This is a genomic window from Serratia sp. A07, assembly GCF_058725505.1.
Window position 1 is genome coordinate 1 of record NZ_JBZXDO010000030.1, and the last position, 52,573, is coordinate 52,573.

The window sequence follows — 52,573 nt, forward strand, 5'->3', positions numbered from 1 at the left end:
GGGCTCTATGAGTCCGAACTTAGAGCGCCCCTCTGGGGCGTAGTCAAAGCCGCCTTCTATGAAGGCGGATTTTTACTGCCTGCCGTCAGGCGCCAAGCCGCTGTTCGAGCTCGGCGAGAGAAGGGAGGAACCAGACCTGTTCGCCGCGATTGGCTTCACGCACAAAATCTTGCAGCGCGTTGCTTTGTGCCAGCCAGGGAGTGATATCGCCCAGCAGCGCCACGCGCAGGCGGTAGTTGATGAATTTCTGCAATACGGCGCCGGCCACGCCGCTTCTGAGTTGGAAGAAGGCGGCGTCGAGGCGGTTGACGGGGAGGGCAATCATCCCGGCATCGTGTTCAAAGGCGGGCGCGATAAACAGGCTGACGTCGTTTTCGTCTTTCAACGGCGGCCCGGCTTCGGCGAAAACCACCAGGCGCCGATCATGGATTTGCCGCACGGCGTAGCTCATCGGTGCTCCGGGAGTCAGGGTTTGGCGTGCTTTTGCAGGTAATGCTCGAACACCGCCAGCGTTTCGTCCGAGATATGGTGTTCAATCCCTTCGCTGTCCAGCTCGGCGGTTTCGCTCGGCACCCCGACGCACATCAGCAGATCGACCACGATGCGGTGACGGCGGCGCACCTTCTGTGCCAGCTGCTCGCCTTCTTCCGTTAAAAACACCCCGCGATAAGGGCGCGATTCCACCAGCCCGGCGCTTTTCAGCCGCGCGATATTTTTGATCGCCGTCGGGTGAGACACGCCGAAGCGGCGCGCGATGTCGGTGGTTCTGGCTTCGCGGGTGCTTTGCAGCAAATCGGCGATCAGCTCAACGTAATCTTCGATCAGCGCATTGGACTGCGCTTCGCGGGCGCGGCTAAAACGCAGGGCGTGCTCGGCCTCGTCCGGCATGTCGGTCTGGGCGTGGCGGTCGGCGTTATCTGGCGCGCGGGTAACCATAGCGTGGGGCGTCCTGTAAGCATAAAAATGGCATCTCCCGGCAATATGGGGAGGGTTGCCCTAAGTTAGTCCAAATAGCACACATTATCAATTCGATGCCACGCATTGTGGTAGTTAGAAATATCTCTACACAAAGCCAATGAATTTCGCCTGTTGCATAAAGTGTAGCCGATGCTACATTGTCAGCATGATAGGTGGAAAAATAACCAGTGAAAGATTGAGGGTACTTCATGCGTGATGCGGCAACCACTCCATCGTTAACCGAACGGACCAACATTGCGATTGGCGCCGCCCTTGCCGGACGCAAGCGCGGCGCCTTTACGCCGTTGCTGTTCGCCGGCCCGGCGGTGATTGCCTCTATTGCCTATATGGATCCCGGCAACTTCGCCACCAACATTCAGGCCGGGGCGAAATACGGCTACAGCCTGCTGTGGGTGGTGGTGATGGCCAACCTGATCGCCATGCTGTTCCAGGCGCTGTCGGCCAAGCTGGGCATCGTCACCAACCGCAATCTGGCGGAGATGTGCCGCGACCAGTTTTCACGGCCGGTAGTGATCGGCATGTGGTTGCTCAGCGAAGTGGCGGCGATGGCCACCGATCTGGCGGAGTTTCTCGGCGGGGCGATTGCGCTGGCGCTGCTGTTCCATATGCCGCTGTTGGCGGGGATGGGAGTGACGGCGGTGATCACCTATGCGCTGTTGATGGTGGAAAAAAAAGGTTTCCGCCCGGTCGAGCTGATGATCGGCGGCCTGGTGGGGATCATCGCGCTGTGTTACCTGGTGGAGATGTTCATCGTACCGGTAGACTGGCAGGCGGCCGGGATCGGCATGGTGACGCCGCAGCTGCCGGACGCGCAGGCGCTGACCATCGCCGTCGGCATTATCGGCGCCACCGTGATGCCGCACGCTATTTTCCTGCACTCGGGGCTGACCCAGCACCGCAGCCCGGCCAGCGATAACGGCGAGCGGCGTAAGCTGCTGCGTTTCTCCAATATTGAGGTGGTGATCGCGCTGGCGCTCGCCGGGCTGGTGAATATCGCGATGGTCATCATGGCCTCTAGCGCCTTCCACGCCGGTAACAGCGACGTGGCCGAAATTGGCACCGCCTATCATACGCTGACGCCGGTGTTCGGTGCGGCGGCCGCCGGCATCTTCCTCGCTTCGCTGATCGCCTCCGGCATTTCCAGCTCGGTGGTGGGCACCATGGCCGGGCAAATGATCATGCAGGGTTTCGTTGGCTTCCGCATTCCGGTGTGGGTGCGCCGCCTGGTCACCATGGTGCCGGCGTTTATCGTGGTGGCGATGGGCGTCAACGCCACCGACGCGCTGGTCTACAGCCAGGTGGTGCTGAGCCTGGCGCTGCCGGCGCCGATGATAGCGCTGGTGATGTTCACCCGCCGCCGCGACATCATGGGCGAGTTCGCCAACGGCCGCTGGACCAGCCTGGCGGCGGTGGTCGGCACGGTGGTGATCGTGCTGCTCAACGTGGTGCTGCTGTTGCAGACCTTCGGCGTCGAGATCCCAGGGCTGGGGTGATCTTATGGGCCGCGCGGGGCGCGGCCGCGTCGCTAAATTAAATTATAAATTCCCCACGCCACCGTCCATCTGCAGCTCGGCGCCGACCATAAAGGCCGACTCGTCCGCCGCCAGAAACACCGCCGCTTTGGCTAGCTCCAGTGCGCTGCCCATGCGGCCGATCGGCACCAGCGCGCGGATATCGTCGCGCAATGCCTGCTCATCCGCTTCCGCCAACCCCAGCTTACCCAACGCCGGGGTTTCGGTCGGGCCGGGGCTGAGGCCGTTGACGCGAATGCCGCGCGCGTGCAGCTCGCCGGACAGCGTTCTGGCCAGCGACAGCAAGCCGGCTTTGCTGGCGGCATAGGCGCTGCTCTGCGGCAGGCCGATATGGGCGCTGACCGAACCGCACAGGATCACCGAAGACGGGTTGGCCAGCAGCGGCAGCAAAGCCTGGATCAGAAAAAACGGCCCCTTCAGGTTGATGTCCATCAGCCGCTGATAGCTCTGCTCATCCCACTCCTGCAGCGGGCGATGCGTAACGTCGCCGGCGTTGATGTACAGCACGTCCAGCCGCGGCCACCTTAGCCCCAGCCGCTGTACCAGTTCGCGCTGCTGCGGGATATCGCCGGCGTCGCTCAGCAGCAACAGCGCCTTGCCCGCCAATGCCTGGCCCGCCGCTTCCAAGGCGCTTTGGCTGCGCCCGGTGATCGCCACCGTCGCGCCCTCGGCGATGAACTGGCGGGCGGTTTCCAGCCCGATGCCGCTGGTGCCGCCGGTAATCAATGCGTATTTGCCTTGCAGTCGTGACATAACCGATTCCTCTTTAGCGTCAGTTGCGGCATTATTTGCGCTATAGTTCCTTTTGCATAGTAGGCACCTTTTGGATACTAAAGGGCGAGGTGGGATGAAATGACGGCGCAAGCGCCATTAGCGGCGGAAAATAATTTGGCGGCGTTGCCGACGGCGGGCGAACCTTGCCCGATGGTGGACTTCGTCAATCTGGTATCGGGCAAGTGGGCGATACCGATCCTGTACCGGCTGATCGTGATCGACAGCCCGGTACGATTCAGCGAACTGCAGCGGGCGGTGGCGCCCATTGCGCAAAAAGAGCTGACGCGCCAGCTGCGGCTGTTTGAGCAGCGCGGCCTGGTGACGCGGCAGGTGTTTCCCGAAGTGCCGCCGCGGGTGGAGTATCAGGTCACCGCGCTCGGCAAATCGCTGCGGCCGACGCTGGACTCGCTGGCCGAGTGGATGCGTCGGCATGCGCCGCAGCTGATCGGCGGCTAGTCGCCGATGCCCGGCGGGTTGATGGCGGAGCGCTCGACCTTTTCGTCGCCTTCGCCCCAGCGCTCCAGCACCTGCGCGTATTCGCCGCTGACGATGACGCCGTTGATGGCGGCGTTGACGGCGTTCACCAACCCGTTGCCTTTTTTGGTGGTGACCGCGACGTAGGCCACGCTGGGGCCGATGCCGACCATTTTGGTCTTGCCGGTCAGCGCCGCCTTGTAGGCGCCAGTGGAGTGGGGGCCGAAGAACGCGTCGGCGCGCCCAGACTGAATGCTCAGGTTGGTGGCGGCGTCGTCGGTCACATAGATCGGCTGCACCGGCGGCAGCCCGGTGGCGCGATTCTGTTTATCCCACCCCAGCAGAATGTTTTCCTGATTGGTGCCGGATCCGACGATGATCCGCAGCCCGGCGACGTCCTGCGGCCGGTTGATCGAGGTGATGTGGCTGGTGGATTTGACGTAAAAGCCCAGCGTGTCCACCCGATAGGTCGCGAAGTCGAATTTGGTCTTGCGCTGTTTGGTGACGGCGATGTTGAAGATCGCCGCATCGTATTTGCCGGCGCTGATGCCCAGCGGCCAATCTTCCCAGGAGGTGGGCACCAGATTCAGCGTCAGTCCGAGGCTGTCGGCCACCAGGCGGGCGATGTCCGGATCGCTGCCGATCAGCGTTTTATTGTCTTCGGCGAACAGCGCCAGCGGCGGGGAGTTCTCGAACGCCACCGCCACCGTCAGCTTGCCGGGCACCGCAAAGTGAAAATTCGCCGGAATCAGTGCGATAGCGGCCGGGTTCGGCTCTGCGCGCATCGGCTCTCGGTTAGCCTGCAGATCGATACCGCCCGCCGGGGCGGCCTGAACGGCGGCGCTCAGCAACAGCGCGCACAGCGCCGAAATCCTCAGTGGCATAACACCCTCTACTCTTTGTTAATCATGGGGTTACTATTGGCGGCGGCACGGGGCAAGTAAAGCAACAATAGTGAATAACCAAAGTGAAAAGATGCACAAGCGGGGCGCCGGCCTGCGCGAATCTGCAGCACTCGACGCGGAAAGTGCGCAATCAGGTTGAAAGCAGTAGAATTTGTCACTCATACTGCGTACAGCTAATTGTGTAAAAAGGAACGCCAGATGGCCGAAGAAACGATTTTCAGTAAAATTATCCGCCGCGAAATCCCTGCTGATGTGGTTTATCAGGATGAACTGGTCACCGCTTTCCGTGACATCTCCCCTCAGGCACCCACCCATGTGCTGATCGTTCCCAACGTGCTGATCCCAACCGTCAACGATGTGACCGTGGAGCACGAAGCCGCGCTGGGCCGCATGATCACCGCCGCGGCGAAGATCGCCGAACAGGAAGGCATTGCCGAAGACGGCTATCGTCTGATCGTCAACTGCAACCGCCATGCCGGTCAGGAGGTCTATCATATTCATATGCACCTGGTCGGTGGCCGCTCGCTGGGGCCGCTGTTGTCACGTTAAGCGAGGAAATCATGCGCGGTAAAAAAACTCTGCGTGGTCTGGTGGCGTTGGCGTTGCCCGCCGCGTTGCTGATGGGGTGCAGCTCGCCGTCCGGCATCGCGGTCAATCAACGCCAAACGGTGGTGATGGATCCTTCGGTGCTGACCGCCGGCATTTTGGCCGATACGCCCTCGATTTCGAACGCCTCCGGGCGGGTGATGGCGACCTCGGTGCTCAACAACAGCCAATCGACGCCGGTCACCGTGCATTATCGTTTCTATTGGTACGACGCGCAGGGGCTGGATATTCGCCCCTTCGAGAAACCGCGCGAGATCGTCGTGGCGCCCGACTCGGACGCCAAAATCTACTCGATTAACGGCAACCTGGACGCCAAAAGCGCGCGTCTGTATCTGTACCTGTAAGCGCTTGCCAGGTTTGGAGAAAAAGCATGAAAAAGTACGTCTTAGTGGCGCTGGCCGCATTAACCCTGAGCGGCTGTCTGTCGCGTCCGCCTGAGCCGGATCAGCCGCTGCCGCCGGTCACCGTTGAGCCGGATCAACCGAAGCCGCCGGTCGAGCAGCCACAGCCGCCAACCACCGAGCCGGTGCCGCAGCCGCCGAAAATCCAGCAGCTTGACTGGCTGGGCAGCGTTCAGCCGCTGGTGGGGCAGATGCTGAAGGCCGATGGCGTCACGGCCGGCAGCGTGCTGCTGCTGGACAGCGTCAAGAACAATACCAACGGTTCGCTGCAGATGGGCAAAGCTACCGCGGCGCTGTACAAGGCGCTGGCGTCGAATTCCACCTTCAGCGTGGTGCCGGAAGCGAAGCTGACCAGCGCCCGACAAACGCTGGGCCTGTCGGCGGATGACAGCTTCGGTTCGCGCAGCAAGGCGATTGGCCTGGCGCGCATCGTCGGCGCGCAGTACGTGCTGTACAGCGACGTCAGCGGAGACGTGAAGTCGCCGGCGTTGGATATGCAGCTGATGCTGGTGCAAACCGGCGAGATCGTCTGGTCGGGCAATGGCGCCGTTAAACGCTGAGGCCGCGCTGCGACGATTGATGGAAACCAGACTGCCGGCGGTGAATACCGCCGGTTGTCATTTCAGCCCGGTGCAGGGGCTGACCGGCGAGAGCTGGCGCATCGACGGTGCGGGCATCACGCTGTTGGCGCGGCAGCACAGTGCGGAAAAACGTGCGCTGGGCGTGAGCCGCCGGCGGGAAGCGCGGGTCTTGCGCCGCTGCGCGCCGGGGCTAGGGCCACGGGTTTTCGCACAGAATAATCAGTGGCTTATCCTTGAATGGCTCGAAGGTGACGTCGTCACCGATACCGAGTTTGCGGCGCTGAATCAGCGCGGCGAGCTGGCGGCGATGGCGGCGGAACTGCACCGGCGGCCGCTCAGCGGTTACCGACTGGATCTGCGACGGCAGTTCCGCCGCTACTGGCAGCAGCTGGATAGGCGGCGTTTAACCCCTGACTGGCTGCGCCTGCAGCGTCATTTTTTACGCAGCGCCTCGCCACGGCCGCTGCGCCTGGCGCCGCTGCACATGGACATCCATCCGGGCAATCTGCTCGCCACCGGCGAAGGACTGCGGCTGATCGACTGGGAATATGCCGCCGACGGCGACGTGGCGCTGGATATCGCCGCGCTGTTTCGCGGCAACGGTTGGTCGGCCGGCCAGCAGCAGCGCTTTTTGCAGCACTACGCGCGCCAGGGCTATCACGACGTCGCCCGGCTGCAGACGCAGGTGCACCGCTGGCTGCCGTGGGTCGATTATCTGATGCTGCTATGGTTCGAAGTGCGCTGGCAGCAGAGCGGCGACGCCGAATTTTTGCGCTGGGGCGCGGCGGTGCGCCGGCGGCTTTGTTTATCATCATCCGAATTCTGAACGAACAATAATGAAGTGAGGTGCCCGTGGGCCCAGTAATGCTAGATGTCGCCGGCTACGAGCTGGATGCAGAAGAACGCGAAATTTTGAAACACCCGCTGGTTGGCGGATTGATCCTGTTTACCCGCAACTTCCACGATGCGGAGCAGCTGCGTGAGCTGGTGCGCCAGATCCGCGCCGCCTCGCACGATCGGCTAGTGGTGGCGGTGGATCAGGAGGGCGGGCGCGTACAGCGCTTCCGCGAGGGCTTCACCCGCCTGCCGGCGGCGCAGTCGTTCGCCGCGTTGCACGATGCGCAGGAAGGCGGCCGGCTGGCGCAGGAGGCCGGCTGGCTGATGGCGGCGGAAATGATCGCACAGGATATCGACATCAGTTTTGCGCCGGTGCTGGACATCGGCCACGGCAGCGCGGCGATCGGCGAGCGTTCGTTCCACAGCGATCCGCAGCAGGCGCTGGCGATGGCGGAACGCTTTATCCTCGGCATGCACAGCGCCGGCATGAAAACCACCGGTAAACACTTCCCGGGGCACGGCGCCGTCAGCGCCGATTCGCACAAGGAAACCCCGCGCGATCCGCGGCCGCTGGCGCAGATCCGTGAGCACGACATGGCGATCTTCCGCGAGCTGATCAACCGCCAGCTGTTGGACGCCGTCATGCCGGCCCACGTCATCTATACTGAAGCGGACCCGCGTCCGGCCAGCGGCTCGCCTTACTGGCTGCAGCAGATCCTGCGTCAGGAGCTGGGCTTCGACGGCGTAATTTTCTCCGACGATCTGTCGATGGAAGGCGCCGCCATTATGGGCAGCTACGCCGAGCGCGGCCAGGCGGCGCTCGATGCCGGTTGCGACATGATCCTGGTGTGCAACCACCGCGAAGGTGCGGTCAGCGTGCTGGATAACCTGTCCCCGGTCAAAGCAGAGAAGGTGAAGCGGTTATATCATCGCGGTCAGTTCACCCGTCAGGAACTGCGCGACTCCGAGCGCTGGCAGCAGGCGCACAAGGCGCTCAGCGCGCTGAGCGAACGCTGGGAGGAGCACAAGCAGCGTTCGCAAGGGTGAATCCAGGCGCCGCATCGCGGCGCAGAGCGGAAATGATGAGGGCCGCGCCCGCGGCCCTTGGCTTGTTGCGAGGATCCACATGATTATCTATTTGCACGGCTTCGATTCCACCAGTCCCGGCAATCATGAAAAGGTGTTACAGCTGCAGTTTATCGATCCGGACGTGCGCTTTATCAGCTACAGCACGCTGCATCCGCGTCACGACATGCAGCATCTGTTGAAAGAGGTGGACAAGGCGGTGCAGCAGGGCGGCGACGCGCACCCGTTGATCTGCGGGGTCGGCCTCGGCGGCTTCTGGGCGGAGCGCATCGGCTTCCTGTGCGGCATTCGCCAGGCGATGTTCAACCCCAATCTGTACCCGGAAGAGCACATGCACGGCAAGATAGACCGGCCGGAAGAGTATCGCGATATCGCCACCAAGTGCGTGGAGGATTTCCGCGAGAAAAATCGCGATCGCTGTCTGGTGGTGCTGTCGCGGCACGACGAGGTGCTGGATAACCGGCGCAGCGCCGAATTGCTGCATCACTACTACGAAATCGTCTGGGATGAACAGCAGACGCACAAGTTCAAAAACATCTCACCCCATCTGCAGCGGATCAAGGCGTTCAAGGCGCTGGGTTAACAGTTTCATAACGCCGCCGCGAGCCGCGCCCACCGTTTTGTACCGACGGAAAGTGCGGCTTTTTTGTACGCCAAGGTAAAGTTTTTCGTGGCAATCGGCAAAATTTAAAACTGTGACTCAGCGCTAACTATTTGAATCACAATCCCCAAAAAATCCCCGCGTCCAGCCTTTAACAAAAAAATTTGATGTACGTCAATTTTGGTATGACCAAATAACCTCACATGTTATTCTGGCCTTAGAGAGCCGATTTATTTTAAGCGAACCCTATGTATTCTAAGGATATTATTTATTTACCCTGGAATAACAAATGGTTCACATTTAGGGGGTTATTTTGACAACGCCAAAGAAGAAAATCGTTATTGTTGGCGGCGGCGCCGGTGGCTTGGAGCTGGCGACCAGCCTGGGCCATAAACTTGGCCGCAAGAACAAAGCGGAGATCACGCTGGTGGATCGCAACCACAGCCATTTGTGGAAACCGCTGCTGCACGAAGTGGCGACCGGTTCCCTCGATGACGGCGTGGATGCTCTCAGCTACCTGGCGCACGCGCGCAACCACCATTTCAGCTTCCAACTGGGGTCGTTGACCAACATCAACCGCGAGACGCAAACGCTGCAGCTGGCGCAGATCTGCGACGAGCAGGGCGGCGAGCTGGTGCCGGCGCGCGAACTGCCGTACGACATCCTGGTGATGGCGCTGGGCAGCACCTCGAACGATTTCGGTACGCCGGGCGTGAAAGAGCACTGCATCTTCCTGGATAACCCGCATCAGGCGCGCCGCTTCCACAACGAAATGCTCAACCTGTTCCTGAAGTTCTCGGCGCAGCCGGGGCAAAAAGAGCGGGTCAACATCGCCATCGTCGGCGGCGGCGCCACCGGCGTTGAGCTGTCCGCCGAACTGCACAACGCGGTGAAGCAGCTGCACAGCTACGGTTTCGAAGGCCTGGACAACAGCGCATTGAACGTGACGCTGGTGGAAGCCGGCGAGCGCATTCTGCCGGCGCTGCCGCCGCGCATTTCCGCTGCGGCGCACCAGGAGCTGATCAAACTGGGCGTGCGCGTGCTGACCAACACCATGGTGACCAGCGCCGATGCCAAAGGCCTGAACACCAAAGGTGGCGAGTTCATCGATGCCGATCTGATGGTATGGGCGGCCGGCATCAAGGCGCCGGACTTCATGAAAGACATCGGCGGCTTGGAAACCAACCGCATCAACCAGCTGGTGGTGGAGCCGACGCTGCAGACCACGCGCGATCCGAACATCTTCGCCATCGGCGACTGCGCCTCCTGCCCGAAAGAGGGCGGCGGTTTTGTGCCGCCGCGCGCTCAGTCGGCGCACCAGATGGCCTCGCGCTGCGCCACCAATATTCTGGCGCTGATGAACGGCCAGACGCTGAAGCCATACGTGTATAAAGACCACGGCTCGCTGGTGTCGCTGTCGCGCTTCAGCACCGTCGGCAGCCTGATGGGCAACCTGATGCGCGGCTCGATGATGGTGGAAGGGCGCATCGCGCGCTTCGTTTACATCTCGCTGTACCGCATGCACCAGGTGGCGCTGCACGGCTACATCAAAACCGGCCTGATGATGCTGGTAGGCGGCATCAACCGGGTGATCCGCCCGCGTCTGAAAATGCACTGATCCTGCCTTCGTCGACCAACCCGCGCCGGTTCGCCCGCGCGGGTTTTTTTATGGCGGCGCGAGGCGAACGGCGGCGGTTGTTTGATTCTTCAGCATAAGCTGTCGTTAGTATGGGTAAAATTCTTAAGATTCCTCCTAAACAGCGGCGAAACGGCCGTTATCCCGCATTTTTGGTCCCCTTGTCTTATTGCGGGCCCTCAAATCATTGTGCAGACTTTACCTCGTTTACAGACGGCGCGTCGCGCACGCCGTAAACCGGGATACCGCAAGCCGCCCATGCGCAAAATAATAAGCGCGGTGCAGCCGGTCACAGACCCCGGACAAAATGCGTGGTAACACTTTCAGGAGGTTTCCTGTGAACAAGTCAATGTTAGCCGGTGTTGGGATTGGTATCGCTGCCGCTCTGGGGATTGCCGCGGTAGCCAGCCTGGACGTCTTTTCTGCCGGTCCGCAGTACGCGCAGGTGCTCGCCGCAACGCCGATTAAAGAAACCATCAAAACGCCGCGTCAGGAATGCCGCAACGTCACCGTTACGCACCGTGCGCCGGTACAGGATGAAAACCGCATCGCCGGCTCTGTGCTGGGCGCAGTGGCGGGCGGCGTGATCGGCCACCAGTTCGGCGGCGGTCGCGGGCGCGACGTGGCGACCGTGGTCGGCGCGCTGGGCGGCGGCTATGCCGGCAACCAGGTGCAAGGGGCGATGCAAAACAACGACGTCAGCACCAGCGTTCAGCAGCGTTGCAAAACGGTCTACGACAAGTCCCAGAAAATGCTGGGTTATGACGTGACCTACAAGATCGGTAATCAGCAGGGCAAGATCCGTATGGATCACGATCCGGGCACGCAAATCCCGTTGGATAAAAACGGCCAGCTGGTGCTGAACAGAGCCTGATCGCCACATTCGAATTAAGCCCGCGGGCAGTGTTAGTTCTGATCGTTTAACCCGGTTAAGCGAGCGGCGTTAACATTGACGCGGGTTTCTGTTTTCTGCCTGCCCAAAAATTTGCGATCGTTCTAATGTCTGCGTGCGATATCACTGGGCAAAACTTCAAAAAAGCCCCCGCGTTTGTTATATTATTGTGCAATTAAGCGGTGTGTTCGGCGCCAATCGCCGCACCGGTAAAACCCGAGTATTTCGTCTCGCAGAGATAACGACATGTTAGATTTTCGCTTTCCGACAGCGTTGCAAATGGTCCTTAGCGTCGCCGTAGCTGAGAAGCAGGGCATGCGTTCGACGAGCGCCACCCTCGCCGCCGCTCTGGAAGCCAACCCCAGCTTTATCCGCAAACTGATGGTCCCGCTGACCAAAGACGGCATCATCGTTTCCACCCTGGGCCGAAACGGCTCTATCCATCTCGGCCGCCCGGCGGAAGAAATCACCCTGCGGGACATCTATCTGGCGGTGATCGACGACAAGCGCATCTGGGCTTCCCGCCCTGAAGTGCCGGCCCGCTGCCTGGTGAGCGCCAACGCCTGCTGGTATTTCAAATCGGTGGTGAACGAGGCCGAGCAGGCCTCGCTTGCGGTGCTGGCCCGCCACACCGTGGCCGATTCGCTGGCCGAACTGGAGCGGGGCGACAAGCGCGCCTGCGTGGAATACGCCGCCGAGCAAGAGGCCGAAGCCGCCGATAAATAATCGCGGTTCGCATGCATAAAAAAGGTCGGGCAATGCCCGACCTTTTTGCATGTTAAGACGGTGATTACGCCGTTTGCGGCTGTGCCTTGCGCGCCACCAGGCGGCGCAGGGTGACATAGAACACCGGCGTCAGGAACAGCCCGAACAGCGTGACCCCCAGCATGCCGGAGAACACCGTGATGCCGGTGACGCCGCGTACTTCGGCGCCGGCGCCGTGGCCGAGGATCAGCGGGATGGTGCCGGCGATGAAGGCGATAGAGGTCATCACGATCGGGCGCAACCGCAGGCGACAGGCTTCCAGCGCCGCCTCGACGATGCCTTTGCCCTGCATTTCCAGCTCGCGGGCGAACTCGACGATCAAAATGGCGTTCTTGCAGGCCAGCCCCATCAGAACGACCAGCCCGACCTGCACGAACACGTTGTTGTCGCCGCCGGTCAACCACACGCCGAACAGCGCCGACAGCATAGTCATTGGCACGATCAGGATCACCGCCAGCGGCAGCGTCCAGCTCTCATACAGCGCCGCCAGCGCGAGGAACGCCAGTAGCACCGCCACCGGGAATACCACCAGCGCGGCGTTGCCCTGGGTCGATTGCTGATAACTCAGATCGGTCCACTGGATGTTCATGCCGTTCGGCAACAGCTTATCGGCCATCTGCGTCAGCGCACTCATCGCCTGGGTAGAGGAGAGCACGCGCGGATCGGCGTCGCCGATCAGGTCCGCCGCCGGGAAACCGTTATAACGGATCACCGGATCCGGGCCGTAGGTGGTGCCGATGCTGACCATGCTGCCGATCGGCACCATTTCGCCTTTGTCGTTGCGGGTACGCAGGTTGGCGATGTCTTCCACGCTGTCGCGGAACTGGCCGTCGGCCTGCGCCATCACCTTCCAGGTGCGGCCGTAGCGGTTGAAGTCGTTGATGTAAGACGAACCGAGGTAGGTCTGCAGCGTGCTGAACAGCGCATTAAGCGGTACCCCTTGCGCCTTGGCCTTGTCGCGATCGATTTTGGCGTCCAGCTGCGGCACGTTGGCCTGATACGAGGAGATTGGGAACCCCATGCCCGGCGTTTGCATAATGGCGCCGGACATGGTGTTGATCGCCGTCTGCAGCGCGCCGTAACCCAGCCCGCCGCGATCTTGCACATACAGCGAATAGCCGGAACCCTGGCCGATGCCGAGGATCGGCGGCGGCATGATTGAGAAGGCGAAGCCTTCCTGAATCTGTGAAATGCGCGCGTTGATCTCGGCGTTGATCTGCGCCGCGGTGCGGGTACGGGTGCTCAACGACTCCAGCGCGAAGAACACCGTGCCGGTATTCGGCGTATTGGTGAACTGCAGCGCATTCAGGCCGGGGAAGGCCACCGCATCGGTGACGCCGTCCACGCTCAGGCCGATGGCGCTCATCTTGCGGATCACTGCATCGGTGCGCTCCAGCGAGGCGCCTTCTGGCATCTTAACGCCGCCGATCAGGTACAGCTTGTCCTGCGTCGGGATAAAGCCGCCGGGTACGGTCTTGAACATCACGCCGGCGGCGGCCAGCAGCAGCAGATAGACGACGAACACCGCGCCGCGCCGGCCCAGCACGCGGGAGACGCCGCGCTGATAGCGTTGCGAGCCGCTGGCGAAGAAGCGGTTGAACGGCCGGAACAGCCAGCCGAACAGCCGGTCAATCAGGCGTGACGGCAGATCTTTCGGCGCGCCGTGCGGTTTAAGCAAGCGCGCCGCCAGCGCCGGCGACAGGGTCAGCGAGTTGATGGCGGAGATCACCGTCGAGATGGCGATGGTGACGGCGAACTGCTTGTAGAACTGGCCAGTAACGCCGGAGAGGAACGCCATCGGCACGAACACCGCACACAGCACCACGGCGATGGCGATGATCGGGCCGGAGACCTCGCGCATCGCCTGGTGCGCCGCCGCCAGCGGCGACAGCCCCTCTTCGATATTACGCTCGACGTTTTCCACCACCACGATAGCGTCATCCACCACGATGCCGATCGCCAGCACCAGCCCGAACAGGCTGAGGGTATTGAGCGAAAAGCCCAGCATATACAGCGCGGCAAAGGTGCCGACCACGGAGATCGGGACCGCCAGCAGCGGAATGATCGAGGCGCGCCAGGTCTGCAGGAACAGAATGACCACCAGCACCACCAGGATCACCGCTTCCAGCAGGGTATCCACCACCGCGCGGATCGAATCGCGCACGAACACCGTCGGATCGTAAGGCGATTTCCAACTCATGCCGTCCGGGAAGCGGGTCGCCAGCTCGGCCATCTTGCCGCGCACCGCGTCAGACAGCTCGATGGCGTTGGCGCCCGGCGACTGGAAGATACCGATACCGACCGCATCCTTGTTATTGAGCTGGGCGCGCAGCGCGTAGCTGCCGGAGCCCATTTCGATGCGCGCCACGTCGCGCAACCGTACGATCTCGCCGTTGTCGCCGCTCTTGAGGATGATGTTGCCGAACTCTTCTTCGGTTTGCAGGCGGCCCTGGGCGTTGATCGACAGCAGATAGTCGCTGCGCGTCGGCATCGGCTCCGCGCCGAGCTGGCCGGCGGAGACCTGCACGTTTTGTTCCTGCATGGCGCTCACCACGTCGGAGGCGGTCAGGCCACGCGCGGCGACCTTGTTCGGATCGAGCCAAATGCGCATCGCGTACTCACCGGCGCCGAAGATCTGCACCTGGCCGACGCCCGGCAGACGGGCGAGCTCATCCTTGACCTTCAGGGTGGCGTAGTTACGCAGGTACAGCGAATCGTACTTGCCGGAAGGCGACACCAGATGCACCACCAGCGTCAGCGCCGGAGACTGCTTCTGGGTGGTGATGCCCTGGCGGCGCACGTCTTCCGGCAGGCGCGCTTCGGCCTGCGCCACGCGGTTTTGCACCTGCACCTGTGCCTGATCGGGATCGGTGCCGGGGCGGAAGGTGACGGTGGTCACCAGCACGCCGTCGGAACCGGCGACCGATTTCATGTACATCATGTTTTCGACGCCGTTGATCGCTTCTTCCAGCGGCGTGGCCACCGTTTCAGCGATCTCTTTCGGGTTGGCGCCCGGGTATTCGGCGCGCACCTGCACGCTGGGCGGCACCACGTCCGGGTACTCGCTGATCGGCAGCAGCGGGATGGCGATCGCTCCGGCGACAAAAATCAGGATCGACAGCACCGCGGCAAAGATCGGCCGGTCGATGAAAAAACGGGAAAAGTCCATGGGTCAGAAGTCTCGGCTGGGAGCTTAATTGAGTGCGGAAGCGGTGGAGGTCATGGCGACGGCTTTCGCGTCGACCGGCATGCCCGGCATAAACACTTTCTGCATGCCGTCGACGATCACCCGATCGCCGTTCGCCAACCCTTTCTGCACGATGCGCAATCCTTCGGCCATGCGGCCCACGTCGATGTCGCGGCGCTGCGCCTTGCCGTCTTTATCGACGATGTAAACGAACTTGCGGTTCTGGTCGGTCATCACCGCTTTATCGTCGATCAGCATGGCGTTGAACTCGGCGCTGCCGGGCATCTGTACCCGGGCGAACAGCCCCGGCGTGAAGCGGCGCTCGCGGTTGTCGAGCAGGGCGCGCATGCGGATGGTGCCGGTCCCGGCGTTCAGCTGGTTATCGGTGAAATCCACCAGCCCCTGATGCGGGGTGCCGTCTTCGCCCACCAGGCCGACCTTCACCGGCAGGCGAGCGTCGTGCCGGCCCTGCTGCTGATAGCGCAGGAAGGTGGCTTCATCCACGTCGAAATAGACGTAGACCTTGTCAAGCGACACCAGCGTCGTCAGCACGCTGGCGCTGTCGCCGGCGGTGACCAGGTTGCCGGCGGTGATCATTGCGCGGCTGGCGCGCCCGTCAATCGGCGCGGTAACGCGGGTAAAGTCGAGATTCAGCTGCGCCATGTCGAGCTGGGCCTGTGCCGCCAGCACGTTGCTTTGCGCCTGCGCGGCGGACGACCGGCGCTGCTCCCAAACTTCCTGAGAGATGGCCTGAGTGCCGATCAGTTTCTCGGTGCGCGAGGATTCGCTGCGCGCCAGGGCGGCCTGGTTGCGTGCCCGCACCAGCTCGGCCTGCGCCTGTTCGCGTGCGGCGCGGTAGGTGCGATCGTCGATGGTGAACAGCACCTGGCCTTTCTTCACCTCGTCGCCTTCGGTGTAGTTGACCCGCTCGATGTAGCCGGAGACCCGTGGGCGCAGCTGCACGCTTTGCACCGCTTCGACCCGGCCGTTGAAGGCATCCCATTGGCTGATGGGCTTGACCACCACGCTGGCGGCGCTGACCACCGGCGGCGGTGGCGGGGCGTTGTGCGCGACGCTGTTGTCGCACCCGGCGAGCAGGGTGGCCAGCAGCGCCACCCCGGAGAGCCGCTGGCCCAGAGCGACGGCGCGCGTGCGGCCGCCGGCGTTGAACGATGAGTTTGGTTGATTTGCCATTATTTTTATTCCGATAAGTAAGCGCGGTCAGGCCCCATACCCGGCCCTGTTCTCCGGGATTCGCCCCTGCGCCGGCGTGCGGCGAGGGGGCGGCTGCGCCCAGCAGCGGCGCAGCGTTAGGTTTTGAAACACATTGGTGTCACATTAATGTATCAATATCGGTTACATTAATTGGGTGGAGTATAGTGGCGGCTTTCCGGTAAATGCAATAATAAAAATTGCATTTAAAGCGAAACTGTTGCAACGTATGTGCATCGGGCAGAGGGTGACCCTGCCGAATGATGGGAGCATCAGCATGAACACTACGGGCTTTATTACCGATTTGAAGGCGTGGATCGACAACAATCTGGAAGAGAAACTGGATATCAACACCGTGGCGGACCGCGCGGGCTATTCCAAATGGCATCTGCAGCGCATGTTCAAACGCCAGACCGGCTACGCGCTGGGGGAGTATATCCGCATGCAAAAACTGAAAGTGTCGGCGGAGCGCCTGGCCAACAGCGGCGAGCCTATCGTCAGCGTGGCGATTTCGCTCGGCTTCGACTCACAGCAGTCATTCAACCGCAGCTTCAAACGCCAGTTTGGCCAAACGCCGGGCGACTGGCGCCGCGCGTTGGCACAGCCGGCGTCCATGGGGCGCACGCACCACTGAGCGGTTGGGCAGTGGGGATAAAAAAGCCTGAATTTGCGTTCGGGCTTTTTTGTCTTTACCCGTGGGGATTCAAAAGTTGTCGCAACTGCCTGACTTCGCCACCGTGTCGCTGTCGCGGCAGAATATGCGAATCGCCTCGTTGAGGGAGTTTGAACGAGAAGGCGTCCAGTAGTTTTCAATGACCAGATAGCGAACGGTATGCTGGCGGGAGTGGAAACCAAGGACGTCTAATATGCCTTCAATAGCGGCAAGTACAGGGTTCGACGAGTCGATTTCATAGCGAATGTCGACGATGGCCGCCTCCGGCGCCATCCAGGTGCGATTGGAAAGTGGCGGCACGCGAAACTTGAATGAGGAGTTCGCGGATAGGCGCTGGCCATCAAGCTCTTTAAATTCAGCGGCGGGAACATAGCTCTGATTGCCGCCCGGCAAGGTGATCTGCCCTTTTTCGTCGCGGGTGGCATACACATCCTCGGTGACTTTATAGATCACTTGCTGGACGTCGGGGGGAATGATGCGGAAGGATTTTACGGTACGATCCGAAGGCGTGTCATTCGACAGTTGGAACTCATAGGCTCTTCCGACGGATTGAACGAAAGCTAATGAAACGCTGCCGGCGAAGTACTGATAGGCGGCGCCCAATATCGCCACGAGAATCCCCGAGCCTACCAAAAATGCCGATATTTTCGCCAAACGGTTATTCGATTTTTCTTTAACGGGGCCTGTCTTTGGCCGCGGGGCATTGCCTTTCTTCTTACGCGCCACGTTTCTCCCTTGCATTACGCATTGGCCTATCTTTATGAGGGCATTATGGTCGACAGCTTATGCCGCTGTCGAGGGGCCCCCTCCTGGCCGGTGCGTTATGCATACAAAAAAGCCTGAACTTTCGCTCAGGCTTTCTCGTTAGAATATGGCGGTGAGGGAGGGATAGATTTGCTGCGCTCACCCTGCGGGCCGCCGTTGGCGGTCCAAAACGCAGGCGTTTTGTCGAACCCTGTCGAGGGTTCTCACCCTCCCGGTCGGTGCGCTATGCAAACAAAAAAGCCTGAACTTTCGCTCAGGCTTTCTCGTTAGAATATGGCGGTGAGGGAGGGATAGATTCGCTGCGCTCACCCTGCGGGCCGCCGTTGGCGGTCCAAAACGCAGGCGTTTTGTCGAACTCTGTCGAGGGCTCTCGCCCTCCCGGTCAGTGCGCTATGCAAACAAAAAAGCCCGAACGCGAGTTCAGGCTTCTTCGAAGAATATGGCGGTGAGGGAGGGATAGATTCGCTGCGTTCACCCTGCGGGCCGCCGTTGGCGGTCCAAAACGCAGGCGTTTTGTCGAACCCTGTCGAGGGTTCTCACCCTCCCTGTCAGTGCGCTATGCATACAAAAAAGCCTGAACTTTCGCTCAGGCTTTCTCGTTAGAATATGGCGGTGAGGGAGGGATTCGAACCCTCGATACACTTTCGCGTATACACACTTTCCAGGCGTGCTCCTTCAGCCACTCGGACACCTCACCATATTTATTTGTTGCGAAATCATCGCTGCAACGGGGCGCTACTATAGGGAGTGGGGCCGATCCGGTCAAGAATAATTTCTGTGTTTTTGTTCGTCCGCTCAAGCCGTGCGCACTTTGCTGAAAACTGCGGCGAACGGCAGGGCAGATGTCATGAATGGGCGAGAAAATCAGCGGTAAGGTTCGTGGATAACCGGCGGAAATGGGGATCACTGTCGCAGAGGGGGAAAGATGCTCGCCCCTCTCGGCGGTGCACTATTGACTAGTCCTGGCATAGGTTGACACTTTTATGCCTGTAAAACGCCTGATGCACCGCATCGGGCGATTTATATTTTAGCGACTGGTGAGGCCGCTCTCTGTTGTAAATTTCTATCGATTCCCTCACCATCTTTCTTGCCTGCTTCAGATCTGCCGGGCGTGATAGCAAAAACTCCGTCTTCAGTATCCCGTTCACCCTTTCCGCCAATGCGTTCTGATAGCAGTCATAGCCATCTGTCATTGAGCATATTAGCCCGTATTTTTCATGGATTGACTGGTAACCTGCTGAACAATATTGTATTCCACGGTCCGAGTGATGGATCAGTGGCTGAGTCGTTTTTCTCTGCTTTAAGGCCTGTTTCAGAGCCTGCACGACATTGTCAGTACGCAGATCGCTGTGTACATGATGGCCCATTATTTTCCTTGAGCAGGCATCCGTTATCAGACTCAGATAGACCATGCCATTCCGGGTTGGCAGATAGGTAATATCTGCTACCCATACCTGTTCTGGTCGCCTGACCACCACCTGTTTCGGTCCCGTTTTTAATAAATTGGGATGTCGTCGAAAACGATGATGGCTGTCCGTTGTTTTATGGTACGCCCGTCTGACTGGCACCAGCAGCCGACGTTCCTTCAGCAGAGAGAACAACCGGTCACGTCCGACATGCAATCCATCATCTGATTGTTTATTCAGTAGATAATGCAACTTACGGGTCCCGATACGCGCCTGACGTACTCTTATCGTTTTAACAAAATCGACGATCCGGACATCACGAGCCCGCTGCTTACTAAGCTGTGTATTGTGCTGATACCAGGCTTGTCGGCTGTGTCCCAGGAACTGACAGGCCCGGGTAATGGTTATTTTTTGGGGCTGTTTTTGCGTGAGGACTTACCTGGCCGCTTTTTTATGACACTGATCCCATAGTCATTTTTCAGCACGTTAACGACAGCATCCAGGAACTCCGCTTTCTGGGTGACCAGCTCAAGCTGTTCTTCAAGTTCCCTGATCCTTTGCTCAGGAGTTAAAGGGGCAGACGGTTGGCTCATGGGCAACTCCCGGCTGGAGAGAGAGGGAAGACCTGGGGCCCAGTTAAGGTGGCCATGCTTGCGTAACCAGGTCAGAACGGTCGAACGTCCCTGAATACCATAGCGCAGTTGAGCCTTGTTTGTAGGTCATTTCGCCTTTTTCAACCTGCTCAACAACAGCAATTTTAAAAGGCAAAGGATAGTCGCGTTGTGTGCGTTTAAACTCGGCCATTATCACGTTCTCCGGATTTAAGTCGAAAACGTGTCAACGCTATTCAGGACGGGTCACATGCAAAAAAAAGCCTGGACGCGAATCCAGGCTTTCTCTTTGAATTTGGCGGTGAGAGAGGGGTTCGAACCCTCGATACACTTTCGCGTATACACACTTTCCAGGCGTGCTCCTTCAGCCACTCAGACACCTCACCGTTTTGTTGTCGAAAACGCGTTGCGCTGTCGACGGGCGCTAATGTAGGAGAATCTGATCTCAGCGTCAACCCTCTTATTTCATTCTCATGACTGTTTAGCCAAACTTGCAGCAATTTGCTGATTTACCGAACGATATTCCCACTCGCGGCCACCGGCGGGCAGGGCAGGCAGCGGTTGGAATCCATGAAAGACGATTGTTTGACCTTTTTCTGTACAAATAGCTCAATATGTCGCCAATGAGATTGGGTTGTTTGCTGTTATATGCATTAATACTGGATTATTAGTCAGATGTGTCGCTAAATGGAATCATGTCGGCGCGGCGTTTTTGGCAAGGAATATCACGACGCCGCGCAGATTGCCGGGTGACAGGCCGGCGATATCGCAGACAGGGACAGACTCATTACATAATAATGCAGTAGAGGTTCGTTTTGACTCCTTCAGATGCCATGCCGGCGCCGCAAGCGCGCCACGCCATTCCCCCCGGTGCGGGGGCACTGTTCTTCATCCAGATCTTCGCCACGCTCGGCTTCGCCGTGCTTTACTCTACGCTGGTGCTGTACGCCACCAAGCGGCTGGGCTTCAACGAAAGCAGCGCCAACGCCATGATGGGCGTGTTCGGCGCCTTCAACTATGGCCTGCACATGTTCGGCGGTTACCTCGGCGGCCGATTCCTCAGCAACCGCAATCTGTTCGTGCTCGGCATGGTGCTGCAGGTGATCGGCTGCGCGCTGATTGCCGTCGCGGGCGTGTGGGGGCTGTACTGGGGGCTGGCGATGTTCCTGACCGGCAGCGGCCTTAACGTCACCTGCATCAATATGATGCTCACCCAGCGTTTCAAGCCGGACGACGATCGGCGCGAATCGGCGTTCCTGTGGAACTACGCCGGTATGAACCTCGGGTTCTTCGTCGGCTTTACCGTCGCCGGGTATTTCCAACTGACGGAAAACTACCGCGCGCTGTTCCTGTTCGCCACGCTGGGTAACGCGGCGGCGATCATCGTCGCCGTCTGCCGCTGGCGCATTCTGGCGGATCTCAATACCCCGCTGCACGACGCCAGCCGCAGCCAATACCGTTGGCGCATGCTGGTCGGGCTGGCGGTGCTGGTGGCGCTGGTGCCGATTATCCGCGTGATGCTGACCCATGCCGAGTTCAGCGGCCACTTCGTGATCGTGCTCGGCGCGCTGATCTTCCTGATGCTGTGCGTGGTGACGCTGCGCCACCATCCGCGCGATGAGCGCCGCAGAATGGCGGCCTATCTGATCCTGGCGCTGGGCTCGCTGGTGTTTTGGGCGCTGTATCAGCTGGCGCCGATGGGGCTGATGCTGTTCTCCGAGCACAACATCAACCTGAACGTTTACGGCATTCAGGTGGCGCCGCAGTGGATCCAGAACATCAACACGCTGGTGATCGTGGTGGGCGGCCCGCTGCTGGCCTGGTGGTTCAACCGCCTGCGCGCTCGCGGTTGCAACATCGACATTCCGCTGCAGTTCTCCGGATCGCTGTTCTGCATCGGGCTCGGCATGCTGGTGCTGCCGCTGGGTATCAGCATGGCGGGCGGCGACGGGCTGGTGGCATTCAAATGGATCGTTATCAGCTATGTGCTGCAAAGCGTCGGTGAATTGATGATCTCGCCGATCGGCTACGCCATGATCGGCAAGCTGGCGCCGCCGCGCTATCAGGGCGTGATGATGGGCTGCTGGATGATGGTGACCGGCGTCGCCTCGGTGCTGGCGGGCTACGTCTCCGGCCTGATGCCGGAAAACAGCGGCAGCACGCCGCTGCAAACCAACCCCGGCTACAGCGAAATCTTCAGCGCGCTGGGCTGGGGGGCGACGGGCGTCGGCGTGGCGATGCTGATTTTAATTCCGCTGCTGCGGCGCCTTATCCGGCGCGACGGCCCGTCCGCCGCCTGATTCGCTAACATGCACAACAGCCCCACTGGTCGGGGCTGTTTTTATTTTGGGCTTTAACGCTTGCATCCGGCGGCGAATCGCGGAAGGCTGGAGGAAAACCAATAAAAACAAACGGGAGCCCGCAGTATGAACATCATTTATTACCACCCCTTGTTTAACGCCCAGGAATGGCTGGCCGGCATCAAGCAACGCCTGCCGCAGGCCGAGATCCGCGAGTGGCAGCGTGGCGACGAGCGGCCGGCCGATTACGCGCTGGTGTGGCGCCCGCCGCACGAAATGCTGGCCAACCGCCGCGATCTGAAAGCGGTGTTCGCCCTCGGCGCCGGCGTTGACGCGATCCTCGATCAGGAGCGAAAGCACCCCGGCACGCTGCCCGCCGGCGTACCGCTGCTGCGGCTGGAGGATACCGGCATGGCGCAGCAGATGCAGGAATATGCGCTGAGCTATGTGCTGCGCTATTTCCGTCGTTTCGACGAGTATCAGGCGCTGCAGCAGCGGCAGGAGTGGCAGCCGCTCGATCCGCACTCGCTGGATGATTTTACCATCGGCATCCTCGGCGCCGGCGTGCTGGGGCAGAGCGTGGCGCGCAAGCTGACCGAGTTTGGCTTTAGCGTGCGCTGCTGGAGCCGCAGCGCCAAACAGATCGATGGCGTGCAAAGCTTCGCCGGGGAGGCGCAGCGCGCGGCCTTCCTCGACGGCGTCAAATTGGTGATCAACCTGCTGCCCAATACGCCGGAGACCGTCGGCATCCTCAACCGCGAGCTGTTCGCGCAGTTGAGCACAGGCGCCTATCTCATCAACATCGCGCGCGGCGCGCATCTGGTGGAGGCCGATCTGCTGGCGGCGCTGGAGCAGGGGCAGCTGGCCGCCGCCACGCTGGACGTGTTCGTCCGCGAGCCGCTGCCGCAGGATCACCCGTTCTGGCGTCATCCGCGTGTCACCATTACCCCGCATATTGCTGCCATCACGTTGCCGCAGCAGGCGATGGATCAGATCGCCGCCAACATCCGCGCGCTGGAGGCGGGGCATGCCCCGGCCGGCGTGGTAGACAGGCAGCGGGGGTACTGATCCTTCAGCCGCCGTTCGGTAACTGATAAGCTGTTATCGTCATCGCGCCTGTCCGTACCTTTGCGGGCGGGCCCTCTGGAAGGAGAAACAATGTACCCCGTTGATTTGCATATGCACACCGTCGCCAGCACCCACGCCTACAGCACGCTGCACGATTACATCGCCGAAGCCCAGCAGAAGGGCATCAAACTGTTCGCCATCACCGATCACGGCCCGGACATGGCCGATGCGCCGCATTACTGGCACTTTATGAACATGCACGTGTGGCCGCGCCTGGTGAACGGCGTGGGCATCTTGCGCGGCATCGAAGCCAACATCAAAAACCTGCAGGGCGACATCGACTGCACGGGCCCGATGTTGACCGCCACCGACGTAATCATCGCCGGTTTCCATGAGCCGGTGTTTGCGCCGCAGGATAAAGCGTCCAATACTGAAGCGATGATCGCCGCAATGGCGCAGGGGGACGTGCATATCATCAGCCACCCCGGCAACCCGCGCTACCCGATCGACATTCCCGCCGTCGCGGCGGCGGCGGCCAAATACGAGGTGGCGCTGGAGCTGAATAACTCGTCGTTCACCCACTCCCGCAAGGGCAGCGAGGCCAACTGCCGGGCGATCGCCGCCGCGGTGCGCGATGCCGGCGGCTGGCTGGCGCTGGGCTCGGATTCGCACGTCGCCTTTTCGCTGGGTAACTTTGAGCACTGTGAGCGCATTATCGAAGAGGTGGGCTTCCCGCAGGAGCGCATTCTCAACGTCAGCCCGCGCCGGTTGCTGGACTTTCTCGAGCGGCGCGGCAAGCCGGCGATTGCGGAATTGGCCGATTTGTGACATCGTCCCGGCAAATTTTTCCGTATTGTATAAGGCATTATCATGAATGAGTTTTCCATTGTCTGCCGCGTGCTGGGTACGCTGTTCTACCGTCAGCCGCAGGATCCGCTGCTGGTGCCGCTGTTCGCGCTGATCAAAGAGGGCAAGCTGCAGCAACATTGGCCGCTGGAGCAGGATGACCTGCTGAAGCGCCTGCAGCAGGGCTGCGACGTCAACCAGCTGGCGACCGACTTCAACGCGATGTTCGTCGGCAGCGAATGCAGCGTGTCGCCGTTCCGCTCCGACTACGTTGAAGGTGCCAGCGAGGCGGAAGTGCGCACCTTCCTCCAGCAGCGCGGCATGCCGCTGGCGGAGGCGCCGGCCGACCATTTCGGCCAGCTGCTGCTGGCGGCGTCCTGGCTGGAAGATCAGTCGCAGGAAGATGAAGCGCAGGCGCAGATCGCGCTGTTCGACGAGTTTCTGCTGCCGTGGTGCGGCCGCTTCCTCGGCAAAGTGGAAGCGCACGCCACCACCGCTTTCTACCGCACGCTGGCGCTGATGACCCGCGACGCCATCCAGGCGATGCGCGACGAGCTGGCGGAGTACGAGCAAGACGACGAAGCGGGCGACGAAGAAGCGTAACGCCGCAGCTTATCCCGGCGGGCCGCCCGGCCCGCCGATCCGCTAAACACAGGTTTGCATCCCCCAGACGTAAATTGACAAAAGATCCCCTAATCTGGCGGTTTACCGTCGGTTCGGCCGCGCCTGCGCGCCGCGCTTTTTCACGCAAGGGGTAGATGATGAAAAGTAACTGGATGCAGCAGATTCAAACGTTGATCGGGCAGAAGGCCGGCGCGATGGGCGGAGCAGAAGGCATCGGCAAGCTGCTGGCGCCTACGGCGCTGGGCGGCCTGGTCGGCGTGCTGTTGGCCAACAAATCCTCGCGCAAGCTGGTGGGCAAGTTCGGCAAGAATGCGCTGATTGTCGGCGGCAGCGCGGCGGTGGGCGCGGTGTTGTGGAACAAGTACAAGCAGCGGGTGAAGGAGACCCATCAGGGCGAACCGCAGTTCGGTTTGCAAACCACGCCGGTGGATCTGCGCGCCAAACGCTTGGTGCAGGCGCTGGTGTTCGCCGCCAAGAGCGACGGCCATATCGATGCCGACGAGCAGCGCGCCATCGATCACAGCCTGGCGCAGCTGCAGGTGGGGGAGGAGGCGCAGAGCTGGGTGCAGGAAGCGCTCGATCAGCCGCTCAACCCGGAATTGATCGCCCGCAGCGTGCAAAACGAAGACGAGGCGCTGGAGGTTTACTATCTGAGCTGCCTGGTGATCGACGTCGACCACTTTATGGAGCGCGGCTACCTCGATGCGCTGGCGCAGGCGCTGAAGATCCCGGCGGACGTCAAGCTGGGCATCGAGAGCGACGTCAACGAGAAAAAACGCGAGCTGGCATAGCGCCGCTTGGCAAGCCGGGGGGAATCGTGTCACTCTTGCCGCAATCTATGTAAGCGGATGATTTAGCAATGATGACCCCACCGAAAGCGGAAAAACGCCCTTATCCCATCACCATCCACGGCGACACGCGCGTGGATGACTATTACTGGCTGCGCGACGACGAGCGCGCAGACCGCCAGGTGCTGGACTACCTGCAGGCGGAGAACGCCTACACCGATGCGATGCTGAAACCGCAGCAGGCGCTGCGCGAAACCCTGTACGAAGAGATGGTGGCGCGCATTCCGCAGCAGGAACATTCGGTGCCTTACGTGCGCCACGGCTATCGCTATCAGACGCGCTATGAGCCGGGCAACGAATACGCGATTTCCGTGCGCCAGCCGCAGGCCGAGAGCGAGCACTGGGAGGTGCTTATCGACGGCAATCAGCGCGCCGAGAACCACGAGTTTTACACCTTGGGCGGGCTGGACGTCAGCCCCGACAATCAGCGGCTGGGGGTGGCGGAGGATTTCCTGTCGCGCCGCCAGTATGACATTCGCTTCAAGAACCTGGCCGACGGCAGCTGGGCGGACGAAGTGCTGGAGAACACCTCCGGCAGCTTCGAGTGGGCCAACGACTCCTCGACGGTGTACTACGTGCGCAAGCACGCCAAGACGCTGTTGCCGTATCAGGTCTATCGCCACGTGGTGGGCAGCGATCCGCAGCAGGACGAGCTGATTTACGAAGAGCGGGACGATACTTTCTACGTCGGGCTGGAGAAGACCACCTCTGAGCGCTTTATCCTGATCCACCTGAGCAGCACCACCACCTCGGAGATCCTGCTGCTGGACGCCGATCGTGCGGACGCCAAGCCGCAGCTGTTCGTGCCGCGCCGCAAGGATCATGAGTACGCCATCGATCACTATCACCAGCATTTCTACATCCGCTCCAACAAGGACGGCAAGAACTTCGGCCTGTACCAAAGCGAACAGGCGGACGAAGCGCAGTGGCAGACGCTGATCGCCCCGCGCGCCGACGTGATGCTGGAGGGCTTCAGCCTGTTCCGCGACTGGCTGGTGGTGGAGGAGCGCAGCGCCGGCCTGACGTTGCTGCGCCAGATCCACTGGCAGACTGGCGAAGAGAAGCGCATCGCCTTCGACGATCCGACTTACACCACCTGGCTGGCGTATAACCCGGATCCGGAGACCGCGCTGCTGCGCTACGGCTATTCGTCGATGACCACCCCGACCACGCTGTACGAGCTGAACATGGACAGCGGCGAGCGGACGATGCTCAAACAGCAGGAAGTGAAGAACTTCACGCCGGAAAATTACCGCAGCGAGCGGGTGTGGGTAAAGGCGCGCGACGGTGTCGAGGTGCCGGTCTCGCTGGTGTATCGCCAGGACAGCTTCCAGCGCGGCGCCAACCCGCTGATGGTGTACGGCTACGGCTCCTACGGCAGCAGCATGGATCCGGCGTTCAGCGCCAGCCGCCTGAGCCTGCTCGATCGCGGTTTCGTGTTCGTGCTGGCGCACATTCGCGGCGGCGGCGAGCTGGGGCAGCTGTGGTATGAAGACGGCAAGCTGTTCAATAAGCAGAACACCTTCAACGATTTTATCGACGTGACTGAAACGCTGGTCGCCCAGGGATACGGCGACGGCAAGCGGGTGTTCGCCATGGGCGGCAGCGCCGGCGGCCTGCTGATGGGGGCGGTAATCAACCAGGCACCGCAGCTGTTCCACGGCGTGGTGGCACAGGTGCCGTTCGTCGACGTGGTGACCACCATGCTGGACGAGTCGATCCCGCTGACCACCGGCGAATACGACGAGTGGGGCAACCCGAACGAGCAGGCCTATTATGACTACATCAAGCAGTACAGCCCGTACGATCAGGTGAAGGCGCAGGCATACCCGCATCTGCTGGTGACCACCGGCCTGCACGATTCGCAGGTGCAGTATTGGGAGCCGGCCAAGTGGGTGGCCAAGCTGCGCGAGCTGAAAACCGACGATCGGCAGCTGCTTCTGTATACCGACATGGATGCCGGCCACGGCGGCAAGTCCGGGCGCTTCAAGGCCTATGAGGATATTGCGCTGGAGTACGCCTTTATTCTGGCGCTGGCGGAGTAACGGTATTCGGCGGGCGGCCTGCGCCGCCCGCCGTGTTAGCCAACCAGATAGTATTTCAGCGTGTGCTTCATGTCCGGGCTCAGATCGTCGATGGATTTCAGCATCCAGCGCAGATAGCCGGGATCTTCCTGGGCGATGCGATCGATCTCCTGCCCGCGATACTTGCCGAATTTGAACTTCTTCAGCAGCACCGGTTGTTCGGTGATCTGCACCATTTGCTCCGGCGTCCAGCCCGAATCCTTGATGATGCGTTGCAGCAGCGCGGCGGTGACGTAGCAGTCATACAGCGCGCGGTGCGGGTACAGCGTGGCGTCCGCCGGTAGCTGCACATCCAGGTTCAGCGCATAGCGCAGATACTGGTTGCCGTACTTGATGTCCGGATACAGCGTGCGCGCCAGCTTGAGGGTACAGATCCAGGCGCCGTTCATCTCCGGCAGCACGCCGCGATCGAAAGCGGCGTTGTGCGCCACGTAGTAGGGGCTGCCCTGATAGCGGCCGATCGCCACCGCGATGCGCGGTTTGCCTTCCACCATTTGCTCGGTGATGTGATGAATCGCCATCGCGTCGAGGCTGATGGGGCGATCCGGGCTGACCAGATCGCTCATCGGGTTGGTTAACTGACCGTCGAGCAGATCGAGGGAGGCCACTTCCACCACGCCGCCGTCCAGCCCGCAGGTCTCGGTATCTATTACGCGTAACGTCATGTTTTCCTCCGCGTTGCCGTCAGCCCTCAGCTTAACCGGCACAGGCGGCCGTGCCAACCGCCCCCTCGCTACAGGCAATAAAAAACCCGCCTTGGCGGGTTTAATGACGGATGGAAGGACGCTTACTCACCAGACGGATGCGCTTTTTTGGCGCGTTTCTCCGCACGTTTCTCAGCTGGGGTTTTCAACGGCTTCTTCTTCGCATTCTTTTTGCTATCCATTCCCTTACTCATGATGGCCTCTCGTTACCTATGATTGGGTGGCTTGCTCAGCCATTAACCGCCTAAAGCCAAGAGGATGCAAGCGGCAAAGTGCAGGTTTAGGTTAACCGGCTGTTTGTGCATGAAATTTTGTTTTTGGATGACCGGGTGCTAAAAATAAATATTATGTTATAATGTTACACCTTTGGTGTTGGGAGAGCGCAATGACAGTCATGACGTTACCGGATGCGCAGCAACTGCTGGCCATGCCGGATTCTGATTATATGAACTCGGTTCAACGGGCGTTTTTCCGCCAACGGTTGCAGGACGAGCGGCAAAAGCTGCTGCTGCACATCGATGAGCTGAAAAAAGAGATCGACGGCGGCGAAGCGACGGGCGATGAAGCCGACAAGGCGGCGCGCGAAGAGGATCTGCGCCTGCTGTTCCGCCAGTTGGATCGCGAAAGCCGCCTGCTGCCGAAAATCGATGCGGCGCTGGCGCGATTGCAGAACGGCGAGTACGGCTACTGCCGGGAAACCGGCGAACCTATCGGGCTGGCGCGTCTGCTGCTGCGCCCGACGGCGGAGCTGAGCATCGAGGCGAAAACCGCACAGGAGATGCGTGAGCCGCATATGCGCAAAGGCGGCTAATTGAGTCCCGCCGGGGGGCGAATGTGCCCCTCAACCGATCGGACCAGTGGGCATTTTGCAGGCAGGTCGTTGTGATTTTGAGCAAACGCGCGCCGAGTTCTCGGCGCGCGTTCGAGTTTTCGGGTTTTACCGTTGACCTGCCGGGCGGCTTCCGCTTTGATGAAAGCATGACTCACAGAGAGACGGAAAGCGCCATGGAACAATTACGAGGTTTGTACCCGCCGTTAGCAGCATACGACAGCGGTTGGCTGGACACTGGGGATGGCCACCGGATCTACTGGGAGCTGAGCGGCAACCCGAACGGTAAACCGGCGGTCTTCATTCACGGCGGGCCGGGCGGCGGCATCTCCCCGCATCATCGTCAGCTGTTCGATCCGGAACGCTACAAGGTGCTGCTGTTCGATCAGCGCGGCTGTGGCCGCTCCCGTCCGCACGCCAGCCTGGACAACAACACCACCTGGCATTTGGTGGCCGATATCGAGCGGCTGCGCGACATGGCCGGCGTAGACCAATGGCTGGTATTCGGCGGTTCCTGGGGATCGACGCTGGCGCTCGCCTATGCGCAGACCCACCCGGAACGCGTCAGTGAAATGGTGCTGCGCGGCATCTTCACCCTGCGCAAGCAGGAACTGCATTGGTATTACCAGGACGGCGCGTCACGCTTCTTCCCGGACAAATGGGCGCGCGTGCTGTCCATTCTGTCGGATGAAGAGCGTAAAGACGTGATCGCCGCCTACCGGCAGCGGCTGACTTCGGCCGATCCGCAGGTGCAGCTCGAAGCGGCCAAGCTGTGGAGCGTGTGGGAAGGGGAAACGGTGACGCTGTTGCCGAGCCGCGAATCCGCTTCGTTCGGCGAGGATGATTTCGCCCTGGCGTTCGCCCGCATTGAAAACCACTATTTCACCCACCTGGGCTTCCTGGAGAGCGATGACCAGCTGCTGCGCAACGTGCCGCTAATCCGCCATATTCCGGCGGTGATCGTCCACGGCCGCTATGACATGGCCTGCCAGGTGCAGAACGCCTGGGATCTGGCTAAGGCCTGGCCGGAAGCGGAGTTGCATATCGTGGAAGGGGCGGGGCATTCGTTTGATGAGCCGGGCATCTTGCACCAGCTGATGATCGCCACCGACCGGTTCGCCGGCAAGTGACGTAAAAAACCCGCCGTTACGGCGGGTTTTTTGTTATTTGACCTTCGGCTCGTACGGCAGGCGCGAAAACCTGTGGGATTCCGCGCGGTAGTGCGCCACGCGCTCGCGAAAATAGTCGCGCAGCGCTTCCGGCTGCTCACGCTCCACCACTTCCGGGATCACCGGCATGTTGTAGCGCTCTTTGTACGCCACGCCTGAGGCGGCGAGATCCACGTTCACCCGGTCCATCTCTTCTTTAGACAGTTCGGCCAGATTGTAACCCACGCTATGCTCCTTACTTACTTTGCCGCTTTGAACCTGCGCAGAAGGTAATCCACCCGGGGGCGCTTGGCAAGCCCGTTGCGCCGCTGCCGTGGGCGATATTTATCCGGGAGTAATGTAATCTATTTATTCTTTTAAATAAGAATGATTCGCTTTTTGATTAAAATAAAAGATGAAAATAATTATCATGTTAATTCTCAATGTGGCGTTGATATTTTAATTTATTGATATATATGGTTTTTATAATTAATGTGATTTGAGTGTAAATAAGGTGTTTTTATTTTTACGGCAGCAGGGCATAATGCGCGGAAATTAAATTCATGACCTGCAAAATAAAAGGAATCATTATGCTGACGCAAGAAATGACTCAAAAGCTGAATGAGCAACTGAATCTGGAGTTCTACTCCGCCAACCTGTACCTGCAGATGAGCGCATGGTGCAGCGATAAAGGCTTTGAAGGCGCCGCCGCATTTCTTAAAGAGCACTCTCAGGAAGAGATGCAGCATATGCAACGTCTGTTCGACTACCTGAGCGACACCGGCTCTCTGCCGCTGCTGGGCAGCATCGCCGCACCGCCGGTAGCGTTCGAATCGCTGGCGGACGTGTTCCAGCAGACCTACGAACACGAACAGTTGATCACCCGTCAGATCAACGAACTGGCGCACGCCGCCATGACCGCACACGATTACTCCACCTTCAATTTCCTGCAGTGGTACGTGGCGGAGCAGCACGAAGAAGAGAAACTGTTCAAATCCGTGCTGGATAAGCTGGCGCTGGTGGGCACCAGCGGCAAAGGCCTGTTCTTCATCGACAAAGATCTGAAGAAAATGGGCGCGATGGGCCAGGGCGGCAACGGCCAGGCTTAATCCGCATCAGAACATCGAAAAACCGCGCGCGGGCGAGCCTGACGCGCGGTTTTTTTTACCCTGCGTTTATCGCGGTTATGCGGCGATACGTGCTGCCGGATCGCAAAATGCCAGAGATGCGCTCGACTTGCCGCAGCCTGGTCGTTATGATTTACCGCGATACGCTACAGGGATGGTAGAGTCAAAACAGCGGGTTAGCCGATACAACCCGTTTTTCTGTTTACCCGTGGCGCAATCACTTGCGGTGGGTTGGGGCCGCTGATACATCGCCTTGGCTGTGGCCTTAACCCTTATGACCCTCTTTATACTGTTAAGGGATACCACTGTGATCGGTAAAATTCGTTCCTCCTGTCGCCTGCTTTCCACCGTTTTCGTCCTGTTCGTCGGCCTGTCTTCGCAGCAAGCGCTGGCGCACGCCCACCTGAAAGTGGAAACGCCGAAGGCCGACGCCAGCGTCAGCCCGGCGCCGAAAGCGCTGACCCTCAGCTTCTCCGAAGGCATCGAGCCGAACTTCAGCGGCGTGAAAATCACCGGCCCGGACAACGCCGTGGTGAAAACCGGCAAGCTGCAGCTCGATCCGAACAACAACACCCAGGTCAATGTGCCGATCGAAGGCGAACTGAGCGCGGGCAAATACAACGTCAGCTGGCATGTGGTGTCGGTCGACGGGCATAAAACCAAAGGCCAGTACAGCTTCACCGTAAACTGATCGTGAGTCTGGCGACCCTGTTCGTTCTGTGTCGCTTGGTGCACTTTGCGGCGGTGATGCTGATGTTCGGCATCAGCCTGTTCACCGCCTTATTGTCACCGCAGCGCCTCTCCCCGATCCTCTCCCGCGATGTGCGCCCGCTGCTGCTTGCCGGCACCTGGATTGCCGGGCTTTCCGCCGTGGCGCTGCTGGCCATTCAGGCCGGGCAAATGGGCGACGGTTGGGAAGACGCCTGGCGGCTGGAGGTCTGGTGGGCGGTGCTCGGCACCACCTTCGGCGAAGTGTGGCGCTGGCATCTGGGCCTGTCGCTGCTGGCGATCCTGAGCCTGCTGCTGCCGGAAAGGCCGCGCGCGCAGGCGTTGGCGCTGTGTTCGGCGCTGCTGCTGGTCAGCCTGGCGTTCATCGGCCACGCGGCGATGCACGAAGGCACGCTGGGCGTGCTGCACCGGGCCAACCATGCGGTGCACCTGCTGGCCGCCGGCTACTGGTTCGGCTGCCTGGCGCCGCTGCTGGTTTGCCTGCGCTACCTGCAGCCGCCGCAGTGGCGCAGCGACGCTATCACCACGCTGATCCGTTTCTCGCGCTGGGGGCACCTGGCGGTGGCGGCGGTGATCGTCACCGGCATCGTCAACAGCCTGATCATTCTCGGTGGTTGGCCGCTCAACCTCGGCTCGCCTTATCAGCGCCTGCTGCTGATCAAAACCGCGCTGGTGGCGCTGATGGTAATGGTGGCGCTGGCCAATCGCTACGCCATCGTGCCGGCAATGAGCCGCGTGCCGGCGCTGGCGCAGCGCGGCGTGGTGCTGGCCTGCTGGCTCGAAGTCGGGTTGGGGATGGCGGTGCTGCTGCTGGTCAGTTTATTTGCAACCTATGCGCCGGTTTGACATTTCGGCTTGCCGCAACCGGGCAAGCTGCGGGAAAATCGATGTGAATAGCAACCTTAGGGCCAACACATGAAATCGGTATTACTCGGCATTACGCTGCTGGCAACCGCGACCGGCGCGCTGGCGGCAGACAAACTGGTGAACATCACCAAACTGGAATACGGCAAACAGTGGGCGTTCACCAAGGAAGAAGTGACGCTGCAGTGCCGCAGCGGCGGCGCGTTGTTCGTGCTCAACAACAGCACTCTGATGCAATACCCGCTCAACGACGCAGCGGAGCAGCAGGTGAAGAAGGGCCATCAGCGCGCGCAACCGCTGGAGGTGCTCCTGCTGGACGACCCTGCCGAACCGGGGAAAAAAATGAGCCTGGCGCCGTTTATCGAACGCGCCGAGAAGCTGTGCGCTGACTAACCGCTTGTTTGCCAACGTCTTGCCCAACGTACGCGGATTGATGCTCATTTGCCGCATAGTTATTTCGTCACGAAACTATCACGCGGCCGCCGGGCGGCTGGCAAAACTGGCGCGGTAGGCTACTCTTAAAGTGCACGGCTGAACAAGCCCTGCATTAAATGCCAACTTTTAGCGCACGGCTCTCTCCCAAGAGCCATTTCCCTAGACCGAATATAGGAATCGTATTCGGTCTTTTTTTATTTTCTTTATAATTCAATTGGTTACTTCACGCATTCCGAAATTCTCCGAAATTTCTCCGAATTTCCATATCCGGTCTTTTTATTGTTAAAGCAATGTAAACACTTTTTCACGCACATCCAAGTACTTTTCGGTCATTTTTCTGACTTGTGGCCGAGCAATTTTTGTGCAAAATCCTTTCCTTTTTCCTTCTCATATAGTCGTCCCGCCAAGCTGCGGATCTCGTGAAAAGTTGGAGGATTTTCACTAAACGCGATCCCGGAATTGTTTCGCGCTTTAACGAATCCTTTTGTTAGGCTATCAGGATGTACCGAACCATCGGGGCTGTTTTTGCGGATGCCGGCACTGACCAGATAATCGCAGCGGCTGACTAGGCGGCAACGGTCTATTACGGTACTCAGTTTTAACCCTGCGCTGTTTAGCGTCAGTGACAATGGTATGGCGATCATTGCTCCAGTTTTTATCTGGGTTATATGTAACCGGTCATCATAAATATTACTGAACTTCATTAGCGCTATGTCTTCGCGTCGCTGCCCGGTCACCAGCGCCAAATCCATCGCAAGACTGAACCAGGCAGGCTGTTGTTCGGCCGCTTCGCGAGTGGGTCTGTACGTGGTCCATTGCAATCGTTCGCGTGTAACCTCAACTTTTGGCGCTCGAGTTGGCCCTACTGGGTTTACGGAGGATCTCCCTTCCACAATAGCCTCTCTGAATATGTCGGAGAGTACCGATCGTAATGTTCCCGCCATAGTCTTTTTTCCCTCCATAATCCACGGTTCGAGAAATTCAGCTATATGTCGAGTTGTGATCTTCGAAAGCACCATAGCCCCCATTTTCGCACGGATAGTTTTGATATGACCGGCTCTCACCTTATAAGTGTTTGCGGCCAAATTCCGGCGTTGTAATATGATCTCGTATCTTTCAAGCCATTCTGTGAGCGTATATTCATGCTCACCCATCAACTTTTCTATCAGCGCAACAGGCGTGTATTGCTGCTCAATGTAATGGTTGGCCTCAATTGCCTGAGCGATAGCATCCCTACGAGATATTTGCCCAAGTGGGATTTCCTCTTTAGTTACAGGATTTCGCCAGGCAAAGGATTTACTTCCTTTTCGATAAGTCAGATTTTTTGGTAAATTCGCATCGTATCTTTTTCTCTGACTCATTGATCAATCTCTCCAGCAACGGACTTTTTTTACCAATACGGCCATTAGGCTGATGTTGCTCTAACTTCATGCCGCATTTTTTCGGTTTGATATAAAAGGCATCGGGATCAACTTTGTACTCACGTCCTTCCAGCTCTGGTGCAGGGTAAATGTTTCCATTTCTCGCCCAGCGCCGCAGAGTCCCCACACTTGGCGGCTCGTCGTAATACTTGTTTGCCCATTTAGTCAGGGAAAGCTTTTGCATACTCACCTCATGACCGGCTGCTAATGTACGATTCTGGCCGGTTGAAAACTGAATCTTGAAATTCACTTACGGTCTGCTTTCAGCAGAACAACCGAAACGCTGGTACCGTCGAACTCGTTATCTATAAGGCCGGACCATGAACAGGACCAGCCGGGTAAAATGTCTTTCTTCTGCATCCCACTTGGCAGTATTGCTACAAGCCGGCCACCAACGTTTACCAGGCTTGCTGCGGCTTCTACGTGGGCTTTGGCGCGACCTTCGCTGAATGGTGGGTTCATTACCACCTTGTCGAAGCGCTCGGTGGTGGACTCAGCCCATTTGATAAAATCGGCTTGCTCAACGGTTAGCCCTTTTGCTTCCAGTACGCGACAATGTAGAGCTGATATTTCCACACAGCAGGTTTGATCTGCCGGCATTAATACAGCGATGTTCCCGGTGCCAGCACTCGGTTCCAGGCATTTTTCTCCCGGCTGTATTTCTGCCTCAGATACGGCCCATTCAGCCAGTGATTCCGGGGTTGGATAGAACTGGTGCGATTGATGGTCTGGAATGCAACCAGAAGCGATTATCTCGCCCAGCACTCGGGCGGGGTCGTAATCGAACTCCCAGATGTTGATGTTTTTCTGAGGACCAGCTTTGATTAGCACACCACCGATCATTTCCAATACTTTGCCCGCTTGCCCTCGTATTGCCTTGTCCTCGTCGCGCCAGTCAAAGCGACGGTTGTGCGGGTTGGTAGTGAGCGGTTGTGTCCAGTCGTCCCATCGATTGCGTTGAATCGGGAGGTGGCGTTCTGCTTTTAACCCCGCCAGCACTTCCAGAACGGCGAAGGGAAGTGGCTTGCTCATCAGCACGAAATCTTTAAGCTTTTTCTTGGGCTTTTGGCGGAACTCAGGCGGGATAGCCATCGGATACAGGTGCGCCAGAATGCAGTTAAGTCTCCAGGCCATTTCCGGGTGAACTTCAAGGTGTGCTGTGCCTTTCAGATAGGCCCGTACACGCAATGCTCCACCGTCAAGCACCAGCCATTCACCGTGGCGGTACCGGGCTTCTTGTAGCGCATCGTCGGTTACGCGCCAGCGGGGTTCATCTCGGCCCATAAATTTCGCTACAACCTGCCGTAGATCCTGGATATAGCCGCTCATATCGTGATTCGTCATGCCGTAATCGGTGAACACACGGGCGAGGATCATGCGCTTGCCGAAACCTTCTGGCCTGTTGGTTACGTGGTCGCCGGAAAGAGCGCGGAAAATACCGTCTACGCGCTCAGAGAAAAATTTCTGACGCGAGTTCAGCAGTTCCATTATTGTTGGCCGCACAGTTTCTTCTTCGAAATCCGGTGTTTTCATCTCGCGGATCTGCTCGTTCCATTCTGTCCGGCGATTGTTTGGCATATATTCGTAGACATCGGTCATATTCAGGGCTTTTTGCCAGAAGGTGGAATTCAAGCTGGCGATGGCTCCTTCGAGTTTAAAAAGTTCACCTACACCTCTAATATAATGGCGACGATCCTGATCCTGATTACCTTCCAGGAAGTGATGAACCGATGCATGGTGTGAATTAATTAACCCGGCCATCATTTCCACATCGGTGCGCAATTGCTTGTACTGCCCGATTAGGGAGTCAACCAGGTCGGAAGATGCAGGGGCGAAAAACGCCCCATCTAATACTTCACCGTGGATGGTTTCGATTACATCACCCATTATCTGTATTCTCTCCCAACCGGCGATAATCGTTTAGGATGGCGTTAATCTCTTCACGCGTTCCTTTTGCCAGCAGCAAAACGTCGCCTTCCTCACGGGTCATTGGGGCCGCATCGTAAAGAAGTTCACATAGTCTGCGGGCTTTCTTGGCGCTGAACTCACGGTTGATAACGGATTTAGTAACTTTCTTCTTGCCCTGAGTCCGTGCTTTTTCAACGTCATTCGCTAAAACCTTTCCAGCAGATTCACCGTGAGTTTTCACGCGCTCAAGGGCAGCATCAACGGCAACAGCACCATCTTTAACCAGTGTTTGCACATCATGGTTGGTCTGACTTAACGCCAGCAGCTTATCGACCGTTGTACGGCTTTTTCCAACAAGCGTGGCGATTTCATCAGGGGAAAGGTTAAATCCGGCCAGTTCTTTGACGACCCGCGATTGCTCGTAGGGAGTAAGCGCAAGTTGGCTGTTGCTGTTCATGATGCGTGCTATGCGCTCTACATCGCTACCTGTGAACGGCATGATTGCTATCCACTCAGCAGGTTTACCGGCATCACGACAACGTATATAGGCTCTATGGCGCCTGTGGCCTTCAACAATCCACACGCCACCATCATCGCGCGGGCGAACTTCAAGAGGTGGAACTGGCTTACCCGCTGACAGGTGATTAAATAGATCATCGTCTGCGGCTTGGGACACCTCGCTATCTTCGCGCGGGTTGAAGCCTTTTTGAACGTGAATATCGTCCAGCCGGATTAGCAAACCGTTTTTTCCGCGCTTGATTATTTTGTCATCAATGAGTTTATTAATTGAGTTAGCCATAGCCGCTTACCCCTCCTTCTTAAACGTTATTACTGCTGCTGTCATGGCTGTTTCATCATCACCCGTCTGCGGCATTCCTGGCATTACCGATCGGAACGCGGCAAACCGACCATCCCACACAAGGCGGTCCCACTCACCGCTGCTGTCTTTGTAGATAATGAGCACCGGCAGCGTGCCTAATGTGGCTTGGAGTTCGGACAAGACCAGCTCTGCGCCGTTGGTCACGGTCATTGTGGGATTGACATCGTCATACAAGTCCCATATACGCAAGAGCTGCACCCCGTCGTATACAGATAATTCAGAGCGATACACCGGTTTATTGTTCATCGGTGTTCTCCTTGCTGATCGCTTGTATCAACACGTCGGCATACCAAACCTTGTTGCAATACTGGAATATGTCTTCTTCTCGCTGAATCCATATTCCTGGTGCAATAGCAAAGGCGATTGCCTTACGCATGGCATGGTTTTCTTTCATAAACTGTTGCACATCGGCTGTGGCTAGCATTACCCCTGGGATTTTTCCTGCCTCAATCATGGAGTAAATACGGTTAGCAACAACATCGCGACCGTCGCGGTGGCGTAATTCTGATGCGGAGGCGATCGCTTCAATAATTTCTTCACGTTTCATTTTCTATATCCTAATTTTGAGATGTTGTGCCTTTTTAACTCAGGTGGCAGTTCAACAATTCCATAGTGACGGCGGTAGCCGTTTCGCATTTGCCAGATGATATGCAATGTGTGGTCTTTGAAGTCATCTGGCTCGGTTCTTCTCGGAAATAAAAGGCTGTCGGTGTTGTCGCTCATTTTAAGTTTCTCAGTAAGCGGTCATTTCTGACCGCATCTGGATTAGCGCACTTGAAGTGTTGTTGCGCCTATTTCCAAGTGTGCGCCCGGCACAGGGTTTAAAATTTCTGGTGGTGGCACTTCGCCTTTTTTCTTCATTTCCTCCACTGTTTTTAAAGCTTCCATAAGTACTTTTTTTATCTTGTCGTTCTGCACATCGTTAATGACTTCCGTATGCGACTCAACGAATCCATCTGGCAGCATATCAACGTCATCAATAACAAGGCTCGCGCTACCTTTTCGGGCAGTAAAGGTATTCAATGTTGTTTTAAATGTTGTGCGTTCTGAAAGTTGAAGGCACTCCAGCAGGTACTTTTTAAGTGCGAAAGACTGACGGTCCCAATGCTTTTTACGTTCAGCTATCCGAGCTGCTTCTTTTTTACAGGCATCTGCCTTGGCTTCGAAATCTCTAATAACACTCATGGTGGCATCAAATTTATCCTCCATCATCCCTTCAATGCCTTCGAGGGTATCGGCGATCATTTCAGGGGTAAGTTCCCCACCTTCAGCTGCGAGAGACTCCAGTTTGCTAATTTCTAAGGCTAAGTCGATTGTACGAGCGTTCATGCTGCTTTCTCCTGCAATTTAGTGAGGCATTCGGATTTAACTTCTTCGAGACGGCGCAAGCGGCCTTCAATGTATTTGGCGTATTCTGCGTCACCCCTTTCGCGAGCATCTTTTAGGTGAATGCCCATGACTCGAGTGAGCGATGAAGCAATGCCGGAAATTTCATTTGGTGTAACTGCCTCACGCATGCTTTTGGTGTTGGCTTTAAATTTCTCGTCCAGTTCTTTACGAATAAGTGTTACGTCCTCGGCCTTATCGCTGGCATTAATGAGGTCGAACCGGATGGCGTTCTCTTGCTTATATTCGGCCTGGTCATACAGTCCCAGCCACACATCAGCGGAGAAACCGAGCAGCGAGAGTGCTTTCTTGATGGCATCGGTGAGTGATTTTTTCTGCGCTTCGCCATCACAAGTAATTCCGCGCTGGGTTTTGTATAGGTATTTTGTTGCGCCATATGCTTCTACTTCGCCGCGCACATCACCTTCAATTGCGTACCAAAATTTAATTTTAATGCTGTGGTTTTGCTCTGTGATCAGTGTCCCGTCACCATCTCGCAATATGCGGTTGCCGATAAATTTTTTGTCTTCGTAGATCGCTTCGCTCATTGGTGCGCCGGGGATCATGCGATCTTCCATCACTTCAAACCCCCAACCGGTACCGACGGGCCCGAAGATTTCAGTGGCACGCATAATCATGTACTCAGCATTGATGCTCGTTCCGTCAAAACCAACACCAGCCAGGTCTTTTGTGTAGCGCGGATCGGTGCGCATGACGCTGCGCCAAATTTTAAGATTGTCCCGGCTCTCTCCGTCTTTCTCCGCGAGGTCTTTTTCCAGGTCGGAAGCGATAGATTGGAACGCGGGTGGTTCCGGTTGAGCGGGAAGCACTTCCGTTTTTTCATCCTCATTTGAGGAGGCTGCGCCTTTAGTTTGTTGCTGCTCGCCTGTTAGTTCTTCAACAGAATAGATTCCATTACGGCCGTTCTTTGCTAATTGCTGTTCGTCTCCGTTTTGACGCTGTGCCGGTGGACTGTCCTTCAGTGACTGGTATTCTTCTTTGGTGATCTCCTCACATCCCTGGGCGAGTACGAGATCCAGCTTCGCAAGCTTATTTGCGCGGCCAACTTGCCCATCAGCGGTACGGTAGTAAAACGGGCCGGTGCGTTCTACCTGTGATCCATCTTCCAGATTTTCCGGCGCAGCGTTCGCATCTGGTTGTTGTGCTCCCATTGTGCTGATCGCTGCCTGCTCATCTGCCAGTGCGCCAGCAGCGCTCGCCGAGTTCTGTTCGCTTTCTTCATTGTTATAAGTCTCACCAGTGATCCCACAAGCAACAGCAACGATGTGTGGGTCCGGGTTCGCGTGATCGGTTTCGGTCAGTGTTTTATTAATGTACTCGGTCAATTTCCCTGGTGTGGCCTCGATGTTGTCAGGCGCGGTTTTAACCGAGTAGATAATGATGGCGCGTGAGTAGTCCAGAATGCCCGGTGCGTTGCGGTATGCGCTGAACAGCGCGGGAAATGGGCGCTCTTTTAGTTTGATCATGTCGCGTGCACGGTTAATGTGCGCGCTACGCAAATTGTAGATATCGAAATCCATGGAACGTGCTATGCGGCCAAGGGCGATTTCAAGTGCGAGAGAATCGAAATCGTGCTTAAAACCTTCACCTCGGTCTGTCAGATTACCGCCGCCGGCAGTCGCGCCAGAGGGTACACGCAGCGTTTCATCGGCTGCGTTCTGCTGTGCACTCACAGTTTGCAATCCTGACGTGGAGGCTTCTTCTTTACGCTCGTCATTGCGCTTGCTCAGCCAACCGGCCAGAACCGCTTTTATCTCAGGCCACTTCTTGGTAGGAGGGCATTTCTCCCGGATATAATCGATCGCGTCTAAGATTCGCTCAGGGTACATTTTCGCAACTGCTGGCGTCTTTTTAATGGCGTCGGCAATATGACTGTCAAAGTTACTCGCTGCATCCTCTGGGGCTTCAAGTGCGCCGGAAAGTTGTTCATTGGTAATTTCGGTCGTGTGGTATTTCACCAAAACATCGATACTAAGTGACTCAGACAATTTACTGAAATCAACAAGACCGTTATCGGATTTTGATTCTGGATAACCCAGCTCGTCATTCCAGTTATTCTCATATAAGAAGCCTTCATCCCAAGTCTCGACCTCAGGGCAGGGGATTCATTCCTGCACAACGTAAATTTTTAAGTCGAACTCTGCATCGTCGGCATCAGGGAATTGCTCCATAAAATGAAGCGTTGCTTTGGCTCGGGCTTGTTTCTCGTTAGCTGCATAGAAGGAATATGCAACACGACGAGCGCCATTTTCTTCAGCTGTTTGTTCGCTGGGATACCAGCATGCTGTATATAATTGTTTGTCAGACATTGTCCTCTCCATTTTTTACGGATTCATAAGTCGAAATTAATTTCTTTACGGTGTCTTCTGGTAATACGTGATTGAGGCTTTCACTATCACAAACAGATAATTGCTCAATCATGTAAATGGCAAGATCCTCCGTGGTAAGATAACCTTCGGAAAGTAACTCCATGATCATCTTCTTCATTGCGCTAGGGGCTATACTTAATGTGACGTTCTCACCGTTAATGAGTGATAGTCTTTTAAATCCAAGCGTAATATCCAATTTAGAATCCTCATTTATCAGGTTAAGCACTGAAAGAATACTTATGCGGATAAATGGCCCCGTTTCCGGGGCGCAGAAATCAATTTACTGAGCGTGAGCTGTTCATTGCTGACTTCATAATTGCAGCCATAATCGCGCCTTCAAAAAGGGAACCACGTTTATTGCCCGCCTTAGCAAGTTCAACGCCTTCAACTGGGATTCCGGTATGTGCCGAGAAGAGGGATTTCGCCGCACAGGTAACACAGTCGACCTCAGGGCATTCACCAGCAGCAGTAAATGGGGTAACTGTTTCATCGTTAATTGCGATGTACCCAATGGTATTACCCGCAATGCTGATTTGGCGGACTTCACGATCTGCCATTTTGATAACAACATCAGATTTAAACTCAACTGCAAAATTTAATGATTCCATGATTAGCTCCAGAATGAATTTAGATTGTGATAATCCCTACCGGGTTATCGGTATTTAAAAAGGTATCTAATTACAACTATAAATCGCGGTCGGTATTACACCCGCAAACATCAATTTGAATCATAAAGGGGATAACTAATCCCATAGCGACTACTGAAACAACAACGAAAAATAAAAAAGAAATTAATAATAGGGTTTCTGTGCTCATGCCATTCAAATTATTAGTGAATTAGTGGTTGGCCTCGTGAGTCGAGACATATTTCAACTAGATAGTCTGAAATCCGTTTTGATTCTGTCAGGTTGAATAAATATAACTTCCCGCGAGTATTTGCTGATGCTCGCCACGTCTTTCCCTGATGCTTCACTAACATGCCAGGAAGGACGCATTGGCGAATTACTTCTTGTGTTCCATACATGATATTTCCTCCAAAATAATGTTCTTATTTGTGATCCCCGCAGGACACGACGGGGGTTAGTTGATTAGATGGCGGTTTATACCGATGAAATCGACCATTTCGCGCAGTTTCTTCTCGTTAGGAATCAGCGCTGGCAGTTCTTCCTTTAGTTCATGCGGCAGATAAACATTCGCTCTCCATTGCAGTCCCGCACCTGTCAACGTGTAACTGAACAGCCATTCCATATCGTTTTGGGATTCCCAGACGCAGAGGCAATGCTCGCTATCAAGTTTTCCCACGGTCAGCGTGAGCCCGCGTTTCTGCGCCATGTTGAAGGTGGTTTTTGTAATGTCGAACATCGCGTAACCCTCTGTTGTGTGCTTTGCCTTTGTCGCCAGGCTGGCGGAACTTGTTACCTGAGAAATCACTGTGTGGTTTCGATGGATTGAATTTAGTTTTCTCAACAGAAAAAATCAACAGTTTTTATTGAGAAAACTCAATTTTAATGGCGTGCGTTAGCTAATGGATTGAAATTAATGGTTTTATTTTTTAGACGGTAGGAGAGGTTAGTTCTGGGAACTACGTTTACGAGCTTCTAAAAGCTCATTGAACAAACGATTGAAATTTTCAACTCGTGCTTTTAACTCGTTACGTTGAGAAATTTGCTCAGATTCCGGTAAGGATCTGTAGAGCTGTAAAAGCTCCTGCTCATCTGCCGTAAGTTGTGCTTGCTTATCATAGGGGCGGGCCTCTCCAGGTGTTTTATCTTCATCACCAAAGAGAATCCAGGTCGGAGAACATTGCAGTGCTTTTGCTAGTTTGTGCAAATTTCCGCCACGAGGCGCGGTGTTGTCACCTTCCCATAGCGAAATTGATGAATACGAGACACCAGCGGCTTTGCTCAGCTCCCGCTGATTCATACCGATTTGTTTGCGTCTTTGACGGATTCTTTGGCCTAGCGTTATCTCACTCATATTTAGTTATCTTAAATACTCTTGACTTGAGATTCCTCATCTAACTATTATTGAGAAATCTCAATTTTGTCGGAGGGAGTATGTTGAAGTCAGATGCAATAAATTTTTTTGGTAATAAATCTAAAGTAGCTCTTGCTGCTGGTGTTGATCCTTCTGCTGTTTCTCAGTGGGGGGAGCTGGTTCCCGAGGGGCGAACCGCGCGGCTTGTTGAAGCGTCCGGCGGGGTGTTGGTGTATGACTCAGCTGTTTATGACGCACATCGTAAAGCAAAGCGATCAGGGGAACTGAATCATGAAAATCAGTCCTCCGATTGAGTCAGTAGCAGCTGAACTGGAAGCCTGGGCCCTTGTGGATGGCTGGAAAACCGTTGGGCTAGCAGTGGCGAAACAGTATCACGCTGCTGGAGGTGGTGAGATTCTTCCAGCCGTTGATACAGGTAAGGGGTTGGGTAACGCCATTCAGCGCATAAAGAGGATCTTTCGCGGTTATGACGGCCCTAGGTACGCGCCTCAAGCTGAAAAACTTCGGTCAGCGGTACTGGCTGCTTTACCTACGGAGAGACGCGCACGTATCGAAGCCCCAAACGATCCTGTGCTGTTGGCTGCTGTCGCCGCAAAAGAGGGCATTGCAGCTGTCAATGCGGTGAATCTAGGTGCCGCCCCGGCTGCTGCACTTAAAGAAATCAATGAAGCTATATCCGCGTTCATTGCAATCAAATCAGCTATTGAACTGCTTTGTTGCGCCGAAACGCGGGAAATATACCGGGGAAGTTATGCGTAAAACTGAAAGCCGCTTAGGGTTTCTCAGTGGTGGCGTATTCGTAAGCCTCTTGAAGGGCGCTAATCAGACCGGGGATATATTCTACCGGGATAACGATTTCTTGGAAAATCTCCAGCTGTGGGTCGGAAACATTAGGGCATTCGTCAACGCTAATAGTGACAACTTCCTCTTGTTTTTCGTATTTCACTGCGACTTCTGGGCGATGAGGTATTGCTATAAAAGTGCTCATACTTTATCCAATTGTTTGTTAAATACAAGGGCTCATTATGGCTGCATTGCCCTACATGCAATTATACATTGCTGATTATCTAGCAGATACCATGCATCTGTCTACTGAAGAGCATGGGGCGTATTTGTTGCTGATGTTTAACTATTGGCAGACGGGAAGGCCGATACCCAAAAACCGCCTGGCTAAGATCGCACGGGTTTCAAAGGAAAGATGGCCGGAGATTGCAGAGGTTCTCTCGGAGTTTTTTGAGTGTACTGATGAAAGTTGGGTACACCTCAGAATTGAGCGCGATATGGAGAACGTTACTTCATCCCCGAAAGGAAAGAAATTTTCTGGTAGCGATTCTTCAGGGGACTATAAAGGGAAGATTTACTTTATCACTAGCAAGGATTTGGATGTAGTGAAAATAGGCTACTCAAAAAATCCTTGGGCGAGACTTAGCGAACTACGTAGTAGCTACGGTAGCTCTCTGGGCGTAGTAGCTACGATAAATCTCGTAGGTAAACCGAAAATTTCCGTAGCTACGATACTTTCAGACCACGAAAAAGAAAATAGTTGGTTTGTTAAAAATGAATGTATTAATTCGCTAATTCTAGCTGTTGTAGCGGGGGAGGTAACTACTGTAGATGATATCTCCAACTATGTAGATAGCTATCGTAGTAACTACGATCGATACGGTAGTGCGAATACTGTAGTAGCTACGACAGCTACAAATATAGATCCAGATAAAGATATAGATCTAAAAGATAAAACCCCACACAACGCGCAGGCGCGCGAAGGGGAGTTTTCGCCTGATGGTCAGCCATTCCAGATATTTGACGGTTGGTCGCCAACGGGATTATCGCAGCAGGAATACACCCCGGAAGAGCTGGAAGATTTTGTTTTGTTCTGGAGTGCCGGAGGGCAGGTATTTAATCAGGCCCAGTGGGAACAGAAATTTGCTCGGAGTGTTCAACGCTACCGAAAACACACAAAAACCAAAAAATCAGGAGGTTTACATGCAAAACAAAACACCGCGAATGCTAACGCCTTCGAGCAGGTACGGGCCCGGCACAACGAGTGGCGGGTTAGCCAAGGCTTGGCTCCTTTGGGAGACGATGGTGGGGATATACGCCAACCGCTGGGTGAGCAAGAACGGGGCAGCACCATCCACGATCTGGGGCCAGACGATTTCGAAATTCTCGGATGACCAATTGGCCTACGCCGCGCGACGGTGCATGGAGCGATGCAGCGCCGGTAACCACTGGCCGCCTGACCTTGCGGAATTTACCGCGATCGTTGGCGAGTGTACGGCCAACCCGTTCGGCCTGACGGCGGACGACGTCATGGCTGAGTACCATCGCTGGCGTAACGAATCTTGGCGTTTCGACAGTGCAGAAAGTTTCGACTGGCGCCACCCTGTGCTGTTCCAGATTTGCCCGGAGCTCCGCCGTGCTGGCGTTGGGCGCAAGCTGGGACATAACGAACTTGCTGCATTGGCCGGCCGGTTGCTGGCGAAGTGGGCAAAGCAAGTGGAAATGGGCTTCTCCATACCGCCAGTGCGAAAAACAAAAGAGCTGGACAACAGGCCACCGGGCGACGCACAAGTCGCTGACACGGACGGGCGCTATCAGCGTAAGGGCATGGAAATGTTGGCGCGGATCCGCGCTGGCATGAGTAACAACAAAGTGAAATAGCCGAGGCATGACAAATGACCAGAGTTACAGCAAAGCAGCTTGTGGAGCTTATTCAGGGCAAAGAACTGAGCACCACTGAAATTTTCGCAGCGGTCAAGGCTGCACATCCTACCAACACAATGACGCGGCAAGAGCTGGTGATTCGGTTGCGGTCGATGATCATATCGCCGGATGTAGAAATCACCAAACGCGGGCGGGGGCCGACGGCGCGGTACAAGCTGATCAGCGCAACCGAAAAATTCATCGAACGGGCCGAGGTGAATTACCACGCGAGCACCGAAACCGGTATACGGGATAAAACCCTGTGGCATTTCAATTCACTTGAGTTGCAGTTCTGCCGCATCCACAAGATGTTTGATCAGGCGCTGGCTGACGTATGTGGGAGGACTGCATGAAAAACTCACTCGCTGACTTGGTGAACCACCAATTCATGATGCTCGAAAGGTTGGGCGACTTATCGCTAAAGGGTGAAGAGCTGGCGGAAGAGATCACTCGTGCCAAGGCAGTATCGGAAGTGGCTGGCACTATGATCCAGACCTACCGTATCGCACTGGACGCGCAGAAGGCTGTTTATGACGGTTATGCTGGCCGGGTTCCGAAAGTGTTGGGGATCGAAGAATGAGGAAATTCACCGACATGCAAATATTATGGCTGAAAGAAAATTGTAGCGGGAATACATATCGTGAAATAACCGAGGCATTAAATCATAAATTTGGGTGTAACTTCGAAACTGTATCGGTACTGCATAAAATTAAAGCGCTAGGCTTAGGGAATACGATGGTGTTAGAACGACGCTACACCGAAGTACAATTAAGTTTTATGTATTCTAATAAGCACTTAACCTATGCTGAAATAACTGAGCGGTTTAATAGGCATTTCGAGGAGAGCAAAAACGTTGCCTCAATCAGGACAGCAATGAAGGTTCGGGGGTGGGGTAAATTCGGCACACCTCCAACCAAGAATCGCCGCATCCTCATAGACAAAAAATTAGTGCGTTTAGACGTTTATGTCTGGGAATGTGTTAATGGGCCTCTGCCGCCAGGGTATACGGTTATTCATCTAGATAACGATGACGACAATAACCAAATCGACAATTTAAAGCTTGCCCCCCTGACAACCAAAGCGGCTTTTGTGAGAGCAGGGTACGCCGATGCACCGAAAGCACTGGCTCCTGGATTATACGCGCAAACCATGCTTAAGAACGCCATACGAAGAATAGAGGGACGGGAGGGGAATCGTGGAAAATAAGCTGAGTCAGCCAGTGGCGTATGTATTCGACCATGGCGTTATGGGACCGGGTGATTTTTCATATGGTACGCCGCAAATGCATTCCACTGCGAAAGATGAAAATGCAAGTCCGCTTTACTCGAAAAAATACGTGTCCACTTTGCTTGATGAATTGAAATCTTCTCAGGCAATTGCAAATGAGTACCGGGAATTAATCCATCACATGGACGCCGGTGGCGACTTCTACGAGTTTCAGCGTGATAAGGCAGGTAAAAAATGAAAATGGATAAATTCAGCGAACTGAAAGCGGCTGCAATGGCCGCAACTCCTGGGCCGTGGGGCATTAACCGCGCAGGCAATAAGATTGTCAGCAACCAGTCCCATCCCGTGGCAACGGTATCTGATGCATTTCACCGGCAATTAGCCAGCGGTGGTGTTGGTAAGGATGCGGAATTCATCGCTGCTGCAAACCCTGCTGCCGTTCTCGAATTACTTGCTGAACGTGATGCTGACAAAAAGCGCATTGCTGAGTTGGAACACGAGAAAGGTAATCGAGGAGAGGGATGGCGTCCGGACACTGACCCTATTACCGGTAGTAAGTTCTTCATGTGGATTGCACACCCTGACAAGGGGATGGTGCCAACTTACGGCGGCCCATATGACAGCTACACGCTGGCAGAGCGTGACAAGGACGGTAGTTACTGGGTTGAGCGGTACGACCACGACAATGGGTGTTGGCGCGGTCAAGACATGGGTATTGAGGATTGCGGGGTTCAGGTTGTCGATGACCAGTTGTATGTCAGTGAGGAAGACCCTGATGATTTGAAGGCGGAAATTTGTGAACTCCGCGAAAAGCTGGCTGTGCAGGTGCGGTTGCCTGAACTTAACGAACTGGAAGCAAACACCGAGCCATGTGCGATTTGCGGCAAAGTATCTAGCCATCCAGAGGGATGGCACTACTGCAACCGGAAGAACACCGAAGGTGACGCATGACAATAACGGCCAAGTCGAGGCTCTGGTTTTGTAGAGGGTGGTGGTACTGCGGTCGTCCTGGTGAGAAAGATAGCGTCAATTTTGGCGTGAGCGCAACGCCTGCCGGCGCATGGCGTAAATGGTTCGAGTACACCAGGTACAAAGCCGCGCAACTGATAATTGACGCCGAGCTAACACCGCCAGCGAGATTATGGCATTGCTCGGAGCTGGGGCGCTACTGTGCGGGGATTATCGCGCATGACCGATATTTGATAAAGATTGATGGAGGTAAACCATGACACGGACACTAACGACCGAGCAGTTGAGAGCAGAAATGATTGAGAAAATCGCTGTGGCGTCTGGGCTGCGGGCTCGAGACGGCAGAAATGTCGTAGCTGAGGCGATTTACGATGAAGTTGTCGCACCATTGCTGGCTAACTGGGAGGCGCAGCCAGTGCAGGTTACCGATGGGATGGCGCTTGATTTTCACCGCGCGCTGACTGATAGCGACATTGGTAAAGATGACCTGGAAGAAATAAAAATCGGGCTGAGGGCTGCGCTATGCAATGTCAACGCCCTGCTAACACCGCGTGATGCGCAGCCGGTGGGGGTGATGAATATCGGCAGCGAAACCTGTTCTGACTACCTCGTCGCGTGGACAAAGGCCGGTGCGCAACTTGGCAAAGGGGTTCACTGGCTCTACACCGCCCCGCCAACACCGCGTGATGCGCAGCCGGTGGCCTGGAGCTATGAGTGGGCCTCATGCATCACCTGCGAAGGCCCGCAGAATTTTAAACCCGTTATTGAGCGCGAGGCTCCGCCGCAATGGGCAATTGACGAGGGGCAGGCTAGGAGTGTTACCCCGCTCTACATCGCCCCGCCAGCGCCAGCTTTCCCGGAAAGGTTGCCATGCCCTGTACGCCTCATGCCTGGCCTACTTTTTGGAAAAGGCGTGCCTACTGAAAGCATGCTGGATGCTCTCAAGAGACGAGAAGAGTATGAGGCCGAACTGGAGGCTATGACGCCGGCGCAAAGGGGTGAAAATGATGCGCGATTGGAAAAATTGAAAGCGTTAATTCCCCAGCCAGCGCCAGCAGCGGCGGGGGAATTACTTGAGGTTATGGAGGAAGTTATCCGCATTTCCGATCGCGACCACGAAGCTTGGGACAAAGCAAAAGCCGCAATCAGCGCCTGCCGCGCCGCAATGCTAAATGCACCATAATGATTGGTGGCGAGGAATAACGCTAAATATCTGGGATCTAGGGTGAAGTGGGGTATACTCACGCCGGGTGCTTGAGACTATCTGTCTCGAGCATTTGCGAAAGACAGATAGAGAAAAGCCCCGAGTGATTTTTCAATCAACCCGAGGCCCTCTATGCGTCAACAACATAAAGGTAGCCTCTTGCATGCCGAAAGGCAAGGAGAAGAAGGCTATGGAGCCACAAAAACTGGCGTTAATGGCGCTAATTGTTGTCAGTATAGCCCTGTTAGGGGCGCTGCTGCTCAACAAAAATAACCTCTGCGATGTTAGCTTCCGAAGCGGCGGAACGGAGATTGTGGCTCACATGGCTTACGAAACCAAGTAAGAGCTACGGCGGGGAGTGATCCCCGCCACTCTTTGTTGTTGAGCCTGGGCTCTCAAGCACCCATTCATTCCTATCACTGAACATTCCCGCTCACCAGTACAACATTGCCCTGGCTATCATGGCAAAGAGCGAAAATTGATCAACCAATTGAATTTTATCGGTTTGATCAAATATCCAAGAATCGATACTGGTGAAATTAACTGTGATTATATACAGTGTTTGTATGCTTCACATCTCAACTCCGCCCCACGCTGTTTGAGATTGTCTGGGGTGTCGGCTTAACTATCGGAATACGCGAAGTAAAGTGACGGACTCCATAGAACATGCAGGAGACAGTGATGATCATACCCGACCACTTAATTCGCGGCTTGAATAACAGCACAAGACCAGTAGTGCTTTACAGGAATGAGGCAGGCGATTTTATTTATGGTTTTGTCATGCGACCTGATGAATTTGTAACCAGCTTAAAGCAAATGGGCGAAGCGCGAAAAATGGCGGGGCTACCGACTGTTGATGACGCTGGTAATCCGCTATAATCTATAGACAGGCCTGAACAGCCTACTGAGAAGTCACTGTGCCACCGGAGTATTCAGATGGCACAGATCCAGCTACAAAAAATTGGTCCTGCGATCCTGACCCCGGCAACCCCCGAGGCCAGCGAATTCGTGCAGCGTATTAAACTCGGTGAATGGATACACGCCGATTTTAAACGCGTTCGTAACTATCTATTCCACAAACGTTTTTTCAAACTCTTACAGCTTGGTTTTGACTATTGGACACCGACTGGCGGGGCAATCCTCCCAGAAGAGCGCAAGCTGGTAAATGGCTTCGTAGATTATCTTTGCCAGCAGGTTGGCCAGCAACATAACGTTGCGCTTGCAGATGCTGCCGAGTTGTACCTGGCGGACGCTGCGCATACTCGCACTGGTGACTTAGTTCTACTGAAATCGTTCGATGCATACCGTGAGTGGGTAACCATTCAGGCAGGATATTACTCCGAACACGTCTATCCCGATGGCAGCCGCAACCGGCGCGCTAAATCGATCTCATTTGCAAACATGGATGAAATCGAGTTCCAGCAGCTTTATAAATCCGCGCTGAATGTTTTGTGGAACCACATCCTGTTTCGTTCATTTACGTCCCAATCCGAAGTTGAGAATGTAGCTGCGCAGCTGCTGGAGTTCGCAGCATGAGCCAAAATCCATATTGCCAGGCACTGGCAGAGCTAAAGAATCGCCATTCGCACATGCTTAGGGAAGTCGGTGATCAATGGCGAACACCGGATGACCTTTGGTGGGGAATTAATGCGAAATTCGGTCCGTTCTCGCTGGATCTGTTTGCTGACGACCACAATGCTAAATGCGAGTCGTATTACACCGCTGAAGATAACGCACTGGTTCAAGATTGGTCGGTTCGACTGGCAGAACTCGGCGGAGCTGCTTACGCCAATCCTCCTTATAGTCGCGCACAGCAGTATGAAAACCAATTTATCACCGGGATGACCCATATCCTGCAACACACTCTTGCCATGAGAGCGTGCGGTGGCCGTTATGTTTTCCTCATCAAAGTCGCAACGAGCGAAAGCTGGTGGCCGGAGAACGCCGATCACATCGCGTTTATTCGTGGCCGTATCGGCTTCGATCTCCCAGATTGGTTTGTGCCGGCAGACGATAAGCAAAAACCGACAGGTGCTTTCTTCGCGGGTGCAATTGTGGTGTTCGATAAATCGTGGACTGGACCTGCGGTCAGTTATATCAGCCGAGAAGAACTGGAGGCTATGGGGCAAATGTTCCTGTCGCAGGTCCGACGCGCAGCGATGAAGTTGGTCGGGGTGGCAGTATGAGGCGTTCCGTTAATCTCCGAAAAGAGGCGCGTGGCCGCGAATGCCAGATGAGGATCCCTGGTATCTGTAATTTCAACCCGGAAACTACTGTACTGGCTCATTACCGGCTTGCTGGCACGTGTGGCACAGGATGTAAACCTGATGACGAACAGGGAGCGTGGGGCTGTGATGCCTGTCATTCCGCTGTCGATGGACGCATAAAAACACCTTATTCCCGCGATGAGCTTCGCTTATTTCACGCCGAAGCTGTTTTCCGCACGCAATCAATTCTCAGAAGTGAAGGCAAGCTATGAGCACTGAAACAGAAACTGAACTGCTGAATGTCGTGGCATTCCCGGCGAAAGAAGGTATGGAAAAAAGCGATCTGCAATTTTTGCCTGAGGGTGAAAAAGCCCGGTGCTTTCACCCCGGCGTCTTTGTTAAGGAGTTTGAACGACAGGTTCGTTGCCGCCGGTGTGATTCCGTTCATGGTTAGGAAACTCAATCGCCCCTTTTTGAGTTTCCTAACCATGAATTCAGGAAAAGGATCTCTCCATATAGTGAGGGTTGTCGCAGGGTAATGCGGAAAAATGCCGGTTTTGCCGTGTTTTTAAGCTAAAAACCATTTTTCAGGCGCACTTATCCAGAGACGGGGTCTGAAGCCATCGTTTTTTAGCCATCCGCTGCAGTCTGTCAGAGAGCATTTTTGTGGCGTGCTCGCCCGCCATGGCGCCGGCAAAACGCAACCGGCCTTTGCAAAGAATGCACTGATACGGATCTGTGCCCAGGAA

64 protein-coding genes, 2 tRNA genes, 2 other RNA genes and 4 pseudogenes are annotated in these 52,573 nt (G+C 56.3%); 40 read left to right on the forward strand and 32 right to left on the reverse strand.

The annotated features are described in order from the left end of the window. Positions 1–85: 85 nt before the first annotated feature. Both AC4PR2_RS22015 and mntR read right to left on the reverse strand, forming a co-directional pair. Positions 86–451: a DUF4180 domain-containing protein gene (locus AC4PR2_RS22015; RefSeq protein ID WP_197801558.1), complete on the reverse strand. Its 366-nt coding sequence runs from the start codon at positions 449–451 to the stop codon at positions 86–88. 14 nt (positions 452–465) lie between these two features. Next, entirely contained in the window at positions 466–936 is a 471-nt protein-coding gene (gene mntR / locus AC4PR2_RS22020) for a manganese-binding transcriptional regulator MntR (RefSeq protein WP_038875534.1), read from the reverse strand. A gap of 230 nt (positions 937–1,166) precedes the next feature. On the opposite strand from mntR, the gene AC4PR2_RS22025 reads away from it, so the two are divergent. Further along, a complete protein-coding gene (locus AC4PR2_RS22025) occupies positions 1,167–2,471 on the forward strand; it encodes an Nramp family divalent metal transporter (protein ID WP_492175457.1) in 1,305 nt (434 codons plus the stop codon). Between the two features lie 42 nt (positions 2,472–2,513). Here AC4PR2_RS22025 and AC4PR2_RS22030 read toward each other — a convergent pair whose 3' ends face one another. Beyond that, positions 2,514–3,263 (reverse strand): SDR family oxidoreductase, encoded by a 750-nt coding sequence (locus tag AC4PR2_RS22030; RefSeq protein ID WP_100396549.1) that lies wholly within the window; start codon positions 3,261–3,263, stop codon positions 2,514–2,516. Positions 3,264–3,362: 99 nt separating this feature from the next. Between AC4PR2_RS22030 and AC4PR2_RS22035 the strand changes: the two genes are divergently transcribed. Continuing rightward, positions 3,363–3,740 (forward strand): winged helix-turn-helix transcriptional regulator, encoded by a 378-nt coding sequence (locus AC4PR2_RS22035; RefSeq protein ID WP_072265396.1) that lies wholly within the window; start codon positions 3,363–3,365, stop codon positions 3,738–3,740. Here the strand turns inward: AC4PR2_RS22035 and AC4PR2_RS22040 are convergent. Beyond that, on the reverse strand, positions 3,737–4,642 hold the full coding sequence (locus AC4PR2_RS22040; protein ID WP_346420172.1) for an ABC transporter substrate-binding protein: 906 nt from the start codon (positions 4,640–4,642) through the stop codon (positions 3,737–3,739). The genes AC4PR2_RS22035 and AC4PR2_RS22040 overlap by 4 nt on opposite strands. 219 nt (positions 4,643–4,861) lie before the next feature. On the opposite strand from AC4PR2_RS22040, the gene hinT reads away from it, so the two are divergent. From hinT to AC4PR2_RS22085, 9 genes are all read left to right on the forward strand, one after another. Further along, on the forward strand, positions 4,862–5,212 hold the full coding sequence (gene hinT / locus AC4PR2_RS22045; RefSeq protein ID WP_004928776.1) for a purine nucleoside phosphoramidase: 351 nt from the start codon (positions 4,862–4,864) through the stop codon (positions 5,210–5,212). An 11-nt stretch (positions 5,213–5,223) separates the two neighbouring features. Continuing rightward, a complete protein-coding gene (locus tag AC4PR2_RS22050; protein ID WP_060419506.1) occupies positions 5,224–5,613 on the forward strand; it encodes a YcfL family putative periplasmic lipoprotein in 390 nt (129 codons plus the stop codon). Between the two features lie 26 nt (positions 5,614–5,639). Then, positions 5,640–6,230 carry a penicillin-binding protein activator LpoB gene (lpoB, locus tag AC4PR2_RS22055; RefSeq protein ID WP_049202785.1) on the forward strand — a complete coding sequence of 197 codons (591 nt, stop codon included), beginning with the start codon at positions 5,640–5,642 and terminating at the stop codon, positions 6,228–6,230. Then, complete coding sequence (gene thiK, locus AC4PR2_RS22060; protein ID WP_187322284.1) at positions 6,211–7,077, forward strand: thiamine kinase; 867 nt, start codon at positions 6,211–6,213, stop codon at positions 7,075–7,077. Before lpoB ends, thiK begins: the two co-directional genes overlap by 20 nt. Positions 7,078–7,115: 38 nt before the next feature. After that, positions 7,116–8,135 (forward strand): beta-N-acetylhexosaminidase, encoded by a 1,020-nt coding sequence (nagZ, locus tag AC4PR2_RS22065; protein ID WP_033646434.1) that lies wholly within the window; start codon positions 7,116–7,118, stop codon positions 8,133–8,135. 79 nt (positions 8,136–8,214) lie between these two features. Beyond that, positions 8,215–8,757 carry an alpha/beta hydrolase YcfP gene (gene ycfP / locus AC4PR2_RS22070; protein ID WP_033638056.1) on the forward strand — a complete coding sequence of 181 codons (543 nt, stop codon included), beginning with the start codon at positions 8,215–8,217 and terminating at the stop codon, positions 8,755–8,757. Between the two features lie 331 nt (positions 8,758–9,088). Continuing rightward, complete coding sequence (locus AC4PR2_RS22075) at positions 9,089–10,393, forward strand: NAD(P)/FAD-dependent oxidoreductase (RefSeq protein WP_004928794.1); 1,305 nt, start codon at positions 9,089–9,091, stop codon at positions 10,391–10,393. Between the two features lie 355 nt (positions 10,394–10,748). Beyond that, positions 10,749–11,285: a glycine zipper 2TM domain-containing protein gene (locus tag AC4PR2_RS22080; protein WP_168166356.1), complete on the forward strand. Its 537-nt coding sequence runs from the start codon at positions 10,749–10,751 to the stop codon at positions 11,283–11,285. 264 nt (positions 11,286–11,549) lie between these two features. Further along, on the forward strand, positions 11,550–12,029 hold the full coding sequence (locus AC4PR2_RS22085) for an RrF2 family transcriptional regulator (RefSeq protein ID WP_100396554.1): 480 nt from the start codon (positions 11,550–11,552) through the stop codon (positions 12,027–12,029). 64 nt (positions 12,030–12,093) lie between these two features. Here the strand turns inward: AC4PR2_RS22085 and sdeB are convergent, their stop codons facing one another. Next, complete coding sequence (sdeB, locus tag AC4PR2_RS22090) at positions 12,094–15,237, reverse strand: multidrug efflux RND transporter permease subunit SdeB (protein WP_197801545.1); 3,144 nt, start codon at positions 15,235–15,237, stop codon at positions 12,094–12,096. 24 nt (positions 15,238–15,261) lie between these two features. Further along, a complete protein-coding gene (gene sdeA, locus AC4PR2_RS22095) occupies positions 15,262–16,449 on the reverse strand; it encodes a multidrug efflux RND transporter periplasmic adaptor subunit SdeA (protein WP_346420171.1) in 1,188 nt (395 codons plus the stop codon). A 295-nt stretch (positions 16,450–16,744) separates the two neighbouring features. Here sdeA and AC4PR2_RS22100 point away from each other — a divergent pair, with 295 nt between their 5' ends. Beyond that, the gene (locus tag AC4PR2_RS22100) at positions 16,745–17,101 is read left to right on the forward strand and encodes a helix-turn-helix domain-containing protein (protein WP_004928813.1); all 357 of its coding nucleotides are present in this window, start codon (positions 16,745–16,747) and stop codon (positions 17,099–17,101) included. Between the two features lie 69 nt (positions 17,102–17,170). Here AC4PR2_RS22100 and AC4PR2_RS22105 read toward each other — a convergent pair whose 3' ends face one another. From AC4PR2_RS22105 to AC4PR2_RS22130, 6 genes and pseudogenes are all read right to left on the reverse strand, one after another. Continuing rightward, the gene (locus tag AC4PR2_RS22105; protein ID WP_492175459.1) at positions 17,171–17,866 is read right to left on the reverse strand and encodes a hypothetical protein; all 696 of its coding nucleotides are present in this window, start codon (positions 17,864–17,866) and stop codon (positions 17,171–17,173) included. Positions 17,867–18,012: 146 nt separating this feature from the next. Beyond that, positions 18,013–18,132, reverse strand: a non-coding RNA gene (locus AC4PR2_RS22110) — RtT sRNA. A 213-nt stretch (positions 18,133–18,345) separates the two neighbouring features. Next, a non-coding RNA gene (locus AC4PR2_RS22115) (RtT sRNA) lies at positions 18,346–18,465 on the reverse strand. 47 nt (positions 18,466–18,512) lie between these two features. Then, positions 18,513–18,602, reverse strand: a tRNA-Ser gene (locus AC4PR2_RS22120). A gap of 262 nt (positions 18,603–18,864) precedes the next feature. After that, positions 18,865–20,115, reverse strand: a pseudogene (locus tag AC4PR2_RS22125) (hypothetical protein); the annotation flags it as partial. Between the two features lie 103 nt (positions 20,116–20,218). Then, positions 20,219–20,308, reverse strand: a tRNA-Ser gene (locus AC4PR2_RS22130). A 447-nt stretch (positions 20,309–20,755) separates the two neighbouring features. Here AC4PR2_RS22130 and AC4PR2_RS22135 point away from each other — a divergent pair. The 6 genes from AC4PR2_RS22135 (at position 20,756) to AC4PR2_RS22160 (ending at position 27,653) form a co-directional block, all read left to right on the forward strand. Beyond that, positions 20,756–22,222, forward strand: a complete 1,467-nt coding sequence (locus AC4PR2_RS22135; protein ID WP_049202801.1) for a peptide MFS transporter — start codon at positions 20,756–20,758, stop codon at positions 22,220–22,222. 126 nt (positions 22,223–22,348) lie between these two features. Beyond that, positions 22,349–23,290, forward strand: a complete 942-nt coding sequence (gene ghrA / locus AC4PR2_RS22140; RefSeq protein WP_142109693.1) for a glyoxylate/hydroxypyruvate reductase GhrA — start codon at positions 22,349–22,351, stop codon at positions 23,288–23,290. A 90-nt stretch (positions 23,291–23,380) separates the two neighbouring features. Then, positions 23,381–24,118: a phosphatase gene (locus tag AC4PR2_RS22145; protein ID WP_049202798.1), complete on the forward strand. Its 738-nt coding sequence runs from the start codon at positions 23,381–23,383 to the stop codon at positions 24,116–24,118. 42 nt (positions 24,119–24,160) lie between these two features. Next, positions 24,161–24,739, forward strand: coding sequence for a TorD/DmsD family molecular chaperone (locus AC4PR2_RS22150; RefSeq protein ID WP_038875853.1), 579 nt, complete (start codon positions 24,161–24,163; stop codon positions 24,737–24,739). 158 nt (positions 24,740–24,897) lie between these two features. Continuing rightward, positions 24,898–25,551, forward strand: coding sequence for a tellurite resistance TerB family protein (locus AC4PR2_RS22155; RefSeq protein ID WP_159318948.1), 654 nt, complete (start codon positions 24,898–24,900; stop codon positions 25,549–25,551). A 68-nt stretch (positions 25,552–25,619) separates the two neighbouring features. Next, complete coding sequence (locus AC4PR2_RS22160; protein ID WP_047727774.1) at positions 25,620–27,653, forward strand: S9 family peptidase; 2,034 nt, start codon at positions 25,620–25,622, stop codon at positions 27,651–27,653. A gap of 35 nt (positions 27,654–27,688) precedes the next feature. Here the strand turns inward: AC4PR2_RS22160 and exoX are convergent, their stop codons facing one another. Continuing rightward, positions 27,689–28,357: an exodeoxyribonuclease X gene (gene exoX / locus AC4PR2_RS22165; protein ID WP_197659216.1), complete on the reverse strand. Its 669-nt coding sequence runs from the start codon at positions 28,355–28,357 to the stop codon at positions 27,689–27,691. A gap of 424 nt (positions 28,358–28,781) precedes the next feature. Here exoX and dksA point away from each other — a divergent pair, with 424 nt between their 5' ends. Then, positions 28,782–29,207, forward strand: coding sequence for an RNA polymerase-binding protein DksA (dksA, locus tag AC4PR2_RS22170; protein WP_049270193.1), 426 nt, complete (start codon positions 28,782–28,784; stop codon positions 29,205–29,207). A gap of 194 nt (positions 29,208–29,401) precedes the next feature. Then, positions 29,402–30,355, forward strand: coding sequence for a prolyl aminopeptidase (pip, locus tag AC4PR2_RS22175; RefSeq protein ID WP_061872130.1), 954 nt, complete (start codon positions 29,402–29,404; stop codon positions 30,353–30,355). Between the two features lie 33 nt (positions 30,356–30,388). On the opposite strand, the gene AC4PR2_RS22180 is transcribed toward pip, so the two are convergent. Further along, complete coding sequence (locus AC4PR2_RS22180) at positions 30,389–30,619, reverse strand: DNA polymerase III subunit theta (RefSeq protein WP_033638067.1); 231 nt, start codon at positions 30,617–30,619, stop codon at positions 30,389–30,391. A gap of 344 nt (positions 30,620–30,963) precedes the next feature. On the opposite strand from AC4PR2_RS22180, the gene ftnA reads away from it, so the two are divergent. The 4 genes from ftnA to AC4PR2_RS22200 all read left to right on the forward strand — a co-directional run bounded on the left by ftnA (position 30,964) and on the right by AC4PR2_RS22200 (position 33,486). Beyond that, positions 30,964–31,482, forward strand: coding sequence for a non-heme ferritin (gene ftnA / locus AC4PR2_RS22185; RefSeq protein WP_025302449.1), 519 nt, complete (start codon positions 30,964–30,966; stop codon positions 31,480–31,482). A 292-nt stretch (positions 31,483–31,774) separates the two neighbouring features. Then, positions 31,775–32,191 (forward strand): CopC domain-containing protein YobA, encoded by a 417-nt coding sequence (gene yobA / locus AC4PR2_RS22190; RefSeq protein WP_046686875.1) that lies wholly within the window; start codon positions 31,775–31,777, stop codon positions 32,189–32,191. Positions 32,192–32,193: 2 nt separating this feature from the next. Continuing rightward, a complete protein-coding gene (gene copD / locus AC4PR2_RS22195; protein WP_060440195.1) occupies positions 32,194–33,075 on the forward strand; it encodes a copper homeostasis membrane protein CopD in 882 nt (293 codons plus the stop codon). A gap of 69 nt (positions 33,076–33,144) precedes the next feature. Then, a complete protein-coding gene (locus AC4PR2_RS22200) occupies positions 33,145–33,486 on the forward strand; it encodes a YebY family protein (RefSeq protein WP_025302452.1) in 342 nt (113 codons plus the stop codon). A gap of 324 nt (positions 33,487–33,810) precedes the next feature. Here the strand turns inward: AC4PR2_RS22200 and AC4PR2_RS22205 are convergent. The 15 genes and pseudogenes from AC4PR2_RS22205 to AC4PR2_RS22275 form a co-directional block, all read right to left on the reverse strand. After that, a pseudogene (locus AC4PR2_RS22205) lies at positions 33,811–34,889 on the reverse strand (tyrosine-type recombinase/integrase). Then, a complete protein-coding gene (locus AC4PR2_RS22210) occupies positions 34,825–35,133 on the reverse strand; it encodes an excisionase (RefSeq protein WP_072071914.1) in 309 nt (102 codons plus the stop codon). Before AC4PR2_RS22210 ends, AC4PR2_RS22205 begins: the two are co-directional and overlap by 65 nt. Positions 35,134–35,195: 62 nt before the next feature. Next, on the reverse strand, positions 35,196–36,836 hold the full coding sequence (locus tag AC4PR2_RS22215; RefSeq protein WP_492175460.1) for a DUF4942 domain-containing protein: 1,641 nt from the start codon (positions 36,834–36,836) through the stop codon (positions 35,196–35,198). Continuing rightward, positions 36,829–37,656: a ParB/RepB/Spo0J family partition protein gene (locus AC4PR2_RS22220; protein ID WP_492175462.1), complete on the reverse strand. Its 828-nt coding sequence runs from the start codon at positions 37,654–37,656 to the stop codon at positions 36,829–36,831. Before AC4PR2_RS22220 ends, AC4PR2_RS22215 begins: the two co-directional genes overlap by 8 nt. A 6-nt stretch (positions 37,657–37,662) precedes the next feature. After that, complete coding sequence (locus tag AC4PR2_RS22225) at positions 37,663–37,983, reverse strand: hypothetical protein (RefSeq protein ID WP_492175463.1); 321 nt, start codon at positions 37,981–37,983, stop codon at positions 37,663–37,665. After that, positions 37,973–38,284 (reverse strand): hypothetical protein, encoded by a 312-nt coding sequence (locus tag AC4PR2_RS22230; protein ID WP_492175464.1) that lies wholly within the window; start codon positions 38,282–38,284, stop codon positions 37,973–37,975. The genes AC4PR2_RS22225 and AC4PR2_RS22230 overlap by 11 nt, the downstream gene beginning before the upstream one ends. Beyond that, positions 38,281–38,460, reverse strand: coding sequence for a hypothetical protein (locus tag AC4PR2_RS22235; RefSeq protein ID WP_492175465.1), 180 nt, complete (start codon positions 38,458–38,460; stop codon positions 38,281–38,283). Before AC4PR2_RS22235 ends, AC4PR2_RS22230 begins: the two co-directional genes overlap by 4 nt. A gap of 42 nt (positions 38,461–38,502) precedes the next feature. Further along, positions 38,503–39,066, reverse strand: coding sequence for a siphovirus Gp157 family protein (locus AC4PR2_RS22240; RefSeq protein WP_492175466.1), 564 nt, complete (start codon positions 39,064–39,066; stop codon positions 38,503–38,505). After that, complete coding sequence (locus tag AC4PR2_RS22245) at positions 39,063–41,132, reverse strand: RecE-related exodeoxyribonuclease (RefSeq protein ID WP_492175467.1); 2,070 nt, start codon at positions 41,130–41,132, stop codon at positions 39,063–39,065. The genes AC4PR2_RS22240 and AC4PR2_RS22245 overlap by 4 nt, the downstream gene beginning before the upstream one ends. Positions 41,133–41,249: 117 nt before the next feature. Beyond that, a complete protein-coding gene (locus tag AC4PR2_RS22250; protein WP_492175468.1) occupies positions 41,250–41,453 on the reverse strand; it encodes a phage-associated endonuclease in 204 nt (67 codons plus the stop codon). Next, the gene (locus AC4PR2_RS22255; protein WP_492175469.1) at positions 41,446–41,709 is read right to left on the reverse strand and encodes a hypothetical protein; all 264 of its coding nucleotides are present in this window, start codon (positions 41,707–41,709) and stop codon (positions 41,446–41,448) included. The genes AC4PR2_RS22250 and AC4PR2_RS22255 overlap by 8 nt, the downstream gene beginning before the upstream one ends. 79 nt (positions 41,710–41,788) lie before the next feature. Then, a complete protein-coding gene (locus AC4PR2_RS22260; protein ID WP_492175470.1) occupies positions 41,789–42,121 on the reverse strand; it encodes a hypothetical protein in 333 nt (110 codons plus the stop codon). 221 nt (positions 42,122–42,342) lie between these two features. Next, positions 42,343–42,537: a hypothetical protein gene (locus tag AC4PR2_RS22265; RefSeq protein ID WP_492175471.1), complete on the reverse strand. Its 195-nt coding sequence runs from the start codon at positions 42,535–42,537 to the stop codon at positions 42,343–42,345. Positions 42,538–42,593: 56 nt separating this feature from the next. Further along, entirely contained in the window at positions 42,594–42,875 is a 282-nt protein-coding gene (locus AC4PR2_RS22270; protein WP_492175472.1) for a hypothetical protein, read from the reverse strand. Between the two features lie 207 nt (positions 42,876–43,082). Then, entirely contained in the window at positions 43,083–43,490 is a 408-nt protein-coding gene (locus AC4PR2_RS22275; RefSeq protein WP_492175473.1) for a helix-turn-helix domain-containing protein, read from the reverse strand. A gap of 80 nt (positions 43,491–43,570) precedes the next feature. Between AC4PR2_RS22275 and AC4PR2_RS22280 the strand changes: the two genes are divergently transcribed. Both AC4PR2_RS22280 and AC4PR2_RS22285 read left to right on the forward strand, forming a co-directional pair. Further along, complete coding sequence (locus AC4PR2_RS22280) at positions 43,571–43,804, forward strand: Cro/CI family transcriptional regulator (protein WP_492175474.1); 234 nt, start codon at positions 43,571–43,573, stop codon at positions 43,802–43,804. Further along, positions 43,782–44,270: a toxin YdaT family protein gene (locus tag AC4PR2_RS22285; RefSeq protein WP_492175475.1), complete on the forward strand. Its 489-nt coding sequence runs from the start codon at positions 43,782–43,784 to the stop codon at positions 44,268–44,270. Before AC4PR2_RS22280 ends, AC4PR2_RS22285 begins: the two co-directional genes overlap by 23 nt. Before the next feature lie 13 nt (positions 44,271–44,283). On the opposite strand, the gene AC4PR2_RS22290 is transcribed toward AC4PR2_RS22285, so the two are convergent. After that, the gene (locus AC4PR2_RS22290) at positions 44,284–44,499 is read right to left on the reverse strand and encodes a hypothetical protein (protein ID WP_492175476.1); all 216 of its coding nucleotides are present in this window, start codon (positions 44,497–44,499) and stop codon (positions 44,284–44,286) included. A gap of 37 nt (positions 44,500–44,536) precedes the next feature. On the opposite strand from AC4PR2_RS22290, the pseudogene AC4PR2_RS22295 reads away from it, so the two are divergent. The 14 genes and pseudogenes from AC4PR2_RS22295 to AC4PR2_RS22360 all read left to right on the forward strand — a co-directional run. Next, a pseudogene (locus tag AC4PR2_RS22295) lies at positions 44,537–44,845 on the forward strand (YdaU family protein); the annotation flags it as partial. 54 nt (positions 44,846–44,899) lie between these two features. Then, entirely contained in the window at positions 44,900–45,688 is a 789-nt protein-coding gene (locus AC4PR2_RS22300) for a DnaT-like ssDNA-binding domain-containing protein (protein WP_492175488.1), read from the forward strand. A gap of 28 nt (positions 45,689–45,716) precedes the next feature. Beyond that, positions 45,717–46,175 carry a replication protein P gene (locus AC4PR2_RS22305; protein WP_492175477.1) on the forward strand — a complete coding sequence of 153 codons (459 nt, stop codon included), beginning with the start codon at positions 45,717–45,719 and terminating at the stop codon, positions 46,173–46,175. A 14-nt stretch (positions 46,176–46,189) separates the two neighbouring features. Further along, positions 46,190–46,570, forward strand: a complete 381-nt coding sequence (locus tag AC4PR2_RS22310; protein ID WP_492175479.1) for a hypothetical protein — start codon at positions 46,190–46,192, stop codon at positions 46,568–46,570. Then, positions 46,567–46,797 (forward strand): hypothetical protein, encoded by a 231-nt coding sequence (locus AC4PR2_RS22315; protein WP_492175480.1) that lies wholly within the window; start codon positions 46,567–46,569, stop codon positions 46,795–46,797. The genes AC4PR2_RS22310 and AC4PR2_RS22315 overlap by 4 nt, the downstream gene beginning before the upstream one ends. Then, a complete protein-coding gene (locus AC4PR2_RS22320; RefSeq protein ID WP_492175481.1) occupies positions 46,794–47,423 on the forward strand; it encodes an HNH endonuclease in 630 nt (209 codons plus the stop codon). The genes AC4PR2_RS22315 and AC4PR2_RS22320 overlap by 4 nt, the downstream gene beginning before the upstream one ends. Continuing rightward, a complete protein-coding gene (locus AC4PR2_RS22325; protein ID WP_492175482.1) occupies positions 47,413–47,682 on the forward strand; it encodes a hypothetical protein in 270 nt (89 codons plus the stop codon). Before AC4PR2_RS22320 ends, AC4PR2_RS22325 begins: the two co-directional genes overlap by 11 nt. Continuing rightward, positions 47,679–48,395, forward strand: coding sequence for an ead/Ea22-like family protein (locus AC4PR2_RS22330; RefSeq protein WP_492175483.1), 717 nt, complete (start codon positions 47,679–47,681; stop codon positions 48,393–48,395). Before AC4PR2_RS22325 ends, AC4PR2_RS22330 begins: the two co-directional genes overlap by 4 nt. 274 nt (positions 48,396–48,669) lie before the next feature. Further along, positions 48,670–49,596, forward strand: coding sequence for a hypothetical protein (locus AC4PR2_RS22335; protein ID WP_492175484.1), 927 nt, complete (start codon positions 48,670–48,672; stop codon positions 49,594–49,596). Positions 49,597–49,780: 184 nt separating this feature from the next. Beyond that, the gene (locus AC4PR2_RS22340; RefSeq protein ID WP_447908158.1) at positions 49,781–49,960 is read left to right on the forward strand and encodes a Hok/Gef family protein; all 180 of its coding nucleotides are present in this window, start codon (positions 49,781–49,783) and stop codon (positions 49,958–49,960) included. Positions 49,961–50,298: 338 nt separating this feature from the next. Next, complete coding sequence (locus AC4PR2_RS22345; RefSeq protein WP_440530584.1) at positions 50,299–50,496, forward strand: hypothetical protein; 198 nt, start codon at positions 50,299–50,301, stop codon at positions 50,494–50,496. A 57-nt stretch (positions 50,497–50,553) separates the two neighbouring features. Next, on the forward strand, positions 50,554–51,153 hold the full coding sequence (locus tag AC4PR2_RS22350; protein ID WP_492175485.1) for a DUF1367 family protein: 600 nt from the start codon (positions 50,554–50,556) through the stop codon (positions 51,151–51,153). Continuing rightward, on the forward strand, positions 51,150–51,803 hold the full coding sequence (locus AC4PR2_RS22355) for a phage N-6-adenine-methyltransferase (RefSeq protein WP_492175486.1): 654 nt from the start codon (positions 51,150–51,152) through the stop codon (positions 51,801–51,803). Before AC4PR2_RS22350 ends, AC4PR2_RS22355 begins: the two co-directional genes overlap by 4 nt. Next, positions 51,800–52,096: a DUF1364 domain-containing protein gene (locus AC4PR2_RS22360; RefSeq protein WP_492175487.1), complete on the forward strand. Its 297-nt coding sequence runs from the start codon at positions 51,800–51,802 to the stop codon at positions 52,094–52,096. Before AC4PR2_RS22355 ends, AC4PR2_RS22360 begins: the two co-directional genes overlap by 4 nt. Here AC4PR2_RS22360 and AC4PR2_RS22365 read toward each other — a convergent pair. Together AC4PR2_RS22365 and AC4PR2_RS22370 are read right to left on the reverse strand one after the other, a co-directional pair. Further along, a complete protein-coding gene (locus AC4PR2_RS22365; RefSeq protein ID WP_492175489.1) occupies positions 52,039–52,272 on the reverse strand; it encodes a hypothetical protein in 234 nt (77 codons plus the stop codon). The two genes, AC4PR2_RS22360 and AC4PR2_RS22365, sit on opposite strands and share 58 nt — an antisense overlap. Positions 52,273–52,411: 139 nt before the next feature. Next, a pseudogene (locus AC4PR2_RS22370) lies at positions 52,412–52,573 on the reverse strand (IS91 family transposase); the annotation flags it as partial.

Coding starts and splice junctions, on each gene's coding strand:
- AC4PR2_RS22265 (WP_492175471.1), bottom strand. CDS start 42,537: ATGTATGGAACACAAGAAGTAATTCGCCAATGCGTCCTTCCTGGCATG.
- mntR (WP_038875534.1), bottom strand. CDS start 936: ATGGTTACCCGCGCGCCAGATAACGCCGACCGCCACGCCCAGACCGAC.
- AC4PR2_RS22220 (WP_492175462.1), bottom strand. CDS start 37,656: ATGGCTAACTCAATTAATAAACTCATTGATGACAAAATAATCAAGCGC.
- ghrA (WP_142109693.1), top strand. CDS start 22,349: ATGAACATCATTTATTACCACCCCTTGTTTAACGCCCAGGAATGGCTG.
- AC4PR2_RS22085 (WP_100396554.1), top strand. CDS start 11,550: ATGTTAGATTTTCGCTTTCCGACAGCGTTGCAAATGGTCCTTAGCGTC.
- AC4PR2_RS22365 (WP_492175489.1), bottom strand. CDS start 52,272: ATGAACGGAATCACACCGGCGGCAACGAACCTGTCGTTCAAACTCCTT.
- AC4PR2_RS22215 (WP_492175460.1), bottom strand. CDS start 36,836: ATGGGTGATGTAATCGAAACCATCCACGGTGAAGTATTAGATGGGGCG.
- AC4PR2_RS22355 (WP_492175486.1), top strand. CDS start 51,150: ATGAGCCAAAATCCATATTGCCAGGCACTGGCAGAGCTAAAGAATCGC.
- AC4PR2_RS22235 (WP_492175465.1), bottom strand. CDS start 38,460: ATGAGCGACAACACCGACAGCCTTTTATTTCCGAGAAGAACCGAGCCA.
- AC4PR2_RS22315 (WP_492175480.1), top strand. CDS start 46,567: ATGAAAAACTCACTCGCTGACTTGGTGAACCACCAATTCATGATGCTC.
- dksA (WP_049270193.1), top strand. CDS start 28,782: ATGACAGTCATGACGTTACCGGATGCGCAGCAACTGCTGGCCATGCCG.
- AC4PR2_RS22225 (WP_492175463.1), bottom strand. CDS start 37,983: ATGAACAATAAACCGGTGTATCGCTCTGAATTATCTGTATACGACGGG.
- AC4PR2_RS22150 (WP_038875853.1), top strand. CDS start 24,161: ATGAATGAGTTTTCCATTGTCTGCCGCGTGCTGGGTACGCTGTTCTAC.
- AC4PR2_RS22340 (WP_447908158.1), top strand. CDS start 49,781: ATGCCGAAAGGCAAGGAGAAGAAGGCTATGGAGCCACAAAAACTGGCG.
- exoX (WP_197659216.1), bottom strand. CDS start 28,357: ATGACGTTACGCGTAATAGATACCGAGACCTGCGGGCTGGACGGCGGC.
- AC4PR2_RS22260 (WP_492175470.1), bottom strand. CDS start 42,121: ATGGAATCATTAAATTTTGCAGTTGAGTTTAAATCTGATGTTGTTATC.
- AC4PR2_RS22345 (WP_440530584.1), top strand. CDS start 50,299: ATGATCATACCCGACCACTTAATTCGCGGCTTGAATAACAGCACAAGA.
- sdeA (WP_346420171.1), bottom strand. CDS start 16,449: ATGGCAAATCAACCAAACTCATCGTTCAACGCCGGCGGCCGCACGCGC.
- lpoB (WP_049202785.1), top strand. CDS start 5,640: ATGAAAAAGTACGTCTTAGTGGCGCTGGCCGCATTAACCCTGAGCGGC.
- AC4PR2_RS22155 (WP_159318948.1), top strand. CDS start 24,898: ATGAAAAGTAACTGGATGCAGCAGATTCAAACGTTGATCGGGCAGAAG.
- AC4PR2_RS22330 (WP_492175483.1), top strand. CDS start 47,679: ATGAAAATGGATAAATTCAGCGAACTGAAAGCGGCTGCAATGGCCGCA.
- pip (WP_061872130.1), top strand. CDS start 29,402: ATGGAACAATTACGAGGTTTGTACCCGCCGTTAGCAGCATACGACAGC.
- AC4PR2_RS22035 (WP_072265396.1), top strand. CDS start 3,363: ATGACGGCGCAAGCGCCATTAGCGGCGGAAAATAATTTGGCGGCGTTG.
- AC4PR2_RS22025 (WP_492175457.1), top strand. CDS start 1,167: ATGCGTGATGCGGCAACCACTCCATCGTTAACCGAACGGACCAACATT.
- AC4PR2_RS22320 (WP_492175481.1), top strand. CDS start 46,794: ATGAGGAAATTCACCGACATGCAAATATTATGGCTGAAAGAAAATTGT.
- AC4PR2_RS22015 (WP_197801558.1), bottom strand. CDS start 451: ATGAGCTACGCCGTGCGGCAAATCCATGATCGGCGCCTGGTGGTTTTC.
- AC4PR2_RS22050 (WP_060419506.1), top strand. CDS start 5,224: ATGCGCGGTAAAAAAACTCTGCGTGGTCTGGTGGCGTTGGCGTTGCCC.
- AC4PR2_RS22270 (WP_492175472.1), bottom strand. CDS start 42,875: ATGTTCGACATTACAAAAACCACCTTCAACATGGCGCAGAAACGCGGG.
- AC4PR2_RS22310 (WP_492175479.1), top strand. CDS start 46,190: ATGACCAGAGTTACAGCAAAGCAGCTTGTGGAGCTTATTCAGGGCAAA.
- AC4PR2_RS22335 (WP_492175484.1), top strand. CDS start 48,670: ATGACACGGACACTAACGACCGAGCAGTTGAGAGCAGAAATGATTGAG.
- hinT (WP_004928776.1), top strand. CDS start 4,862: ATGGCCGAAGAAACGATTTTCAGTAAAATTATCCGCCGCGAAATCCCT.
- ftnA (WP_025302449.1), top strand. CDS start 30,964: ATGCTGACGCAAGAAATGACTCAAAAGCTGAATGAGCAACTGAATCTG.
- AC4PR2_RS22360 (WP_492175487.1), top strand. CDS start 51,800: ATGAGGCGTTCCGTTAATCTCCGAAAAGAGGCGCGTGGCCGCGAATGC.
- AC4PR2_RS22100 (WP_004928813.1), top strand. CDS start 16,745: ATGAACACTACGGGCTTTATTACCGATTTGAAGGCGTGGATCGACAAC.
- AC4PR2_RS22135 (WP_049202801.1), top strand. CDS start 20,756: ATGCCGGCGCCGCAAGCGCGCCACGCCATTCCCCCCGGTGCGGGGGCA.
- AC4PR2_RS22145 (WP_049202798.1), top strand. CDS start 23,381: ATGTACCCCGTTGATTTGCATATGCACACCGTCGCCAGCACCCACGCC.
- AC4PR2_RS22200 (WP_025302452.1), top strand. CDS start 33,145: ATGAAATCGGTATTACTCGGCATTACGCTGCTGGCAACCGCGACCGGC.
- AC4PR2_RS22230 (WP_492175464.1), bottom strand. CDS start 38,284: ATGAAACGTGAAGAAATTATTGAAGCGATCGCCTCCGCATCAGAATTA.
- AC4PR2_RS22290 (WP_492175476.1), bottom strand. CDS start 44,499: ATGAGCACTTTTATAGCAATACCTCATCGCCCAGAAGTCGCAGTGAAA.
- AC4PR2_RS22240 (WP_492175466.1), bottom strand. CDS start 39,066: ATGAACGCTCGTACAATCGACTTAGCCTTAGAAATTAGCAAACTGGAG.
- AC4PR2_RS22160 (WP_047727774.1), top strand. CDS start 25,620: ATGATGACCCCACCGAAAGCGGAAAAACGCCCTTATCCCATCACCATC.
- AC4PR2_RS22250 (WP_492175468.1), bottom strand. CDS start 41,453: ATGTCTGACAAACAATTATATACAGCATGCTGGTATCCCAGCGAACAA.
- AC4PR2_RS22280 (WP_492175474.1), top strand. CDS start 43,571: ATGTTGAAGTCAGATGCAATAAATTTTTTTGGTAATAAATCTAAAGTA.
- nagZ (WP_033646434.1), top strand. CDS start 7,116: ATGCTAGATGTCGCCGGCTACGAGCTGGATGCAGAAGAACGCGAAATT.
- AC4PR2_RS22040 (WP_346420172.1), bottom strand. CDS start 4,642: ATGCCACTGAGGATTTCGGCGCTGTGCGCGCTGTTGCTGAGCGCCGCC.
- AC4PR2_RS22210 (WP_072071914.1), bottom strand. CDS start 35,133: ATGCAAAAGCTTTCCCTGACTAAATGGGCAAACAAGTATTACGACGAG.
- AC4PR2_RS22350 (WP_492175485.1), top strand. CDS start 50,554: ATGGCACAGATCCAGCTACAAAAAATTGGTCCTGCGATCCTGACCCCG.
- yobA (WP_046686875.1), top strand. CDS start 31,775: ATGACCCTCTTTATACTGTTAAGGGATACCACTGTGATCGGTAAAATT.
- AC4PR2_RS22275 (WP_492175473.1), bottom strand. CDS start 43,490: ATGAGTGAGATAACGCTAGGCCAAAGAATCCGTCAAAGACGCAAACAA.
- AC4PR2_RS22285 (WP_492175475.1), top strand. CDS start 43,782: ATGAAAATCAGTCCTCCGATTGAGTCAGTAGCAGCTGAACTGGAAGCC.
- sdeB (WP_197801545.1), bottom strand. CDS start 15,237: ATGGACTTTTCCCGTTTTTTCATCGACCGGCCGATCTTTGCCGCGGTG.
- ycfP (WP_033638056.1), top strand. CDS start 8,215: ATGATTATCTATTTGCACGGCTTCGATTCCACCAGTCCCGGCAATCAT.
- AC4PR2_RS22030 (WP_100396549.1), bottom strand. CDS start 3,263: ATGTCACGACTGCAAGGCAAATACGCATTGATTACCGGCGGCACCAGC.
- AC4PR2_RS22305 (WP_492175477.1), top strand. CDS start 45,717: ATGGAGCGATGCAGCGCCGGTAACCACTGGCCGCCTGACCTTGCGGAA.
- thiK (WP_187322284.1), top strand. CDS start 6,211: ATGGCGCCGTTAAACGCTGAGGCCGCGCTGCGACGATTGATGGAAACC.